Genomic DNA, 57,671 nt, shown 5'->3' on the forward strand with positions numbered 1-57,671 from the left:
AGCAACCAAGCTGGGATTTCCTGCCAAATCGCTGGCGACTCCGGCGGCGACGTCCATCACAACGGCTCCATCCATCAGCGTCGCGATCATCACGTCAAATCGTCCGCCTCCGACATCGACCACTTGCGTGACCGTGGCTCCTGAACCGTTAAGACTCACATCACTCATAACAAAACCCGTCACGGTCTCACCAAAGTCGATGGACGCGACGAAACTCGGAGTCGTGATCTGGCCAAACGGTCCCGAAAGCGATGGTCGGGGACCTCGCAAGTCGACGACCACCTCAGTAGCCAACGCTGCATTGCTGAGATTGCCGGCAAAATCTCGGGCTGCACCAGAGGCAACTCGTAATGTCACCACTCCCTCGTCTACCGCCGTGACACTCGCTGTATAGGTCCCATCGTTGTTGTCCACCAATGCTCCGACAGCACCACCGACAACACTGATGTCATCCGCCGTGAACTGCCTGACCGCTTCGCCAAAATCGATCACGACGTCAAAGGTTGAAACATTCAAGGGATTCTGAGGCCCCGAGATCACCGGCGTCGGAGCCGTGAAATCAACGATGACTTGCAATGGTGTTGCAGCCAAGTTGTCGTTGCCCGCGGCATCCTGGGTTTGCCCCGCAGGCACGTCCACCGTCACGATGCCTTCCTCGCCATCAACCGTCAGTCCAAATCGTCCATTGCCCAAATGGTTCACGCTCGAAACAGTGCCCCCCGTCACCACGACATCTCCGGCATCGATGTCGTTGACAAACTCACCAAAATCAATCGTGACTCCGAACTGATTGAAGTTGATCGGAGTGACAGGTCCGCTCAACCTCGGGACGGGAGCGACCTGATCGACCACGACCGAAACGGTGTTGGAAATACGACTGGTGTTACCCGCCAAGTCCGTGGCCGCCCCTGTGGGGATGAATGCAGAAACCAGTCCATCTCCTGCGACATCAATCAATACGTCGTAAACATTGCCTCCCTGATGGACGACCTGATTGACCACGCCACCGCTGACGGTGAAATCATCCGTGTCTAGCCCAGACACAGATTCACTGAATGCGGCTGAAATGGTCACCTGCGTCGCGTTGGTGGGAACACTGCTTGCCGAGAGAACGACCGAAGGCGCAATCGTGTCCACGACGACACCCAATGGATCCGCCGTCAGATTCAAATTGCCCGCCAAGTCACTGGCTGATCCCGCTGCAACGGCGACGGAAACGGTGCCATCAAATGCTGCATTCACCGTCGCGGTGAAGCTGCCGTCTCCGTTGTCTCGCAACAATACCAAGGAGCCACCGCTGATGATCAGGTCGCTAGAACCAAATCCACTGACGGGCTCCGCAAAGTCGATGCCTACATCAAACAAGAATGTGTTGACGTGAGAACGAGTCGCAGAAAGAACCGGCTTGGGCGAACTCAAGTCCACCTTCACAACCAAATCATCGGATGCAACGTTCAGGCTGCCCGCCCCGTCGGCGACCACGCCCGACGGAACCGACACGGTCACAAATCCCTCGCCGTCGGCCAACATCGTGGCGGTGTACAAACCCTGCCCGTTGTCGATCAAGTTCGTCAAAACCCCACCCTGGACCATCACATCGGACGCATCAAATCCGCTGACCACTTCACCGAACCGGATCAGAACATCAAAGGCATTTTGACGTATCGCTGTGGAAACCGTTTGCAACACCGGCTGAGGAACGACCGTGTCAACGACGATGACCAAAGGCCCTGAGGCAGTGTTGGCGTTGCCCGCGTCATCGGTGACCGCGTTCTGCGGAACGCTGACAAAAACACTCCCCTCGCCATTGGCTGTGATCGTGGCGACGTAGTCGCCACCACCGTTGTCGATCAATCCCGTCAACAGACCACCGGATACCGATACGTCGCGGACGGTAAAACCATTCACCGGCTGGCCAAAGGAGATCGCCACATCAAAGGTGCTCAGCGGGGTTGGACTTACCGGTCCACTGAGCATCACCATCGGCCCAACGGTATCCACCTCCACCGACACACTTGACGCAGCAACATTGCCGTTGCCCGCCAAATCGGTCACCTCATCCGCGTTGAGTCCCACCGTGACCGTGCCGTCGGCATCAGCATCGATCGTTGCGATGTATTGCCCATTGCCCAAACTCGTCAGCCCGGTCACCAAACCGCCACTGACCAGCAGATCATTGGCCACAAATCCCAAGACCTCTTCGCCAAAGCTGACCACGACGGAAAACGGGTCATGGTTCGTGGGACTGGACGGCCCAGACAAGGTCGGTGAGGGTCCCGTGGTGTCGACCACCACACTCAAGGTTTGAGAACCCCGACTGACGTTCCCCGCCAAATCATTTGCAGCTCCCAATGGCAACGCGATCGAAACACCGCCATCACTGGTCGCACTGACACTCGCCGCATATCGACCACCGCCCAAATCCGTCAACGAAACAACGCTGCCGCCAGCCACCAAAAAATCTCCCGCCAGCAGTCCGACGACCTCCTCGCCAAAGTCAACTTCAACTGCAAACGGATTCTGGTTGGTCTCGCTTTGAGTCGTCGTCAACAGCGGCAGCGGAGTGGCGGTATCGACGAAAACGGAATACGTGTTTCCGGATGAATTTGGGTTGCTCGCGACATCCAGTACAACTCCAGCTGGAATATCAACGCTGACCACGCCATCGGCAATCGACTCGATGGTCACCGCGTATTGCCCACCGCCCAGATTGTCGACCGCACGCACAACTCCATTTACCATCATCAAATCGTTCGCTGTGAACCCTCCGACGATTTCACCAAAGTCGACCGAAAGCACGAAGACACTCTGAGTGAGCAATCCGGTCGGGCCACTCAACACCGGGGTGGGGAACCCCGTATCCACGACCGTTGTGTATCCAACCGCCGGCAAACTGCTGTTGCCAGCCCCATCAATGGCCACTCCGCCAGCCAAGTCCAACGAGAGGATTCCGTCAGTGGCAACGTCGACGGTCACCAAGTACTCTCCATCGAGCAAGTCAACAATCCCAGTGACCACACCACCTCCGACGGCCAAGCTCGACATCCCAAACCCGGTGACTGGCTCGCCGAAGTCCACCGATACCGTCAGCGGGTCACTGCTGGTCGGACTTGCCGGTCCCGTGATCACGGGCGTTGGCGCGATCCGGTCGATGATCATGCTGTACTGCGTCGCAGGCAGATTCAAATTCCCTGCCAAGTCCAATGCGATGGCGCCGGGGATGTTGACGGTGATCACACCATCGCGTGCCGCATCAATCGTCGCGTGATACAAGCCGGGCGACAGGTTGATAAAGTCTCTCGCGATACCACCATCGATGACCAAATCGGCAATCTCGAACCCATTGACGGCTTCGCCAAAGTTGATCGTGATGTCAAACGAATCCACGGCGGCTGGCCCCGCAGGCCCTGTAATGAATGGCACCAGTCCTGCCGTGTCAATGAGCACCGAAAACTGCGCAGCCGACAGGTTCGGGTTGCCCGCAATGTCACTGGCAACGCCCGCGTTGATATCCACCGTCACCAATCCCTGGTTCGCAGCCGTCAACGTTGCGGTAAAGGTCCCGTCCGCATTGTCAACCAACGCCGAAACGACAGCATTCGTCACCGACAAATCAGACGAATCGAACCCCGTGACCAATTCACCAAAATCGATCTGAATATCGAAGGGATCATTGTTGGTAAAACTGGCTGGCCCGGAGATCACTGGCGTGGGTGACAGTGTATCAACCACCACCTGCAACGCGTTGCTCGGCTTGGTTGTATTGCCCGCCAAGTCAGCCGCAATGTTTGCATTGAGCAAGACAATCACGCGACGATCCACGTCCGCGTCGATGGTCGCCGTGTAAACACCACCACCGTTATCGACCAAGTTCGCGACCTGACCGCCAAAGACGATGATGTCTTCGGGGATGAAGAAATTCACCGGTTCTCCAAAATCGATCGTCACGCCAAACGGATCCTGATTGGACGGACTCGCCGGACCAGTCAACACGGGCGTCGGTCCCTTTTTGTCAATTTCGATGGAGTACTGGATCGCCGCTAGGCTTAATCGTGAAAACAAATCTGTCGCGGCACCGTCATCAACATCCACCGTCAAAATGCCATCGCCACCCGTCGAGATCCGAGCCAGGAATTTGGTTTGACTCAGCGCGACGAACTGAGCGATCACGCCATTGCCCACACCGATGTCGCTTGCGTCAAAACCAGTCACGGGTTCGCTGAAGGTGATCGTCACATCAATCAAGTCGGCATTGGTCGGACCCGCCGGACCGGTGATCACCGGAACCGGATTCAAGGTATCCACCACCACATCCAACTGACTCGCTGCGTCATTCCCATTGAGTGCCGCATCGACAACCTGATCGGCGGGCAATTCAATTCTGACCGGTCCATCCGTCGGTGCGGTGATTTCGACGGTGTAGGTTCTCGCGTCGATCATGGTCATCGCGCCCGTCGTCCCACCGGTCACGACCAAATCACTGGCGTCAAATCCAGTCACGTCTTCGCCAAAATCAACCGTCACCAAGAACGGATTCGATTGCGGATCCAGCGGCGCCGTCAACACCGGCGTCGGACGCACGGTGTCCACCGTCACTGCGATGACGTTGGACGAGAAATTGATATTCCCGGCCATATCAAAAACGATCCCACTGTCAATCTGCACCGTCAACGGTCCGTCCGCGGCTGCCACCACTCGAACCACATACTCGCCAGGCGTCGGCAACGCTGTGATGCTGGTCGCCGATCCACCGGCAACCAATACATCCGTCAAACCAAAACCGGTGACCTCTTCACCAAAAACAACGGTCAAATCCAATTGACGAGAGGCAACGAATGCCGTCCCAGGATTCATAATGACAGGATTTGGACGAGTGGTGTCGACCGTCACGACGGAGACACCTGAGTCCAAACTCGCCAACAATGCATCGTCGATCGCGGCGCCGGCAGGAACTTGCAAACTGACATCGCCATCTGCCATGGCATCCACGGAAACGGTGTATCGACCATTTCCCTGATCCGTCAAATTGCTGGCGGCGCCGCCAGTGACCAACAAATCGGTCAGATCAAATCCATTGACAGACTCTCCAAAGTCGATCGTCGCGGTGAAGGGATCTTGATTGTTAGGATTCGTCGCCGAAATGATCGGCATCGGAGCCAGAGTGTCGACACGGATATCAAACACGTTGGACGGCAGATTGAGATTCCCAACAACGTCGCTGGTCAACCCACCGCCCACCGAAATCGATAGCATTACATCGGCCACCGCCGAAATCGTCGCTGTATAAATGCCTCCACCATTGTCGACCAAGCTCGCCACCGATCCTCCGACGACCGTGATATCGGTGTCGACAAACCCAAAGACTATGTCATCAAACGTGATCGTCACATCAAAGTTGCTCGACGCGATCGGACTTACAGGCCCCGTGATCGTCGGTGTCGGCGGAGTGGCGTCCACATCAATGCTGTACAGGTTGGACGCGAGGTTCGGATTGCCCGCCAAATCACTCGCCACACCTGCGGGCAACTGCACCGTCACCGTTCCATCACCGGACGCGTCGATCACCGCTTGAAAAACACCGCCCCCCAAATTGGTCAGGCTATCAATGACTCCTCCAGTGACGATCAAGTCGGAGTCTTGCAAAATCGCTGCTTCGCCAAAATGAATCGAGACGGTAAAGAAGTCGGGCACAGGGCTAACGATGGGCCCCGTGATGAACGGTGCCGGTGGAACGGTATCGATCGTGATGAAATACGAGTTTGAGAACTGGTTCCATTTACCCGACCGATCGGTAGCCCTATTGGACGGTACAGACATTGAAATCAAGCCGTCAGCCAGGGCATCAATCGTCGCCGTGAATACACCGCCACCGTCGTCAGTCAGGCCCACTACCGTGGCTCCACTGATCACAATATCGGTACCATCAAACCCATTGACCTCTTCACCAAAGTCAATCGTGACATCAAACGGATCTAAATTGCTAGGACTCGATGGCCCCGTGATCACCGGACGAGGCGGCTGAGTATCGCCAACCAAGGTCACCGCGTAGTCCTCAACCTCTCCGTCCACGGCAAGTCCAAAAGGATTCGCAACGCCAGCAGTGCTCAAGCGAAACCGCGCATACGTGCCACCATTCACCGCATCCGGCGGAACCGTAAAATTCAGCACGTTGTCGCCGACAAACACCGGCAGCGCCGTCGCGATACGATCCGTCGGATCGAACACGCCATTGCGGTCGTAATCAACCCATGCGTCCAACAGTGCATCGCTGCCTTGAACATTCACGGTCACCGTTCCCATCTGGTCTGCAGTCAAGGTTCCGATCGTCACGCCGTCTTCGTCTGCACCATCGCCGGAACCGTCCAACGGAGCCTGCGCGTCTGAATCACCATCGCGCGCCGGCCCCAAGGTCGGTCCAACCGCGTAGTGCCGGGCACCTGAGTTGGAGAGCAAGGTTCGATAGGAATCTGGCGCATCGCCAAAATCGAGGCGGACGTTGCCAAATTGCAGCGTCGATCCCGAGTCAATTTCGTCGCCCAACACGCGAACGTCCGAGTACCGCAATACGTGGCGACTGCCGGTGACAATCAGCCCGTCATCCGGCTGAACAAATAAATGACTGGCAACTGAAACGGTATACTGCGCTACGCCTCTTTCCAGCAACGCGCCAGACGGATCCAAGGTCGTGATTCCACTGTCACTGCCACGTCCAACGCCGAGCACCACATTGCCACTACTAAGTAGTCCCAGTGTCGGCCCATAAATGAACTCGGGAAAAATCGAATCCGAAAGATAGATGCCTGAATTCGCAAATGAGGTATCCAACGCACCATTGGGCATCAACCTCATCACAACCGCATTGTTGAACACAGTACCATCAATAGGATTGGTCGTTCCATTGCTCGCTGAAACCAGAATGCGTGCGTCTGGCTGAATGACCACGCCATGCCCTGTGGCCAAGTTACCGGATAAGAATACTGAATTGACACCACCAAATCCAAAGCCTGTATCCACGGCTCCCGCTGCCGTGAAGCGAACCACCTTGACTTGATTGGAATTCGTGAAATCTGGTACCGCGACAATCTTTCCATCTGACTGCAGGGCGATAGCAGAGCTGGAGGTAACAGACGACTGGCCGGCATCAATGGAGGCATAGCCCCCGATTCCAAAACTATTATCAAAGGTTCCGTCGGAATTGAGCCGGACGACAACAATGTCTCCGCGGTTCTCAACGTTGAAGACAATTTTCCCGTCGGGTTGAACAAGCAGATGCTCCACAACGTGATTGTCTGCCGGATCACTGAGCAATAAAGTGCCGCCCGTTGCGAAACTCGTATCAACGCTTCCGTCCGCATTAAGCCGAGTCACAAATCCAAAATCCCCGGTCCCCTGTCGCCCGCCGACCAGAATCTTACCATCATCTTGGATGGCAACGGTCAAGGCACGGTCGTCTGGATCGACCACCTGCATCTCGACATCGCCGCCTACGCCAAAAGTCGTATCCAGCGTTCCATCGGAATTGAGCCGAGTCACTCGAAATCCGGCCGCAGTCGCTCCAAAATCGGCGCGCCCTACGCTCACGATCTTGCCATCAGATTGCAATGCACTGGCGTACAACGCGGTTCTGTCCGATAGATGGATAAACGCTCCATCGACGCCAAACGCCGAATCAAGTTCAGGCAACGGCAACACAACCAAGTTGGCTTGACCAGCCTGAGCGACCAAGTTCTCGTCGCTTTGCAAATCGACGATCACGGTGGGCGGTGTCGTCGCGACCTGCCCCTGAGGCACAGTCTCGCTCACCACATATCCGGTTCCTGGGGATTCGCCACGAACACTAGGCAATAATCCGGTGAGAGAGAATTCACCGTTGGCATCACTGACCACGATTTGGTTAACAGGGCTTCCTTTCCCATCAATCCCGCTAATCCTGAATGTCACGCCACTCATCGGAGCATCAATCAACGGTTCATACACTCCATTTCGATTGAGATCCTCAAACTTGAACCCATGAATTGAGCCCGGAATCGCGCTACCAAAATTGCGGGTAACATTGTTGCCGGTTAATTCCACGATACGGGGAAATGTCGAAGTTGTTGCTACATGACGACTGGGAAGACTGGCTCTCAGAAAATAAGTGCCAGCGGCGACCCGCGGGGTCGAATAGGTTCCATCTACGCCACTCAAGAAGGTGGCGATCAGAATATCGTCGTCACCGCCAATCCCCGTCCCCGCCCCCAATCCATTTCCATCATTGCCAAATGAATTGTCGCCACCGTCTCGAAAAAACTGCAGCTCCACACCACTCAACCCCAGATCCTCAGGTATATCCCTGTCGCCCGCTGCATCCATGTCTTCAAACACTACCCCCGATACCGTGAACGGATAATGTTCCAACAACAGTCGCGCGTTGCCTTGCTCATACACCTCAAACCAATCGGTGTTGATCAGCGTATCTCCCCTCAAATTCCATCCACCGCCGATATCGACGGTGTCGTTCAGATTTCGACGAACGATCAGCTCATTGGATTCATCACTGATGTTCAAGACATCCATCACATCTAATTGCAAAGTCTGTTGGTAAATATCCGTCAGATCGATCGCCTCCACCCCTAGAATGCGATTGTCAGGCAGCCCACGTAAATTAAGCGTCCCGGTACCGACGACCTCCAAGGTATCAACACCTGTCCCGCCAACCACTCGTTCGAAGCCACCCGGCGTAATCTGAATCGTATCGTCGCCCTGTCCGCCACGAATGCTGTCAGTACCACTGCGACTGATAACACGATCATCGCCCCCGCCAGCAACGATGATTTCGTCCATGAAAGAACCGGTGATCGTATCCCCTGCAGGCGTTCCCTGACGCGTAACGCCCCCGATGAAATCGCGACCGTAGATCAGATACGTCTCGCCAGCAAACGCACGACCGTTTCCAACACTCCTTGCAGCGGGAGCCCCTAACAAAACGTCATCGTATCCGTCCCCATTGACATCGCCACCCATCGCAATGGCTTCCCCGAGACCGTCCATGGCGTCTGCACCTAGAAACGTTAGCGTCAGATCGCCAAATCCATCGAGGTCGTCCAACCTGATTTGACTGGGAAAGTCTCTGCGACCAAAAAGCACATGTGCTTCACCGGCGTTGTTTCGAGTTCCACCCAACGGATCACCGCCCGGCGACGAGATCAGAATGTCATCCAGACCGTCCCCGTTGATATCCCCACCGCCTTGCACCTTCCCTGAAAAATCATTTGCGTTTGCACCGTAGATGACGAAACCATTTGCCAGGGGAGTTGCTAAATCAATCGATGCGGGCCACGCCATCTGCCCATAAATCAGAAAGGCCTCCCCAGTCGCGTTGTCCGTATTTGTTTCTCCGCTGGCGTTCGTGGCGGCAACGAGAATGTCGTCGAGACCGTCGCCATTGACATCGCCCGCGCCGCTGAGCACATCCCCCAGACGATCCCCACTATCGACGCCGTGAATGACGACGCCCGCGGTGCCCAAGCTATCCAGCGAGAGAGAAGGAGGTAGCGTGGGGCCGCCAAAGACCAAATAGCCTGCCCCCGCATCAAGCTTGGCATCGCCTGGGCCATCCGCTCCTGGTACGCCGATCAAAACATCCGCGTAACCATCCCCATCAACGTCTCCCGCGTTGGTAACACTCACCCCTGCTTGATCAAAGGTCCGTCCCCCGTACAACGCAACGCCCGCCGTGCCAAGTGTCCCAACATCGATCTGCGGCGGTGCAGTCGTAGAACCGTAAATAATGTATGCGTCGCCCGCAGCATTCTCTGAATTGGTCGCCCCATAAGCGGCAAAAGCACCAACCAAAAGATCCGCCAAACCATCTCCGTTGACATCGCCTCCCCCGGCAATCGAAGCCCCGAAACGATCATTGAGATCCGCACCGTAAATCGTCAAGTCCGGCACACTTCCCGCTGCCAGATTGATTGCCCCGGGCAGCGACAGTCCACCGTAGAACACATATACTTCGCCCGAATCGCTACGGGAATTGTTGCCCCCGTCGCCGCCGACGGCTGCGATTGCGATGTCATCAAAACCATCCCCGTTGAAGTCACCGATTCCAGAGACACTGCTGCCACTCTCGTCTGAGTTGTCGGCACCGTAGATGATCACGTCCGCAACCCCTGGATTCACAAGGTCGTGCAGCGGATTTAACGATGCAGAACCGAAAACGATGTACGATTCTCCCGCGGAGTTGGCTCCGTTGCCCAAGCCGTCACCGCCAAGGGCACCAATAAGGACGTCGTCATATCCATCGCCATTAAGATCACCAAGAATATCTACGGAGCGAGCGCTGACGTCATTGGACTCCGCTCCATAAAAGATCGCGCCTTCCCCGAGTCCGAGACCACCTGCCAAATCAATCGTAGGCGCCGGCGGCAAATACACAACGTCTAGCTTGACTTCGTCCGTATTCCTCGGATCCTCAATCGCCCTCACCGTGGTCCCGCCGGAGTCCAAAACACTGCGCGCGCGAATCGTAACGCTCCCCGAATTGATCGCCGCCGAAATCAACGCGGGATCAATCAACATCCGGTGCGTTCCCACGCCCGTCATAGAGGCATTAAATGTCCCCAGCAATGGAGCCACGACTGAGGCATCAGACAATTGCACCGTTCCATCTCCCGCAAAACCGTCAATGTTAATTGTCGAATTTACGTCTTGGTCGAAAACGGTGTACTCCAACGCCGCCGAAATGATCGTCGAACCGGTCGGAATGCTTGAGGTCGAAAACTCAAACACGCCGACGCGTTGATCACCTGCCGCAACACGATTATCAATCGCAATTGTGTTACCGGAGAAATTGATGACGTCAAAGCTGCCATCCCGATTGGTGTCAATCACTTCCGCATCCGATGAGACGGAGATTGCAGTTTGCTCCGTTCCTGGAGGCTCAGCCAAGGTCAATCGCAAGTTAGGGTAAAAAGACGTCGACCTAGCTCCCTCGCGGCTATGAATCCTTAAATCACCAGCGGGTGTGTTCGCATGAATCCTTAGCGTTAAAGCCCCGGAAGCAATTGCTCCTGACAACACAACAGGATCCAATGACACTGCATTTCCGCCCGTCAACCCACCGATGAATGTGCCTGCTGTCACTCCAACTGCTGTTGCATCCGAGAGTAGAATGTTTCCATCGCCCAGAAACGCCTCCACCGTGTAACTGGTTCCCGCAGGCACTGACTGGACAAAGAATTCAAGCGCAGCAGCCTCGATCTGTGTTCCCGCAGGAATCGAAGTCGTGTCAAATTCCAAAACCACCACCTTCGTTTCGGCCGGCGCCGCAGCGGAGTCTCGCGCATCCATTCCCAAAGCCGCTTCAGAGATCACATCGAACGTACCATCGCGGTTGGTGTCGATGATCTCCGCATCACGAATAACCTGCAGTGACACATCCAATGCTAACAACATGCGGTTTTCCAACCGCTCTGTCAGCAATCGACGACGACGCCTACCCTGTGTCCTCTTCGACCTGGGTTGGATGCGATGATTGCCGTGATCTTCAACCAGTTGACTCTTTAATGACATGCTCATGATGGGATTGCAGGGCATTTGTTGGCCGACGCAGCAACGCCAGTACCAGTGCCGATGTCCAGTGCAGAATGAGATAGGATGGCGGGTCAAAGAGCTAACCATTCGCTTTTTTCAGACCACTATGGCCTGAGAACGAATCGTTCGCTCAATAGGAAAAAAGCTCCTAGCAGCCGCCCAAACCAAATTCCGGTCCGAACATGCTCCAGAGAGAACGGACTAAAGTAAGCCAGCCGACAGCGGGGTGCAAGTTTACAGGTCGTAGCGGTCAGGAGCCCCGGAGGTTGCCCCGGAGGTTGCCCCGGAGGTTGCCCCGGAACGATCTCGTCAAAACACCCGCTTTTCCAACGCCCAGCATCGGTTTCAACGCATCAAACGGCACTCAAACACCTGTCAGCTGCTAAGCACCGCCCCCCCCAAAGCTACAGGCTGGTGCTATGCGTCCCAAGCCGCCGACCATCAGACCACGAGCCTGGACTGCGACAAGTAAGAGGTTGAAACGCTCTTTTGCCGCCACCGTTTTATTCCCCGTGTCACCTCCACCAAGGAACTTGGGGGAGGTCGAGCAGAGCTGTTTAGGCGAATGCGAGGGAGGGGGTACGTGTGAAGGAAATAGGTTGACCAACGCGGTTTGTAGCGCGTAGCCCCCTCCCTGATCTTGCTTCGCTTGATCCGACATCCCCCAGCTGCGCCGGTGGAGGTGACAGCAGAGCCCGCGCAAACCCATAATGCCACAACCCCAAAACTTTGAGCAGGCCACCACGAGCCACCAAACAAAGACACAAATTCATTCGCCGCCGACCCAATGACAAAACCTACGCGGCTTCGCCCTCGGTGATCTCGCCGTCGTCGCTGACGTCTTCGAATTTGATCGAGACCTGCTTGCTGACGCCCGATTCCTGCATCGTGACGCCGTACAACGTCGTTGCGGCGGTCATCGTTTTCTTGCTGTGCGTCACCACCACAAACTTGCTGTGGTCCAAGAACTCATTGAGCACGGTGACGAATCGACCAATGTTCGCTTCGTCAAACGGCGCGTCGACTTCGTCCAACACACAAAACGGACTGGGACGATACTGGAAAATCGACATCAACAACGCCACCGCCGTCAACGCTTTCTCACCACCGGAGAGCAACGAGTTGCTGAAACTCGGTTTGCCCGGCGGTGTCGCCACGATCTCCACACCGGCTTCCAACGGATCGTCGCTGTCTTCCAAAACCAAGTCCGCATGCCCGCCGCCGAATGACTTGCGATACAACTTTTGAAAGTTCTGCCGGATGGCTTCGAGTGTGTCGAGAAACAATCGCCGTGAATCCGCGTTGATGCGTCCAATGATCCGCTGCAACGAATCTTTCGCCGCCGACAAGTCTTCGTACTGTGAGTGCAGATGGTCGTAGCGTTCCTGCAGCCCCTCCAGTTCCTCGAGCGCCTCCATATTGACGCTGCTGGTTCGCTGCAACTGTTCACGCAAACGCGCGATCTCTGATTCGACTTCTTGTCGGTTCTCAGGCTCTTGCAAATCCTCCGGCGGCTCATCGCCGCGAAGATCAATTTGGTAGTCTTCCTGCAAACGCTCGGCGAGCGAATCCATCCGCATGACCAAGTTGTCGCGACGCGCGTTGAGCGAGTGAACGGCTTCACTGGCAGTCGCAGCCGCCTTCATCGCTTTTTCACTCGCGGCGATCACGTCCCGGTTGGACTGGCGAACTCGCGCGGCGTCTTCGGCCAACAACCGCAGCTTTCGCTCGTTCTGCTCTGCGTCCCAGTGCAGCGTGGCGAGTTGATCGGTCGCATCCAACATCCGAGCGGTCAGCATGTCCAAACGCTGTCGCGCCGCATCGGCCGCACCACGCGCCTCATCGACCGCAGCTTGTCGCTCGCCCTGATCCCGGCGCTGCTGCTCGATTGCTGCCGACAGCGCTTCGTATTTCTGCTCTGCACGGGCAACGTCCACGGAGACTTCCATCACCGCGTTGGTGGCTGCCTGCAACGCCGACTGGGTCTCGCTGATCATCTCATCGATCTCGGCCGAACGCATCTCCAAGGCTTCGATGGTTTCTCGCCCCTGCTTGATGCGGGCTTCCAGACCGACGTCTTCTTTCTTGGCCGCCGCTTGCTCGTCACTGGATGTCTGAATCTCGGACTGCAGTTCTTCGAGTGCTCCCTGACGCGACGCCACACGTTCGCTGGCGTGACGCCGCTCGGCTTCGGCAGCCGCATGCTGAGTCAACAACGCACGATGAGCTTGCTCGGCCCGCCCAAGCTCCGAATCTTGCGTCTCGACCAATTCCAGCAAGCGTGCCATTTCCTCGTCGTTGTCGTGAATCTGAAACGTGTAGTGCTCGATCTCTTCCGCTGCGGCGATCAACTCGCTGCGACGACTGATCAAACCGGTCGCCGTGCCGATCTTGCCGACCACAATCGCGCCATCACTCTCCAGCACTTCGCCCGACTGGGTGACGAACCGCATCTCCTTGCCACCGAGCTTACGCAAGCCCATGGCGGTCTCCAGCGAATCGACCACCCATGTGCTGGAGAGCAAGTGCTGGACGATGGGCAGATGCTCGGGTTCGCATTGCACCAAACGGTCGGCACGCCCCACGACTCCTTGCAAGCCATCCAGCTTGATGCGGTCCGCATCGTGAGTCGCGGGCAACGCGTCGGCACGCAGCAAACCCACGCGGCCATCGATGACCAACTCGGAACGCACGACAGCATCTTGAATCTCGGTGCCCGTCACAACAACGTACTGACTGCGGTGACCCAACGCCGTGTCGATCATCGGTGCCACCGACGTTTCGGCCTTGATCAAATCGGCGACCATCCCGCGAATCGACGACGCGAAACGCTTGGCCCCTCCGTTGTCATCGCTGAGCAACGTGCGCACGCCGCCCGAGACTCCTTCTTGACGTCTTTGCAAATCCTCCAAAACGATGTGCCGCTGACGCACACCTTCCAGCCGCGTCTTCAACGCCGAGTGTTCTTCTTGACGTCGCGACAAAGTTCGACGGTTTTCCTGCGATTTGGCTTCGGCGATCTGAACGTCGGCGGACGCCTTTTGAATCCGTTGTTCCAGTTCGCTACAACGTAGCCGTGTCTTTTCCGCTTCTTGATTCGCCGCCTCCAGAGCCGACTGAGCCGCTTGCAACCGTGTCGCCAAAGTCACCAGCAAGCGACCGGCTTCCGCGATCCGTGCTTGGATGCTCTGACGCGCCGATTCACGATCGGCGACGTCGCGAACGGTGGCCAAGTGCTCGCGTTGAGTCTCATCGCGGCTCTTCAGCACGCCGTCCATTTCCTGTTGGATCTTGTCGCGATGTTGCTCGACTTGCCCGGCACGTTCACGCACAGATGCGAGTTCGTCTTGGTAAGCTTGCAACCGATCCGTGGCGCCGCGTAACTCCGCGGCGGCCGAACCGGCTTGACTACGCAACAGCCTGACACGCCGCAACGCTTTGGCGATCGTCGTACGCAACTCGGCGACGGACGATTTGTCGGCCTCTCGGCGTCCAGCCAATTCCGCGATCGTTTGCGATAAAGTCGACCGGACGGACTCGAGCTGTTGTGCTTCGTCGGCGATCTGTTGCAACTGCGCGTCGGCAGCTTGACGCTGCTGAGTCATCTCCTCACGCTGCTGCTCCAGTTGACTCAGTCGCTCGTTGGCTTGCTGAAACTCCGTTTTGATCTCGTCAGACTCGGACTGCATCTGCGCCCAGTCCGTCCACGCGACCACGGTTCGCAGTTCTTTGAGCCGCTCGGTGGCTTGCCGGTAACGCTCGGCCTTACTGGCCTGGCTGCGAACGCTTTTCAGCCGCGCGCCGACTTCGTCGACGATGTCACCCAATCGGGTCAAGTTGGTTTGCACGCGGGCCAAGCGACGCTCGGCCTCGACCTTCTTGGCTTTGAAGCGCGAGATCCCCGCCGCCTCCTCAAAAATCGCGCGACGATCCTTGGCATTGGCTTGCAACATCCGATCGACTTTTCCCTGTTCGATCAGACTGTATGCGTCGATTCCGATCCCCGTGCCACGGATCAAATCACGGACATCCTTCAGTCGAACGGCCTGATTGTTGATCAGGTACTCGCTCTCGCCACTCCGGTACACCCGCCGCGTGACGTGGACTTCCGGGGCATCGACCGGCAGATTGCCGTCGGCGTTTTCAAAGATGATCGTGGCTTCGGCCGCATTGGCCGCCGCACGCGTCTGCGATCCCTTGAAGATCACGTCGGACATGTCCTTGCCACGCAGACTCTTGGCGCTTTGAGACCCCAGCACCCATTTGATGGCATCGACGATATTGGATTTCCCCGAACCGTTTGGCCCGACGACCACGGTGATCCCGTCCGGAAAATCGAAACGCGTCCGATCCGCAAAGCTCTTGAAACCGGCCAGTTCGAGTGCTTTGAGCATGCGGGGAAACGGAATCGCGGTAAAAGGGGAGGGCAGTCGGCTCGTCAGTGGGGTGGCTGAACTTCACGAAACAGCACCCCTCAAGAGTAGATGAAACACGCTGCCTGGCCTAGCTCTTTTCAAAACAAAACGCCGACCCAAACCCCCTAAAACACTGCAATGCACGCATTTCCAGGCATCGCAGACCTCCTAACCGGCATAACCGGGCGTGTATTCCCGTAGCCGCGTCTCTCGGGAGGTGCGATTAATAAGCTACCGCTTGCGGATTGTCGTTCGACTCTCCGAGTCGACAACGTACAGCGGAGATCGCTATCGACGTGGAACGTCGAGCGACAATCGTCCAATCACCGTAAGATGGGCAATCCTGATCTTGCGATCACGCTCGCTCCGTTTCCCCACCCCACAGCACCTCGCCCACGACGCCATGACGGTTGCCTTTCTGTTCGTCGCCGTCCTGCTGCTGATGGGTGTGGTGCTGAGACAATCCCTCGGCGTGCTTCGCTGGCTCTTTATCCCCGCATCGGTTGTGGCCGGACTGATCGGACTGGTGGTCATTCAGGCGGCAAATGCCGTGGAGCTGCCCATGGCCAACCTCATCGCCAGGAACTTGGCTGAGACCCTCGCCAAGTGGCCGGGATTCCTGATCGCCATCGTGTTCGCTGGCATGCTGCTTGAAAGCACACCGGGCGACTCGCGGGGCTCGGCCCTGACGAATCGCTTCACCCGCGTGGGCAAACAAGGTCTAATGGTGTGGATCATCGTCTTGGGCGAAACCGCCGTCGGCCTGCTCGCAACGTGGCTGTTGGTGCAATCGTATTTCGACGTCCCAAACTCCTTCGGAATGCTGATCGAAACCGGGTTCGCCGGCGGCCACGGCACCGCGGCTGCGATGGGCCAAGTTTACCGGCATCCCTCAATCGACCTGCCCAGCGGCCAAGACCTCGGCGTGCTGATGGCAACCTTTGGACTGGTCTACGGTGTGGTCTCAGGAATCGGATGGATCAACCTCGGCGCACGACTGGGTTGGATTCAACGCACCGACTCGCAACGCAACGCGACAGGAACCCTGGATCGAGAAAGAATCCCGATTGGCATTCAACGTATCGATCGTGACACGATCGACCCGCTGCTATTGCAAGTCATCTGGCTCGCGTTGGCCTTTGGAATCGGACTTGCGTTGCAGTCATTGGTTAGCGCCGATGCGTCCTGGATCGATTCACAGTGGATTCAAGACACAGCGACAACCGACGACGCGGACAAACAACTCAACAACCGACTGACGTTCTCACACGTATTGAACTTTCCGTTGTTCATCTACACGCTGTTCGGCGGTCTGGCGGTTCGCAAGCTGCTGACGGTGACGGGACACGCCGACAAAATCGACAACGCCACGATCAATCGGTTGACGTCCACGGCGATGGAGATCCTCGTCGTCGCCGCAATCGCTTCACTGAACCTCGAGCTGATCTCAACCCTGCTGGGACCCTTCATGATCTTGTTCGTTACTGGTGCGATCTGGACAGCCGTCTGCCTGCTATTGATCTCGCGTTGGATCTTGCCCGCGGACTGCTGGTTCCAACTCGGCTTGATCAACTACGGCATGTCCACCGGCACCACCGCCACGGGCTTTGTATTGCTACGCGTGGTCGATCCGCAACTGAAGACGCAAGCGGCAACGGACTACGCGCTCGCCGCCCCGCTGTCCGCCCCCTTCATCGGCGGCGGCATGATCACCGTCGCACTTCCCTTGTTGGTTTTGGAACGCGTCCCAATCGCATGGCCCGCAACTATCATCACAGGGATCGTCGTAGCATTGATCCTCACCGGCCGCCTCTGGAATCGAAACAAGTTGGAGTCCAGGCTTTAGCCGCTCAGCACTGAACCAGCACTGACATCAGCCCTCAATCGCCTAAAGGCTACACTCCAACGTTGGAGTCCAGGCTTTAGCCGCTCAGCACTGAACCAACACTAAACCAACACTGACACCAGCCCCCAATCGCCTAAAGGCTATACTCCAACGGTCGCATCCCATTCACTCCTCTTTCACCATCAACGCTTCACAACACCCAACCCGACCAACCACTGTTCACACAGTCCCGGCCACTGATCCAAACCCTTCATCCCAACGGCCAATCCCACACCGTGCCGGCCTTTGGGAAACACGTGCATCTCCGCGGGCACACCCGCGCGACGGCATGCCATGAAATACTCAACCGCATTGTCAACCGCCACAACAGGATCGTCCGCCGTGTGAAACAAAAACGTCGGAGGCGTCTCTTTGCTCACCTGCGACTCGTTGGACAACGAGGCCACCAACTCGGCCGGCGCATCCTCACCCAACAGATTTCGCTGGCTGCCACCGTGCGTGTAGGGTTTGTCGAACGCGATCACCGGATAGCACAGAATGCTGAAGTTCGGACGCGATGAAACACGGGCGACCGGATCCGTGGCTTCCTTGTCGCCCTCAAGGAACTTTGTCGAAACGGTTGAGCAGAGGTGACCGCCGGCGGAAAAACCCATCACGCCGATTCGATCCGGGTCGATGTTCCACTCACTCGCTTTGGCGCGAACCGTTTGGATCGCGTGCTGCGCGTCCATCATCGGATAGGGATGCCCGTAGCCCTTGCCCGCGTTTCCTTTGCCACGCACGCGGTAAGTACAAATGGCCGACGAAACGCCCATCGACTGAAACCACTCGGCGATCTGATGCCCTTCGTGCGACATCGCCAGACCGTGATAACCACCACCAGGCAAAATCACCACCGCCGCCGTGGGCGATTCCGACTCCACCAACGTCACCAACAATTGCGGCGTGTCCCCATCACCCGGCTGTTCGACGGTCACACCGGGAGTCCCCTCCAGCCACAACGGCAACGTCATCTTCGCCGGCGACTCCGCACGGACGTTCGTGGCGAACCAAACAAAGACCAATGAGACAGATGCGACAAAGATTCGTGATTTCATGATGCTGGGGTTTCAAAGGGGGACTGAGGTTCAAACGAATGCTCATCATAGCGAAAACCTCGTGCTCATTCGCACAGAGTTCGCCCCCTCTCCCCCAAGACTTTCGCGAATCAATCTAGGATGGTGGCAGCATTTTTCGCGCGAAAGCCTTGGGGGCGAGGGGAGCCAGGATTGGTTTGTGCACTGCAAAACAACACCATGGCTCCCCTCTCCCCCGATTCCTGGCGAGCCTCAAGCGAGCCAGGAATCGGGGGAGAGGGGCAGGGGGTGAGGGGGAAATTCATACGGCCTGTCGACTGATGAATCACTCGATTATCCACTTAAGTCTCCTATCCCTGGTCAGCCTAGAATAGCTTGATCAAACCCTCCGGTATCCGTTGCAAATTCCCCTCGCGATCGATCATCCCCATCGTCACGTCCGCCGTCACCAACGTTTCTTCGCCGCGGGTCACGCGGTAGTGATGCACAACCTTGGCCGAAACGCGAGCGGATCTCAAAACCCGACATGGCTCCCCTCTCCCCCGATTCCTGGCGAGCCTCAAGCGAGCCAGGAATCGGGGGAGAGGGGCAGGGGGTGAGGGGGAGATTCATACGGCCTGTCGACTGATGAATCACTCGATTATCCACTTAAGAATCCTATCCCTGGTCAGCCTAGAATAGCTTGATCAAACCCTCCGGTATCCGTTGCAAATTCCCCTCGCGATCGATCATCCCCATCGTCACGTCCGCCGTCACCAACGTTTCTTCGCCGCGGGTCACGCGGTAGTGATGCACAAATCTTGGCCGAAACGCGAGCGGATCTCAAAACCCGACATGGCTCCCCTCTCCCCCGATTCCTGGCGAGCCTCAAGCGAGCCAGGAATCGGGGGAGAGGGGCAGGGGGTGAGGGGGAAATTCATACGGCCTGTCGACTGATGAATCACTCGATTATCCACTTAAGTCTCCTATCCCTGGTCAGCCTAGAATAGCTTGATCAAACCCTCCGGTATCCGTTGCAAATTCCCCTCGCGATCGATCATCCCCATCGTCACGTCCGCCGTCACCAACGTTTCTTCGCCGCGGGTCACTCGATAGTGATGAACAATCTTGGCTTCCGAAATTGTTTTGATCTCCGTGTGAATTTGAACCAGATCGTCGTATTTCGCTGGCATCCGATAGCGACAGTCCACTCGGACAACGACGACCAATTGCCCCGCCTCCTCCATCTCACGGTAACGCCCACCGACAGCTCGCAACAACTCGGTCCTGCCCATCTCAAAGTACTGCAGGTAAATCGAATGATGCACGAAACCCATCGGGTCGCACTCGTCGTAACGTACGCGGTGCTCAATCGTGTGTTGTCGCATGAACGATCCCTCGTTTGAATGGTTTGAATGACGGTATCCGCTACGACAAAATCTCTTTGATCACCCGCCCGTGTACATCGGTCAATCGAAAATCGCGACCAGAGTAGCGATACGTCAGTCGTTTGTGATCCAACCCCATCTGATGCAAAATCGTGGCGTGCAAGTCATGAATGGGCACCTTGTTCTCCACCACCTGCATCGCCAATTCGTCCGTGGCCCCGTAGGTCATCCCGCCGCGGAATCCGCCGCCGGCCAGCCAGATCGTGTAGCCATCGATGTGGTGATCTCGACCGTACTTGCTCGGATCCTTCACTTGCTGGATCGTCGGTGTACGTCCCATCTCTCCACCCCAAATCACCAACGTGTCGTTGAACATCCCACGCTGCTTTAGATCCTGCAACAACGCCGCGATCGGCTGATCCGACTCGCCCGCCAATCGTGTGATGTTTTTTACCAACGAACCATGATTGTCCCAAGGCTGTCCGGCCCCGTGATAACACTGAACGTAACGCACGCCACGCTCGGCCAATCGTCGTGCGGTCAATAGGTTACGTCCCACGATCGTGTTGCCGTACATCTGCCGCGTTTCAGCCGACTCCTGTGACAAATCGAACGCGTCGGTCCCCGCAGTCTGCATGCGAAACGCAAGCTCCATCGACTGGATCCGGCTCTCCAATCGCTCGTCACCCGGATTCATCAACTGATGACGACGGTTCAAAAACTGCGTCAACGCGACCTGTGCCCGCTGACTGCCCGGGCGAATGTCCGACCGCGTCAGATTCGGAACGATCTGCTTGCCGCTGCTCTCGGTATCAATCGGTGTGCCCTGATACACTCCCGGCAAAAACGCACTGGTCCAGTTCAACGTCTGCGCCGTCGGCAATCCCTTGGGACACAAAGTGATGAATCCGGGCAACTCATCACTCTCGCTGCCCAATCCGTACAACAACCAAGACCCCATGCTCGGCCGGGGCAACGTCGAGTGACCACAGTTGGTCAACAACAATCCGGGCGTGTGATTGGCGATCTCACCCTGCATCGATCGAATCACGCACAAGTCATCGGCGTGCTCGGCGACTTTGGAAAACAACTCACTGATTTCCAAACCGCTCTCGCCGTATCGCTTGAACTGAAACGGTGACCCGAAAATCGAACCGGCACGTTTGCGCTGCGTGTCTTGCAACTGCGACAACACCGAATCGGGCAACGGCTTTCCGTCCAGTCGGTTCAGCTCAGGCTTGGGATCAAACGTGTCCATCTGGGACGGACCGCCGTTGGCAAAGAGATGAATGATCCGCTTGACGCGAGCGGGGAAGTGGGGCGGTTTCTCGGCCAACGGAGACGTGTCTATCGCGCCCGCTGCACCGCCCGCTGTACCGCCGGACTCCGCAGCATCCGCACCCCGCGAATCGGCCAGCAGACCGTACATTGCCAGCGTCCCCAAACTGGTCGACTGCAACAACTGACGCCGCGACAAGGCAGCGAAGGGATCATGTGACTCGTTCATCCGCTCAGCTTTTTCAATCAAAGTATTGGAACTCATTCGACATCATCAACGCTTGTACGACCATCGGCCAAGGAGACTCGTCGAATCGAGACGGCTTGTCCGTGAACCTCGCTTGAAACTCCAGCAAACGCTCCACCTTGGTGATCTCATTCTCCGCCGGCTGTCGTTGCAACACCACATCAAACAAACACGAGATCCTTTCCGCGTCCGTTGCGCAATCTAGAAAACGTTTCGTCTGCGTCACCGCCTTGGCTTGATCCACCACGAAACCTGCATTCATTGTGAACAAGGCTTGCGGAGCCACCACGCTTTCGCCACGCCGCGACTGCGACTGCATCGGACTGGGAAAATCAAACGCACCAAGTGTCGGATCCAAATTGAACCGATTGATGAACCCGTAAATCGAACGCCGCCGAGTGTAGTCACCCTCCCAAAGCGGCCCCGGTCGACCTCCCACCGTTGAGTCCAACTGCTGTGCAACCTGCAGCAAGCTGTCACGAAGTTCTTCGATCGACAACCGTTTGCGATTGGCCCGCCACAGCAAATGATTCTCCCGGTCCTCCGCCGCCGCATCGTCCCGATGCCGACTACGCTGCAAATAAGTCTGGCTGCTGACGATCTGCCGAACCAGATACTTGATCGACCATCCGTGCTCGACAAAATCAATCGCTAAATGATCCAGCAGCTCAGGATGGGTCGGCGCTGTACCTTGCAATCCGAAGTCCGATGGAGTGGCAACAAGGTACGCCCCCATCAGCGATCCCCAAACGCGATTGACGATCACACGCGCCGTCAACGGATTGTCAGGATCGGCGATACGCTGAGCCAACTGCATCCGCAAACTGGCTTCTTCGCCAAACACCTCTTGTTCGGAATCCAAAATCTTCAAGAACCGACTCGGCGCAGGCTCACCTCGCGAGGCTCCATCGCCACGCACAAATACAAATGATCGCGGCCGACTCTGCTTGTCACGGACCACCATCGCGTGCGCAGGCGCTCCGGGATGAAAGGCCCACAACTGAGCCAAATCGGTCTCGCGAATCTTCTCCGCGATCGATCGATTGTTCCCCTTCGCTTTCTTGCCACCCGCCGCATCGATCTGCTTCATGATCTTGGCAAGCTGCTTCTTGTAGTCGGCGGTTTCTTCCTCGCTAGCACGATAACCATCCACCGCTGGCTGTTTTTCTTCGTCCAAAGGATGAATGCGATCCAGCGAAGCGAAAACTCCCCGCAACGAGTAGTAGTCAACTGTCGGCACCGGCTCGTACTTGTGATCGTGACACCGCGCACATGCCACCGTCAGCCCCATCAGCCCTCGCGTCGTCAGATCAATCCAATCATCCAGCGACTCTGCCTGCGAACGATTCGCATACGGACCGACGCCAAAGAAACCCAGGGCAGCGATCTCTCGATCTCCATCACCGTACCCTAACTCATCCGCCGCAAACTGCTCCACCAAGAATCGATCATACGGTTTGTCGGCGTTGAACGAATCGACCACGTAGTCACGATACGTGAACGCAAAGGGAAAGTAGTGCGGGGTCTTGGTGTCGGGACGATACGTGCTGTCGGTATCCGCATAGCGAACCACATCCAGCCACATCCGCGACATGTGCTGACCGTAACATGGATCTTGCATCAATCGAGTGATCGTGTCGGCAATCGCTGAATCCGCATTCTGCTCAAAGGCTGCTTGGAACTCGGTGATCTGCGCCGACGACGGCGGCAACCCAATCAAATCGAAGTGCAAACGTCGGCACAAAGTCCTGGTATCGGCAATCGGCGAAGGCGTGATGCCGTGATCTTTCAATTTTGCAAAGACAAACCGATCAATCGTTGACTCATTCCATTTCTTGTTACTGGCAACCGGCGGCACCGTGTCACGAGGCGGTCGAAACGCCCAATGCTCCTTGGCCCGATCGAACAAGACCTCTTGATCACCCAACTGAGAAAACTCGGTGTCGCCCATGTCCTCCGCAGGTCCGATCGCTCCACCGGAGATCCATTGCTCCAGTACTTTGATCTCTTCGTCACTCAACTTGCCGTCGGGCGGCATCTGCAAGTCGCTGTCGTCATAGCGAACCGCACGAACCAACAACGACGCATCCGCTTCACCCGGAATCACCGCTTTGCCCGTGTCGCCGCCGCCCAGCCAACCCGATGCACGATCCAACAACAACCCACCTTGTTGCTCCTGATGTTCTTCGCTGTGGCACTCATAGCAGTGCCGAACCAACAGCGGCCGAACCTTACTTTCAAAGAACTCAACACCACCCATCTCGCCCGCCCAAGACTGCGTGGAGTCAAACCAACAAAGAAAGATCACAAGGCAGGCAAGCCGCGTCGGAAGGAACCCAAGAAAAGATCGCAACACGGCTGAACAATCCGAAAGGCGGGGCAGGGGAGGGCAGAGCAGAGCACTAAGCATCAAACGGTCTCTAGCATTGTAGACCACCTCGACACCTCCGTCAGCCAGAACAAAATGCAAGCACTACCCATAGTCCTCTCACGCCACCAGGCAACGAAATAACAAAACCTCTCTTCGGTAATCCTCCGAAACGGCATACCCTCTCAACCGTACTGCCCAAGTCATAGGAGAGTCGCCGTGAATCCAAGCCTTGTCAGCCAACCATCACGCTCGTCCGAATCGCTCCCCCATCCCATCCACCGCTACCGCAACGGCCAGCCTTACCGAACCGCTCGCGGCAGACAGGCCCCTCGAAAACCTGTCGAAGACCTGTACTCCGCTCTCGCCGTCATCGATCTCCGACACGAAACACCCACCCCGGCTCGATTTCATCGCCTGATCCAGCGTGAACTCAAGATCCGTGGCTACACCGCTGGCACCGTCTCCGATTACCTTGCCGCCATGCGGTCCCTGTTGCGATGGTTCGGAGGCCAGCCCCACGAACTGGATCGAGAATACGTCAAAGACTACCTCGAATACCTCGTCGACGCCGGCCACTCTACCTCCGATATCGCTGTCCAACTCAGCGCCATCCGCGCGATTTTCGACAAACTCTGTTTCCTTGACATCACCCTGGGCCTCGCCACACCCCGACAACCACGTCGACGTGTTGTCGTTCTCAGCCGCGAAGAAGTCCGACGACTGCTCCAAGCCACGCCGTCGACCCGAGACACGCTGCTGTTGGGCTTGATGTACGCTACCGGAATGCGGGTCAGTGAAGTCTGCCGGGTGCAGAAACGGGACTTTGATTTTGACCGCAATCAAATCTTCATCCGCCAGGGCAAAGGACGCGCGGACAGGCACATTCAACTCCCACAATGCTACCGAGCCCTCCTGCAATCCGTTTGCAGCCCACTGGCTGCCGACGGCTATCTGTTCCCCTCCGAATCCGCCAGCGATCATCGACAGAACCGCCACCTCAGCCCGAGAACCGTCCAGCGAACCATGCAACGAGCATGCCGCGTCGCCGGGATCCAAAAACACGCCACGCCACATTCTCTGCGACACGCGTTCGCCACGCATTCCTTCGAGGACGGATGCGATATCCGACGGATTCAAGCCGTCTTGGGCCACGTCAATCTGGAAACCACGACCATCTATGTCAAAGTCGCCAAGGGACGCACGGACATGCCCAGTCCGCTGGACCGACTGGTCGGCCAGCCGCCTGCGACACCAGCTCCGACAGAATCAGTTGTCGACAAACCAGTCGGTAGGCTGACACTGCATAGCCGTCCCGATCCAGATCCCAGCAGCAATGACATTCAGTTCACACTGGAAATCATCCGACCCGGCCAACCGGTTTCCGCGCCCCGCCATTTTCTTACCGGCATCCGCGCCCAGCAATCTCGCCCCGGTTACGTCACAATCCAACTGCCACCGATCGAGCAGTGGAAACCGGAACTCGCAAAACTACCCAAAGCCCAGGCCGATCGCATCCACGAAGCGGGTTTCTATGAGATGCTTTCCGCTCGCATCACCGCGCACGTCTTGAGCCGTTATCCACGCGAGTAGCCCAGCCGCCGCCGAGATCGCCTGACTCTCGTAGCAAGCAATCAAACTTCTTTCCCCCGCAGCCCCCACCGGCCATCCCCACAGCGGCCGACTTCTCACGCTGCGCGTTGCCATCAAAACAAGGCCTCTCAATCTCCATACAGGCCCACCAACCAGCTTCCACCTGACAACCAATCTTTCCCCAAGCCCCAAAACCCGCTAATCTAAAAGCAATCAAATCCTCCCCGACACCCCACTTTTGATAGGGGGTGTCGCCCAAAAACCCGTTGTGCGGCAACTCATTCGCGATTCTCGTACACTCTCCCCATGCACGAGCACATCAACAAAACGACCGCACTTCAATTGATACTCGATCGGTGGTTGCCAGTTGCCGAATCGAGTTATGGCGTACCGTATACCGCTGAACCTGTATCGGTTGGCCGCGTAGAAATCGGCTGGCTCTTTGAATTTGCACCTACCCAACAGTTCAATGATGCGGGGCGCAAACTGTATAATTTACAGCTTATCGTTGATGACCTCGAACGACGTGTTCACACGGTCGGTACGCCCGGCGTTCAGCGTGCAATAGACCGAATCAAACGTCAGCGCGAATAGCGCTGGCAGCGCCCGTTGCCGCACAACATGGTTTTTACGCTAGGCCTTCGGCACACCGCTGTCGTTTGTTCAAGCCGCCCTCTGCTGGTAGAATCTTTCGTAGTTCAGACATCGTGCGCTTCGTTTAGGGCGGTGTCGTAAAAACCTTCCGTTAGGCGACCTAGCGATATCCCAGGTTCGGGTTGCCTGCGGGGTTCATTAGTGTGCGATTAGTGCGGATTAGTGTTCCCAAAAACTTGGCTGCGCTGAACACTAATATTCGCTAATCGAACACTAATCTCAATCACGATGGTGGCTTCGGTGCTGACCGGTCGCCTAACATGGTTTTGCCGCTAAGCCGCGGCTTCGCCGTTTGAGCGTCGTTCGGTTGGCAAACTTCAATCGCCTCGATAACGTCGCTCGGATGGTCACGCCGCGGACGCCTCTTTTGGTTGTTCAAACCTCACGCTGTAGCTACAAACTATTGTCTTGCCACGTTTTCTCGCTTCGGTCACGAACGGCGTCGGCAAAACCTTCCGTTGTGCGCACCTAGCGTTTCCCGATGGCAGACAACCGCAAACCTCTGATGATTCCGCCCGCCGCTGAGGCAGACGACAACGCTATCGAGATGGCACGCGCATGGATCGCTGAGGGTGGCCTACATTGCGTACTCAACGTCGGCCACTGGCACAAGAATTCTGAGACCAGCGAACCTCATGCGTGGGGCATTATGCTGGCGGACATCGCGCAACACATCTCAAACGCGCTCGAAGACGTCGCGGGACTTGATCGCCGCGAGACGCTCAACTCGGTTGTCGAAGCCTTCAACACTGAAATCAAACACAAAACCTCGCAACATTCCGGACAATGGCCAACAATGGATGATCCTGCGACCGAATTCTGGGATGACACCGACTCGTAGGTTCCGGTGCGTACAACATGGTTTTTACGCTAGGCCTTCGGCACACCTTCCATGTTTGGCAACGCGGGCTGGCCTTGGTACAATTCTCGTAGTTCGGGCATCGCTCGCTTCGTTTAGGGCGGTGTCGTAAAAACCTTCCGTTGTACGCCGCAGCGTATGAGCCATTCAACAATTCAAACCGACATCTTCTTCGCTGAGTTTGATGGCCGCCCGTACGCCTACGGATTATCCAGCGATGAAACACGTGCCACCGCGGAATCGTCGTTTCGATTTGGTGACCCATCCGACGACTATGCCCTTGGAAACTCATGGGCTGTTTCGCCCGACGACTCCGGATGGCGTATTGTGCGCCGCACTTTTCCGGTCACGCATCTTGCGGTTGAATTCGTTGGTGAAATCGGCGTCACTAATCACGTTTCTTGGCAGTGCCCCGAATGCGGAGCGTGGTCATCCGAGGATGTCGAGCACGATGCAGTCGGGCCGTTGCTCGTACATTGTGGTTCTCGCCACCATGCCGACGACGGAATCTGGGTCATACTCAACTGGTGATTCGGCGGCGTACAACATGGTTTTTACGCTAGGCCTTCGGCACACCGCTGTCGTTTGTTCAAGCCTCCATCTACTGGTAGAATATCTGGTTGTTCAAACTTGAATGGCATTGCATCGGCGGTGTCGTAAAAACCTTCCGTTGTGGGACGCTAGCTATTCGTGAGTGACATTTTCCCGCTACTTGAAGCCGTACACGACCGTGAATCATTTGTTGCTTTCGTCATGGCGCTTGCCGCCGAGCGTGAAGCTGCCGCCAAGATCGAAGCCGAGAATCCCACGCGATACATGGTGGACGGCGCGCACGGCTGGGCAAACGCCGACATCCCACAATTCCTCGAGGCTGCGTGCGACGTCTTCGCATCCATGCCGGGAGACGATGAGCCGGAACCAGAGCCAAGCTGGAAGCTTTTCGCCGAGTTCCTCTGGTGTGGCAAAATCATCGAATGATGCGCGGTCGACTTGCAGGTCTTCTCCGATGGAGAGCTTTCTGGTGCTTCCCGCGTCCCACAACATGGTTTTTACGCTAGGCCTTCGGCACACCTTCTGCGTTTGGCCACGCGGGCTGGCCTTGGTACAATTTCTCGTAGTTCAGGCATCGCTTGCTTCGTTTAGGGCGGTGTCGTAAAAACCTTCCGTTGTGCGGCAACTCATTCGCGATTCTCGTACACTCTCCCCATGCACGAGCACATCAACAAAACGACCGCACTTCAATTGATACTCGATCGGTGGTTGCCAGTTGCCGAATCGAGTTATGGCGTACCGTATACCGCTGAACCTGTATCGGTTGGCCGCGTAGAAATCGGCTGGCTCTTTGAATTTGCACCTACCCAACAGTTCAATGATGCGGGGCGCAAACTGTATAATTTACAGCTTATCGTTGATGACCTCGAACGACGTGTTCACACGGTCGGTACGCCCGGCGTTCAGCGTGCAATAGACCGAATCAAACGTCAGCGCGAATAGCGCTGGCAGCGCCCGTTGCCGCACAACATGGTTTTTACGCTAGGCCTTCGGCACACCGCTGTCGTTTGTTCAAGCCGCCCTCTGCTGGTAGAATCTTTCGTAGTTCAGACATCGTGCGCTTCGTTTAGGGCGGTGTCGTAAAAACCTTCCGTTGTGCGGCAAAGACTAACGATGAATTCCAACCGCATAACCACTGACACTTGGTCGAACGCAGCCTCCGAGCAGCTCTACACCAATCGCTGGCCGAATGAACCTGCCGTTGCCGCTCAGGCTGACAATGGGGTCCAGTGCGGCGGCTGTTCGTTCTTTGCTCCATTCAACGCGGATTGGGGACTCTGTTGTCACGCCGATTCTCGCCACCACCTTGAAACGGTCTTCGAGCACTTCTCGTGCCCAGCAATGGTCAACGAACACTGGGGGCCACACAGCTTCACGACTGATACTGAATTCCAATGCCGGTGCGGCGGTCAATCGTCTGAGTACTGGGACAACCTCGTAAAAATCCTTGCGGAAACCGAAAAGCGTGGCAACACCGATTCGTAGCACATTTGCCGCACAACATGGTTTTTACGCTAGGCCTGCGGCACACCTTCCAACTTTGTCAACGCGGGCTGGCCTTGGTACAATCTTCCTTAGTTCAGGCGTCGCTCGCTTCGTTCAGGGCGGTGTCGTAAAAACCTTCCGTTGTGGGACGCTAGGTTTTCGGCTCCTCCGGCAAACGCGTTCTGTTGTTTCGGCTGTTAGTACCTTCGAGCGTTGGTTGGTGATTCGCCATGCAATGGCGCGCGATCTTCGGCGGCGACCGTGGCGGACTGTTTCGTCGCTCAATCTTTTGTTGGCATCAACTCGTGTGCGTTTACCGTATCTCCGATGCCGCGATCTGCATCGCCCGCCGTCGTAGCGCGGACTTCTTGTTCTGGACCTATCGCGATTCGGGAGTCTTTCGTGTATTTCGCGTCTTTCGTGGTTCCCCATGCTCGATTGCGCTGTCCTTGCAATTCCTCCGGGGTGGAGACCGTTTTGGCCCATCAACGCGTCCCACAACATGGTTTTTACGCTGAGGCCCTTCGGGCACACCTTGGCTCTTTGGCAACGGGCCATGGCCTTGGTACAATTTCACGTAATTCAGGCATCGTTCACTTCGTTCATGGCGGTGTCGTAAAAACCTTCCGTTGGGCGACTCAGAGTGAATGACACCCCATACAACCGTGTCGCCAAGTTTACGTGTGTTATCAACGCAGAATCGGGCGTCGGCGTTGAATTCCTACCCGAGCTGGAGGCAACATTTGACTGCATCGTCTGCAAACGCACTCATCGTACTGTCGTCTTCCACCCCGATGAACGGTGGCCCAAATGCACTGGCCGTCAGAACTGCAACGGTTTCTGTGGCGAACTCACGTCGTTTACGCAATCGTCCGATGGGGCGCGATCTGTCGCTGAATACGTCGTCCACTTCGCGTACTTGCCTTTCACTGACCTCAAGCGAAAACGTGATTCTACGGGCAATGTGCCGTGGGGCCGCCCGCACGTCCGTCTGACCTGTTCGTCGTGTGGTGAATCTCGTGACACATCAATCCAAACAAATATTGTGCGACCGTACACGAAGCACTGCGATTGTGGCGTGCCTCTTTTCACCGAGGTTGACGAAATGCCTTTGATCGAATCCTCCGCCACCAGCGCGTAGAGTCGCCCAACATGGTTTTTACGCTGAGGCCCTTCGGGCACACCTTCCAACTTTGTCAACGCGGTCTGGCCTTGGTACAATTTCTGGTAGTTCAGGCATCGCTCGCTTCGTTCAGGGCGGTGTCGTAAAAACCTTCCGTTAGGCGACCTAGTCTTCTCTGATGGCAGACTTTGAAACAGTCCACACGATGACCGACTACTACGATGGCCCGCGCGGTGGCGTTGCGGACTTTCGCGGAACGCCACACGTATACGAATCGGAATTCTCGGACACATTGGGCAACTATACCGATTCGTTCCGCCTCTCTCCAATTACAGACGACCTATTTCAGCTTGCCCTCGAAGATTGGGCTGTCTGGTTGCGATGGAACGCCGCATACAAACGTGGCGACACGCCACACGAAACACATCCAGCTTTGCCCGACGATCGCGCACGCCACGAAGAATTGCAACGACTTCTCAACGGCAAACTTGTAATCGACCCTGACAATTTCGTTGTCGCTACCGGCGAGTTTCGCTTCACCGAATCCCTAGATCAAGTGCGATGGTCGGTTGCTCCACCGGTCGCCTAACATGGTTTTTACGCTAAGCCGCGGCTTCGTCCTTGGAGCATTGCTTGGTTTGCCTCGTCGTTCACTTCGATGACGCGTTTTGGTTTGCCACGCCGCGGACACCGCCTCAGTGGCAACCTGGCAATCCTTTGGTAAACTGTTTGGTGTTGCGACGCTTTTTGACTTCGGAGAGAAGCGGTGTCGTAAAAACCTTCCGTTGGGCGACACAGTGCAACCACCAGCCTACGTTTCGCTGATCCACTCGGAATTCGTCCAGCTTGCAGGTGACGTCGGGTCCGATCTATTGGTGTTGGAAGAACTTGGAATGATTCGCTCTGGTTCTTGCTGGCAAATTCCATTTTCCCAATCCAACCCAAGTGCCTTTGAAGACCGAACGCTAATTGAACTTGTCTCCCAGCTTCGTTCGTTGGGCGTGAAGTTCGGTGAGGACTTCAAGCAGATGTGTGACCCTGCCACGTACATGCGTGAGCTTCGCTCGCGTAGCGCACTCGATGGCGGCTTTGACACAATCGCATTTCGTGGCCCACAAGATTGGATCATCACGACGGTGCCGTAAGTGTCGCCCAACATGGTTTTTACGCTAGGCCTTCGGCACACCTTCGTTGGTAGGCAACGGGCGCTGGCATTGGTACAATTTCTGTTGATTCAAACTCCACCGCTTCGTTTGAGGCGGTGTCGTAAAAACCTTCCGTTGTGCGGCAACAACCGATGGAGAGATTCAACTTTGCCACCGCTTGGATTTTCGCTTCGGTAACCGCCGATGGTGGCGTTGACCTTCCGTTGCTCATTGGCGCGGCCGACTCTCTCAATCACGCGATCCCAACTGTTGGCGAAATAACTCGCTCGCTCAAGGCGTTGTATCGTTGCGGACTCGTGGACATCCTTGATGGTCGCATCTTACTGACTCCTCACGGTCGTACTGTTGCCGACGATGGCTTCGCGCGTCGCGGCGGGCGTTTCTCCATCCCCGACAACATGCGCAAATCGCTCGATGCGGCGAACCATCCTTCGGTCGACTCGGAACCCGACCTCTCGTTCGTCACCGATGAAACTGTCTCGGCAGCGTTCCAAGAATACCGCAAGATGTTGGGGACCTGACTGGCACTTCAGTTGCCGCACAACATGGTTTTGCCGCTAAGCCGCGGCTTCGCCGTTTGAGCGTCGTTCGGTTGGCAAACTTCAATCGCCTCGATAACGTCGCTCGGATGGTCACGCCGCGGACGCCTCTTTTGGTTGTTCAAGCCTCACGCTGTAGCTACAATCTATTGTCTTGCCACGTTTTCTCGCTTCGGTCACGAACGGCGTCGGCAAAACCTTCCGTTGTACGACTCAGCCGTAAGATGAGTGACGCCCTTTCTGACCTTGAATCCCAATGGCGCGCGGCGGGACTGACCGTTCGGCTCAATCCCTCTGTTTACGGCGATGGATTGCTCGCCTACGAATCTGTCGATGGCCCGCAGGGACTCACAATCTTGCACGATGCCGTGTTCATCTTCACCGAATCTGGCCGCTGGGGCGCGTGGTGGCCCGCTCGCAATCACGAGCGCCCTGATCCCCAATACGCTGCGTTCTCCGACGTAATTGCTGCCGTATCATCTGAGAATCAATGGTCAATCGCACTTCCTTGAGTCGGACAACATGGTTTTTACGCTAGGCCTTCGGCACACCGCTGTCGTTTGTTCAAGCCGCCATACGTTGGTACAATTTCTGGTAGTTCAGACATCGTCCGCTTCGTTTAGGGCGGTGTCGTAAAAACCTTCCGTTGTCCGGACCAGAGCTTTAGATGCGTGGCGATCTCCAGTGGCACAAGACCGAACTCGCCGCGCGTGAGGCTAATGGTCGTGGTGACCGCGAACTTGCGATTCAACTGATGGCACAGGCTGTCACTGAAGCCCGCGATCCATCACTTCCGTGGCATGAATTACAATCCGCGCTCGCTGGCAGCGCACTTTTTCACGAACATGTAACGTTTGATTTTGCGCTTGCCATGGCGCACTACCGCGAATCGCACGAGATTCTGTCATCAAATATCGGCGCTGACGCTCGTGAATCCGTGTCTTTCGCTGAGTGTATGGCGGAATGTGCCGCAAAACTCTTGGACGACTCTGATTGAGACCGTTTCCTCGCTTCACTGGCCGGACAACATGGTTTTTACGCTAGGCCTTCGGCACACCTTCCATCTTTGTCAACGCGGGCTGGCATTGGTACCATTTCCCGTAGTTCAAACATCGCTCGCTTCGTTCAGGGCGGTGTCGTAAAAACCTTCCGTTGTCCGCCCTAGGTCTTTCTGATGACCAGCATACTTCATGTCTTCGCTGGCACATTTCTATCCCGCAACGAAGCGTGCCTCTACACCGAGCCACAGTGGGAACCTGAGCCTAGCGACACCGTGAGCGACGACGAGTACGCCGCTTGGGAGAACCGCAACCCATCTTGGGGCTTTTGCGACGACCTCGGCGATGTTTACCTTGATTCGGACTTCATCGAAACTATCGACGGCGACGAACGCTACTCCTACCTTGCTTCTTACTTGGTCAATGGCTCCGACTTGGGGCGCGTTCGTGCCGCGAATCCTGATGCCAACACATTGCTTTTGGTCTTTCCAGACGCGTTTGGCGGTTTTGACTCTTCCCTCCGGTCAACGCCCAAGCTGACGTATTGTGGCGGGTTTGATTTTCGCTGGCCGTAACGGTGATTCACGGGCGGACAACATGGTTTTTACGCTAGGCCTTCGGCACACCTTCGTTGGTAGGCAACGGGCGTTGGTATTGGTACAATTTCTCGTGATTCAAACTCCACCGCTTCGGTAACGGCGGTGTCGTAAAAACCTTCCGTTGTGCGGCAACAACCGATGGAGAGATTCAACTTTGCCACCGCTTGGATTTTCGCTTCGGTAACCGCCGATGGTGGCGTTGACCTTCCGTTGCTCATTGGCGCGGCCGACTCTCTCAATCACGCGATCCCAACTGTTGGCGAAATAACTCGCTCGCTCAAGGCGTTGTATCGTTGCGGACTCGTGGACATCCGTGATGGTCGCATCCTGCTCACTCCTCACGGTCGCGCTGTTGCCGACGATGGATTCACGCGTCGCGGCGGGCGTTTCTCTATCCCCGACAACATGCGCAAATCGCTCGATGCGGCGAACCATCCATCGGTCGACTCGGAACTTGACCTTTCGTTCGTCACCGATGAAACCGTGTCGGCAGCATTCGAAGAATACCACAAGATGTTGGGAACCTGATTGGCACTTCAGCTGCCGCACAACATGGTTTTTACGCTAGGCCTTCGGCACACCTTCCCTGTTTGGCGACGCGGGCTGGCCTTGGTACAGTTTCTCGTAGTTCAGGCATCGTTCGCTTCGTTCAGGGCGGTGTCGCAAAAACCTTCCGTTGTACGCCTCAGCAAAATGAACAATCCACGATACGATGGAAAACCGCTCCTTCGCTTGGTTGAACTTTGGATACTCTGGGTGATTGGCGAACTCGACTCTGCCGATGCGGACCGCCTCACCGAAATGGAACCCAATCTCCGCCAAACTTGGTCTCTGGGCGGTTCTTGGCATGAAATGATTGAATCACTGCTTGAGATTCCCTCGGCCATGCCTGATGAACTCCGCAGCATGTGGCAACGCAACGCTGAGAAAGCACGAGAGAATAACCTCGAACCTCCTGCTGAGATGTTCGCCCAGTCAATTGCGGATCAATTGACGTCGTAAAGCGTATTGGTCGTTCAACGGCCTACAACATGGTTTTTACGCTAGGCCTTCGGCACACCTTGGCTCTTTGGCAACGGGCCATGGTCTTGGTACAATTCCTCGTAGTTCAGGCATCGTTCGCTTCGTTTAGGGCGGTGTCGTAAAAACCTTCCGTTATGTGCCGCTACCTCAATCGAGTGCAACGTTGATCCAGCTTATCCAGCGCGTCCTCGACTCTTCGCTTTTGACACGGGATCTCGTGTTTGTCCCGGATCGCGGCGCAACGGACACCGAAATTGCCGCGGCATTCGATGGACGATGCAGCGGGTCGCTGGCTAAACTCTTACGCAGATGGAACGGCCTCGATCTCGACGTAATTCGCATCCACGCTGTTGGCGATTCCGTCGACTCGCTCCCAACCGTCGCTGATTCTTGTCACGGGACTGTGATCGCATCCGACCCGTCAGGTTTCCGCTACGTCCAACTACCGGACGGTTCCATTTCATCTCTCGACCACGATGGCGGGACTCTCGTTTCAGTCGCGATCGACTTTGACGACTTCATCGGCAATTACATTTTCGGCAACCGGGCTGCTGAATTCTGCGGCGATGAATGGGCTGCTGATGTCGCGTCCTCGCTGGCATAATCGCGGCGGCTAACATGGTTTTTACGCTAGGCCTTCGGCACACCGCTGTCGTTTGTTCAAGGCTCTCTCTGGTGGTAGAATCCCTCGTAATTCAAACATCGTTCGCTTCGTTTAGGGCGGTGTCGTAAAAACCTTCCGTTGTGCGGACAATCATTTATGCGTTTCCGCTACCCAACGAAATCGGAATGGCTTGTGATCGCCGTCGTTGTCGCGTTGCTGGCCTTGATTGTGCCACCGACGCCCCATTAACGCGAGACATCCAGCCAGTCATGCCACATCTGCGGGAATCGGCGCGTCTTGATTCGCGTATATCGCTGGTGGTCCCTCCACGGCAACACGATCGAACCTGTTGTTGGTGCTGAATACCCCATTCCCGAGAACCACACACACGAATGGTGGCAATACAGTTCAACATACAGCTCATGGTCCAAGAAGTGGGCAGCCGACAACTCCTCGCAATACAAGGATGGCCGATTCGTGTGGAAACCGTGATGCCGCACAACATGGTTTTTACGCTCGGGACTTCGGCACACCTTGGCTCTTTGGCAACGAGCCATGGCTTTGGTACAATTACTCGTAGTTCAAGCATCGCTCGCTTCGTTTAGGGCGGTGTCGTAAAAACCTTCCGTTGTGTGACCTACCGGAAACGCCTCGCGACGGAACGCTCAATGAAATTCACACTGCAATCGTTCGCCGTGACTGGGTTGGCGTGCATCGTGCTGGCCGGATGTTCGTCGCCTGAATCAGCCCGTGACCCGCTCGGGATCGACCGCGCGGTCAATGACTATTACTTTCCCAACGGTGTCCCTGCCGCAAACGGTCATTCTGACTCCGTGGGCAGCGACGCGGACGCTGGCGGGGCCGTTGATTCATCCGCAGTGGACGATCTGCCGTAGGTTTCCGGTCACATAACATGGTTTTTACGCTAGGCCTTCGGCACACCGCTGTCGTTTGTTCAAGCCGCCCTCCGTTGGTACAATTTCTCGGAGTTCATGCATCGTTCGCTTCGTTCAGGGCGGTGTCGTAAAAACCTTCCGTTGTGCGATCCTAGGTGTTCCAAATGCCAAAGTTTGGTTGCCGTTGTGGACACACGATTTCGCTAGTCGCCGTTCCTTCGCCCCACGAGGCGAGCTTGATTTCCGATGCTGACTTCGACGAATTCTGCGTCCGCCGTACCGCTGCCGTCGACGCTTTCCTCGTCGCTGTTCGTGATGGCCGACGCGACGAATGGATCACCGAATTCTATGGGCGTCCACCGTTCGGCATCTCGGACGGCTCTATCATCGACGACATCATTACTCGCGCAGACGAATTCTCCGTTGGCATCACAATTTGTCCCGAATGTGGTCGGCTCTATCGCCAGCGCGAGCAGGAAACGAACGAATGGGACTGCTATGTCCCTGAACCTGAATAGCGGGGCCGGGCGGACAACATGGTTTTTACGCTAGGCCTGCGGCACACCTTCCTCCTTTGGCAACGCTCGCTGACCTTGGTACAATCTTTCGCAGTTCAGGCATCACTCGCTTCGTTCACGGCGGTGTCCTAAAAACCTTCCGTTGTGCGACCTAGCGAATGTTAGATGCAGAGCGACAATCCGCTTTCGAGTCCGGTGCGAGATGCGCGGATATTGGCGGCGACATTGAATCGAATCCGCATCGCGATGGTGAACCGTTAGTGTTCATGGCGTGGATCAAAGGGTTTCGATCGCAACAGACCTTCAATCCTGCTTGCGGCATCTGCAACGGCACTGGCAGACGTAAACTCCGCCAGACTTATCCTGATCCAAAAACTGCTCCATCTCCATACGATGGCGCCGAGATTTCATGTGATTGCAACGTTAAATCTCCAGCGTAACGGTCGCACAACATGGTTTTTACGCTAGGCCTCCGGCACACCTTCCATCTTTGTCAACGCGGGCTAGTCTTGGTACAATTTCTCGTAGTTCAGGCATCGCTAGCTTCGTTTAGGGCGGTGTCGTAAAAACCTCCCGTTGTCGGTCATAAATCAAAGGACTCACTGTGACAACCAAAGAAAAGGCTATTTCGCTAATTCAGACCCTTGATGACAATGTCTCACTCGACGAAGTGATCGACCGTCTCTACCTCCTTCGCAAGATCGAACTGGGCATCGCTCAAGCCGATGCCGGCGACGTGATGGAACATGACGAGTTCATGGACGAACTTGAGGCCGAAGGTGCCCAGTAAGATTTACTGGACGCGACAGTCTCGCGAAGACTTGCGAGCGGTTCGCGCTCATATTGCCCGGGATGCGCCGGCCACGGCGTCTGCCTATGTCCGTAAGCTCCGATTATCGATTGGGCGATTGCGACAATTCCCATGCTCCGGCGAGGTCGTTCCGGAGATCGGCCGCGAGGACTTGCGCGAGGTTCTGCAAGGCAACTACCGCATCATCTATCGTGTAGCCGAACGCAGGGTTGATATCCTCGCTGTGTTTCATAGTGCTCGAATCTTTGACGAACGCGATCTCGGCAGCGGTGAATGACCGACAACATGGTTTTTACGCTAGGCCTTCGGCACACCTTGGCTCTTTGGCAACGGGCCATGGCCTTGGTACAATTTCCGTAGTTCAGACATCGTTCGCTTCGTTCAGGGCGGTGTCGTAAAAACCTTCCGTTGCACGCCCTAATCGGTTATACTACTGGCATGAACATATCAGATCTAAGCGGCCTTTCTGTCAACGAAAAACTCCGAATCGTAACGCAACTGTGGGACGAGATCGCGTCTTCGCCTGAGCACGTCATTGTGCCGCCTGACGTGATCCGCGAGGCATCCCGTCGATCTGCCGAACTTGACGCCGACCCCTCGATCGCAATTGACGAGGACGAACTTTGGCGTCGCGTCGATGGCTAAGAAACGACGCTTTCACCCAATGGTCGCTGATGACTTGTCATCCGCGACCAACTACTACGACGAGATCTCTGTCGATCTAGGTAATCGCTTACGTGACCTGTCGCAACGCCCAGAATCATTTGGCTGCGTTCATGGAATCATGCGTGTGGCAACGGTTAATCGTTTTCCCTATGTGTTGCTGTTCGAGAACCGCGACGAGTTTGTCGCAATCCTTGGCGTCTTCCATGCTGCCTCTGATCAGAGTGGGTGGTTCGAGCGTTCAATCTGACGCAACGGTCGTGCAACATGGTTTTTACGCTAGGCCTTCGGCACACCTTCGTTGGTCGGCAACGGGCGCTGGCATTGGTACAATTTCTGTTGATTCAAACTCCACCGCTTCGTTTGAGGCGGTGTCGTAAAAACCTTCCGTTAGGCGACCTCCCCGCAAGGAAACCCATATGCCCACCGTTAAACAGGCGATGGCTGATCTCATCGCACAACAACCCGACGACAGTAGCTATGACGAGATCCTACGCGAACTCGCTTATGCTCGCATGGTTGACCGCGGTCTGGCTGACTCCGACGCTGGTAACGTCATCTCCGATGACGAAGTCAAGCAGAGGATCGAATCGTGGCAGAAATAGTCTGGACCCACGAATCGGCGACTTGGCTTGAAAAGATTCACGATCATATCGCTGCGGACAACCCGACCGCAGCGTTGGACGTTGCGCGTGGAATATACGCGAAGATTCAGTTGTTGCGGACGTCCCCTCGACTGGGTGGACAGTATCTGCCGATTGCTGACCGTGAAGTTCGCGAGATTCTTTACGGTCACTACCGAATCCCCTATCTCGTTATCAGCGAAGACCGTGTTGAGATACTCGGAATATTTCACAGTGCAATGAGGATCGAAGACTATCTCGGCTGACCGGTCGCCTAACATGGTTTTTACGCTGAGGCCTTCGGCACACCTTCCGACTTTGGCAACGCGGGCTGGCCTTGGTACAATCTCTGGTAATTCATGCATCATTCGCTTCGTTTAGGGCGGTGTCGTAAAAACCTTCCGTTGTCAGACCCTAGGTATTTTCAATGTCGATATCTCTCAACCTTGACGACGATCAATCGGAACGCCTCAAAGAACGCGCTCGTGAACTCGGCGTCGACCCGCGTGATCTCGCGAAGGCCGCCGTCAACGATTTACTTGCGCGTCCGGCCGACGATTTCGATCGTGCTGCGAAATCAGTTCTCGATAAGAATCGCGAACTCTACAGGCGGCTCGGTTAATGCGCTACCTCACTCTCTCTGAAGTGCTTGAATTGCATCGACGAGTCATCGAGCAGTCAGGTGGTGCTGACGGAGTTCGTGATCTTGCGGGCGTCGAGTCTGCGGTTGTGCAGCCACAGATGACGTTCGGCGGCGACGAGCTCTATCCTACTTTGATCGACAAGGCCGCAGCATTATGCTTCTCGCTAGTGATGAATCATCCGTTTGTCGACGGAAACAAGAGGATCGGTCATGCCGCGATGGAGACCTTTCTGGTTCTCAACGGGCGCGAGTTGAATGCGGCTGTTGATGACGCCGAATCTCTGTTCTTGAAACTTGCGGCTGGTGATGTCGAACGCGGCGAACTCGTAGATTGGATCACCGCAAATGTTTCCGCGAAGGACGCCTGACACTCGGATGGCCCGTGTCTGCCAACATGGTTTTTACGCTAGGCCTTCGGCACACCGCTGTCGTTTGTTCAAGCCGCCCTCTGCTGGTACAATTTCCGTAGTTCAGGCATTGTTCGCTTCGTTCAGGGCGGTGTCGTAAAAACCTTCCGTTACCCGCCCTCAACCCCTTGAGTGAACGCCGTCTCACACGACTCACAACAGTTTCGAATCTCGCAAATGTTGCTTGCGACAATTCTTTTTGCGTTAACATTTGCGGCCGCCACCACCATCAAGCTCGGTGGGAACGAATGGGGCTTGTGGGGGCTCGTCGCATCGGCGGGGCTCGCCACGCGGTATGTTGGTTGGTTCTGTGGCGTGTCGTTGGGTCGCGTGACTCGCCATGCTTTGGCGTGGTTTGTCGGCGTGGCAGGGTGTGCTTTGGCGATCGTCGCAATCGAGTTTCGTGACCGTCCATCTATTGGCCGACTGATGCAAGATTTACCTGATGGACTTGGCGCAGCGGCTTTGATCTATGGCTTGGTTGTTGCGACGCTATTGGAATGCGTGTTCGTTCTGTCTACCGTCACTCGTAAATCAACGGGCGGCTAACATGGATTTTACGCTAGGCCTTCGGCACACCTTTGTCCTTTGGCAACGATCGCTGGTATTGGTACAATCGCTAGTAGTTCAAGCGTCGGCCGCTTCGTTCATGGCGGTGTCGTAAAAACCTTCCGTTGCGAGACTCAATCATACGAGATGGACGCTTCAAACCAACCAACTGCCAAACAAGGGCAATACCTCGCGTTCATCTACTACTACACGAAACTGAATCGGCAACCACCCGCTGAATCGGACATGCAGCGGTACTTTCGCACTTCACCGCCCACGGTTCACAACATGGTCGTCAAACTCTGTGAGCGTGGCTTCATTTCCCGTGAACCAGGGCGTAGCCGGACGATCCGTTTGTTGGTCGATCGCGATTCCATTCCGGACCTGGACTAGCCTGTCGCTCAACACAGGTTCCACAGGTGTCCGACCCGGGGCGTTCGGATCAGGCTCGCTCTTTGGCAACAGACACCGGCGTTGGTACAATCTCGTCACTCAACATCAACCACGTCGTTCACGACGGTGACGCAAGGAGCGACGATTCATTTACTGATGCGATTGGTAATGGGATTCGCCAGAATTCCTTTCGGGCAGGATTTCTGACAAACTCCACGACGCCACCAATTGATGAGGCGTCCCTCAACTCCTGCCATTGTCGATCGCAGTCCACTGAATTGTCACGTCTTACCTCCCTCGACGAGTTTCATCGGACCCGATACGAACATGACCAATCAACCCACTTTCCAGTCGGCTTTTCCCTACCAGAGTGATGTCTTGTCACTGCCCGTGACGGATCTTGATGTCGCGTCGAAGTGGTACTGTCGACATTTCGGCATGACGGAAGTGGAACGCAAAGAGTCTCCTTGCCCGAGCGTCATCCTGGAACGCGACGGGGTACGAATCGGCTTTGCGATCAATGGTGGAGATGCGTCACAGGATGGGGCAGCGATTTTGGTCAATGACATTCACTCGCTCAAAGACGAGTTTGAAGCCAACGGCGTCGATGTCGCCGAACTGAGCGTGGACCGACGCGACGGACAAGAGTTCTATGTCTTCTTTGTCGTCGCGCCAGACGGACTTTGCTATTACGTTCACGAACCGAAGACTGGTGAGGACTTCTGATGGCATGGATCAATGCTGTGGCTGGGTAAGCAGCCCGACCAAGTGTCGTGATCGAACCAATCGGGCCAATCGTCCCAGCCTTTCCAGACGTTCCTTGTGACCTTATTTGCTAACTGTCCGCTAGCAGAATCCGTCATACGACCCTACGGATCAGTCCGGCGAGGAAATCTGGTGAAGATTGTGGGGGTTGCGAACGGCAAAAGCACTCTTTTTCAGACGTTTTCTGCCCAAAACGCTCAAGTCTTGCGTAATCTTGATTGGAGCCATAGGCGATCCGCTTCGTGCGGCTGCGCGTCTGAGTTCTTCGTGAGGCTTCGCTGTACTAACGCCAGCTCCCAAACGATGTCACCAAGTTGAGTTCATAGAGAAGGCCGTCTACCGTGTTGATTCGATTCCGACACATCACTCCCGTACTTTTCACCGCCGCGATCCCGTTGGGGCTGATCTCGCTCGCAGGTTCCACGGCTGCCACCGCCCAAGACGCGTGTTTTCAGCCTGCGTATCGGCTTGAGTGCGAACCCGTAATGGAACCGCAGCAGGTCCAACGCTATCGCATCGGCTATGAAACTCAGTACGTCGACGAGACAGTCACCCGATATCGACCGGTGACCAAAACGCGTACCGAAATGAAAGAGTACCGCGTCGCCCGACCCGTTACTGAAACCAGCTATCGGGAAGAAACCTACACGGTGTGGAAACCCGTGACGGAAACCAGCACGCGTGACGAAACCTACACGCAAACCCGGTACGTGACGGAGACCTCCGAGCGTGAAGAGCAGTACACGACCTATCGCCCTGTGGTGGAGACGCAGTATTACCAAAAACAATATGCGGTTCAGCGACCGGTCACCGAAACCCACATGGTCCAGCAACAATACGCGGTCCAACGTCCTGTCACTGAGACGATGACGCAGACACAGCAGGTAACGTCCTACCGCCCCGTCACGACGATGCAAACGCAAACGATCGACGCGGGCGGCTACGTGCCTCAAACACAAGTGACTCCCGGCAGCGTGCAAATGGGACTCGCGTATCAACGTAATTTGTATGCGGTGCCCGGTCCCCTGGGAATCTTTTCCCGTAACTACGGCGGCTACGTCCCGGTTCAACAGGTCACGCCACCGACCGTGCAGACCCAGTACATGTACCGGCCCAATTACATTCAACAACAGGTCGCCCAAACGTCGTACATGCCGGTGACTGAGCAAGTTCAGGTGCCCTTCCAAGTCCAACGTATGCAAACCGAAATGGTCACCCAAAATGTGCCCGTTCAGTCGACACGCATGGAGACTCAAATGGTGACGCAGAACGTGCCGGTTCAAACCACACGAATGGTCCCCACGACCGAAGTCCGCAAAGTACCCTTCGTGGTCCAACGTCCCGTGACGGAAACGTTGACTCGCAAGGTTCCCGTCACTCAACAACGCTGGGTGACAGAGGAACAGGTTCGCAAGGTACCCATCCAGTCGACTCGCACCGTTTACGAAACACGCCGCGAACCAGTCGAGGTCTCCTACGTCGAGCAAGAAGCGTATACCCAAGTAGTCCGACGCCCCGTGACCCGAAAGACGTACGTGCCCTACACCGAAACCGTGATGGTGCCGCGACAAGTCGTTCAGCGAGTCCCGCTGGGTTACTACGACGCGTTCAGCCCGGCCATCGTGAGTGGCTATTCAGCGTTTTCCAGTCCCTCCGTCAGTTCCACCATCGTGGATTCCAATCCAGTTGTGACACAGCCGAGAGAATCCTCGTCGATGGTTGATCCCAAACCTCAGACGAGTATGAAGATGCGGATCGAGACTCCCGATGCATCGCCGTCCGACGCAAGCGAATCCCTGGAACTGGAACCCCCAACGCCGAACTCCTCCGACGGTGAGCTTCCGGCACCCAAGACCGACGCGATCGATGCCGGCTGGAAGATCCGGTACCAGACTCGCAGTGCCCGAGAAGTTTGACCGCCTTTGTTTAGCCTGAGTCGACTGCATTTAGGAAGTCACGTCGGCTTAGGCAAGATTTAACGGCACGGCAATCGGGCTGCAAAATGCCCAGACGTTAGGTCGATGGTGCAGAAGAGTTAGACGCGGGATCGAAGTCGCAACTTCGACATCGGATGGAACCTGAAACGCTATCAAGGATGATTTAGCTGTGAGTCGATTCACCCATAATGGGATGCCCGATCAACTCGGCATTTGGCGAGTCGGACGCACTTTGCAAAAAAGTGACCGATTTGTCGTCTCGCTTTGCCAGCCGGTCGACGCAGGCCACGATCGACGATGGGACTATGCCATCAAATACCCGGCGTCGCATACGACCGAAGCAGTGATCGAAATCAATCAAGCGATCGCAGCGTCGTCGGTTGTCTCTCATCCGAATCTGGTCCCAGTACTGGATGGTTGCGTCACCGATCGTCAAGCTTTCTTAGTGATGCCATTTCTGCCGGGACGATCGATGCAGTGGCATTTGGACCATGGTCCCGCCAAACCACTGCCCGTTGCGTTGTGGTTGGTCCGCCAGACCGCCCAGGCTTTGGCGGTGATGCACGAAGCCGGCTGGAGCCACGGCGACGTGAAACCGGAGAACATCGTGGTCGCCGACAACGGCCATGCCACCTTGATCGACCTGGGATTCGCAGCGGACTGCTCTCAACCGAATGGGTCCGTCTTCCGTGGCACTCCGGAATACGCAGCCCCCGAATTGCTCTCAAACGCAGCACCACAGTCCTTTGCCTCGGACGTTTTCGCGCTGGGACGCGTGCTTTGGCAATGGCTGATCGCTAGCGATGTCGATGACGAGTCAATCCTCGGTCCGATCGTTGAAATGGTTGAATGGATGGTGGCTGAATCCCCCAGCAAACGTCCCGATGCCAGTGATGTAGCCCGCAAGTTACTGCGAATGGAGATCGATACCCTGGGTCACCACATCGGCCCGCAGCGCAGAGCTGCCTAGGAAAACTGACCTATTGGATTTCGCCAGAAATCCTACCGAGGGACGTGCGATTAGCATTCCGCTCAGTCGCGGATGCGACGACAGCATACAGCCTGGGGCGCGAGCCCTCTTTATCCTACACATCTCCGATGAGCCTTTTGTAGGCGAGGAAAGCTTCGTGGTACGACTCGATTTTCCGCATTCCTCGCCAGATCGTTGTGGAGCCGGGCGGGCCTTGGCCTTTCTTGTCCAGATAGCCGCCAAGCTTGGCGACCACCAGCATCCATTCGCCGATCGTGGGAGGTGTTTCGGGAACCTCACGTCCGGCAAAGACCACGAGGTACGTCGCCTTCCAAAAACTGGCATCGTAGAAACGCTCGCAACTGACTTGCGGACAAACTCGATTGGCGGTCTTGAGTTGCTCGACTCGAAACCCAGTGATCATCAAAAGCGTCACCGCACGCACGTATGTATCGATCTGCTCGTACTTCAGCTTCTCAATCTTCATGCCGCTCTTGAGCGTCTTGAAATACAGTTCGATGTCCCAGCGGCGACAATAAGAACCAATGACTCGTTCGATTTCCGAGATCGTCGAAATGGGGAGCGATGTAAAAAGTAACCAGCGGATCGGCTCTTCGCCTTCGGGTGCGTCCGTTTCGACGGCCTCGACAACATTGATCGTCACGTCGGGAGCACGACCACCAGGGCGTGCCGGGCCGCGTAAAGTGACCTGCCGGGCACGAATCGAAATCGATGCTACCCGGGCACTGCGACTCATCCGACGAGCACGCGTTTCTCCGATAATTAATGACTTTCGCTCGCTTAAATCGATTTCACGCTGAAACTGAAACTCCGTCTCCTGCATCACTTCGGAGATCGTCCTGGTTTCACCTTGATCGAGCACTGTGCGATCTTGGCAACCACGAATGACGTAGTCATAGTTGGCCGCCAGATCATCGGTTTGCGCTAGCAATTCATAAATATCAGACTCGCTGTCCGAGACGCCAATGTAGTGCGTCTGGGGATGAGCCAGTGCGATTTGCTCGCCACTTTGAAACATCTCCAGCCAACGGTAGCTTTCTTTTTCTTCAAAGGCTTGCTGGCGTCGCAGGTTGACTTTTTCTGTTTTGTTCAGATCCGTCTTGATGTCATCACGCGTCCAAATGCACTGATCGACCGTGCCCAGAACAAGTCCATCCTCGGTGATCGCATAGAGTGGGTGCAGAAAAAAACCGAATTTGTCCCGACTCTCCAACGGCCCGGCCCCGCGGACTTGCCGCTGTGGTTTGGTGAGATCACAGACGGTGGTATCCTGGGATAGGATGACGACCGGTTGCTCGGCGGTGCGAGCGATTGAAGCATCATTGTGGGCTTTGAGAATGCCGTCCACAGGGATATTTCGATTGTTTACCAAACGGTAGGTTGCCTCAAGTTTCGCGTTGTCCTTACACGCACTGGGCGTAGATTCGGCAATCTCGGACTGTTGCTCAAGAATCAGGGCGACACGTCGCTCCCGCCGCTTATCACCTAAATCCAAAGTCCGAAGCTCATCTTTTATCCAGCTTGCCATTGTCCCGATCCCTGGGGAAGTGTTTTGTCGACTCCAACCGACCAAAGGGTAGAAAAAAAGATGTGTAGGATAAAGAGGGCGCGAGCCCCAGGTGAACACCGCCCGACGCCGCCAACAAGCCGCGGAGCGGCGACAGATTGCATCCGGCCCACCGCGTGCTGTGGGCTACACCAAACGTTTTATGCTGTCGCTGCTCCGCAGCTTCTGGGCGGACTCGCTTGCAGAAACATGGGGTTGGCACCCCATGCTGTATGCTGTCGCTGCTCCGCAGCTAAACCGGGGTGCGCTGGCTTCGCCGCGACCCCAGGCTATGTTGTTGACCACTTCGTGGTCGACTTGGAAAGTCGAGCGACAATTGTTTACCGCACGTCCCGAAAGGAATTCTGGCGAATCCCATTACAAAGTGCGTCATGGAGTGCAGTCGCCCCTCGGCACCGGACACAAAGTTTAGCTAATCCGCAAAGTCAGCCCAGCCGATACCAAACGTGACGGTTTTCTGTGGGTCGTTTTGCGCGCTCGTTCGGTTTCACGTTGAAACGCAGAATGTTTCACGCTGTTTCGGCCCATCCATCCAGAGATGGCTTGGTTTAGCGGTGTCCTCCTCCCAGTCCCCGATCTCGAAATCACAACCACGCGCTGGTCGTCCACCGACCATCGGTGAGTCGATGACGGCGTGGATCACGCAGTGGGGATCTGCCATCGTCGACGGGATCTTGACCGTCGGCGACATGGCGTTGTTTGGTTGGCAGATGCTGCGTTGGATGGTGACGCGGTTGCCCCAGCGTGGCACGATGTTGATCAACTTCTATCAGATTGGTGTCCTGAGCCTGCCCGTTGTTTCGCTGACTGGAACATTCATCGGGATGGTATTGGCAGTTCAAAGCTACTACCAGTTCCATGCCATCGGACTGGACAGTCACCTCGGCGTCGTGATCAACACGTCGCTGGTACGAGAACTCGGCCCGGTGTTGGCGGCGACCATGCTGGCCGGACGCGTGGGCAGTGCGATGGCCGCTGTGCTGGGGACGATGCGAGTGACGGAGCAGATTGATGCACTGACAACGATGGGTGCCGATCCGATTCACTATCTCGTGGTGCCTCGATTCTTGTCATGCATCATGCTGATTCCCGCGCTGACCATCATGGCTGACTTCATGGGAATCGTCGGCGGGTACTTCTACAGTGTGATCATCTTGGAAATTGATCATGCCGCCTACTTGACCCACTCACGCAACGGCGTGGTCGGCTTTGACTTGTTCATGGGCATCTTCAAGAGTTTCTTCTTTGGCGGCATCATCGCGTTGGTCAGTTGTTATCACGGATTCAACTGCCAGGCAGGTGCGGAGGGAGTCGGCAAGGCCGCGACCTCCGCGTTCGTCTACTCGTTCGTGCTGATTCTGGCGATGGACTTGTTTCTCAACATCGTCTTGGATCGCATCTACTACTGGCTCTATCCCTCAGGATCCCACTTCCTATGAGCATGGACGCGGAGCCAAACCGAACATCGCCGGGTATCACATCAACACCCACTCGCTCAAATTCTCACTTGATCGCAGTGGAAGGTCTGACCATACGTTTCGGTCGACAAACGATTTTGCAGGACATCAACGTTTCGATCGAGCGAGGTCAAACCGTTGCCGTGATCGGCGAGAGTGGTTGCGGCAAAACCGTGTTCATGAAAACGCTGGTGGGTCTGATCACACCGACCAGCGGCAAGGTGAAGTTCAATGGCACCGATCTCAACTCCATGAGTTTGGCAGAGCTGACAAAAACGCGTCGCCGATTTGGTTTTGTTTTTCAAAATGCTGCCTTGTTCGACAGCATGAACATTTACGACAACGTCGCGTTTCCATTGATGCAGGACGGAGGTTACTCCGATGACGAGATCCCACAGCTGGTCCGCAAACACTTGAACGAAGTCGGATTGCCGGATTCAGTCTGCGAAAAGTTTCCCAGTGAACTCTCAGGCGGAATGAGAAAACGGGTCGGGTTGGCTCGCGCGTTGATGTTGACTCCAGAATTGGTGGTTTATGACGAGCCAACGACTGGACTGGACCCCATCATGAGCGACGTGATCAATGAGCTGATGCTAGACGTTCGACGCCGGTACCCGGTGACCAGCATCATCGTGACCCACGACATGCACACTGCGAGAAAGGTTGCCGATCGTGTCCTGATGTTCTTTCCACGAACGAGACTGCGTGCGGATGAACCACAAATCATCTTTGATGGTTCCCCGAGCGATTTAGAGAATGCACCGGATCGCCGCGTCCGGCAATTTGTGCGTGGCGAAGCCGGCGAGCGATTGACCGAACTGACACAGTCAGCCAATTCATCAGATTGAGGCAATACCATGGACGACAACAAGCTCAAATTCGGCGTCGGCGTCTTGGTGATCGCTGCGATCGGCATCGGCATCATCCTGACGTTTCTTTTCGGCGCCTTTCCCCGAGTATTGACGGGCGAATACACCCTCGACGTCACCTTTGATTCCGCAGAAGGCATTGCGCCCAACACCCCTGTGATGCTCAGAGGCGTAGAGATCGGCCGCGTCATCGAAATCGAACTTCGCAAAGAAGACGTGCTTTTGAAGCTGGGGATCGATGACAAGTACCCGATGACACACGAGTTCATCCCTCGAATCGGAACTGGCAATGTCATCTCGGGAGATTCCAAACTCGAGTTTGTGAAAGCCAGCGAAGAAGAACTCCAGAAAATCCACAAGGAAAACCTGCCAAGAATTCGCAACGCGCTGTACGTCAACGAGGAGTTCCTGGGATACGGCAAGAAATCCTCCGACCCGTTCACTTTGCTGTTTGACTTGGAGGAACACCTTGTCAACACAATGCAGTCCATCCAACAAGCAGGTACGGCGGTGGGCGACGCCGGCGACAATGTGAATCGTCTGATCGATGATGCTAGAAATGTGGTCGACGGTGCGGACACGCAGATGGATGCGGTCGCAATCGAGGCGCAAAAAGCCTTGGAAGAATTCCAGGGCGCGATGCGTGACATACGAGCGATCCTCGGCGATCCTGAGCTGCAGGCGAGTCTGCAGGATTCATTCGCCAAGCTGCCCGAGGTCTTGACCGAAGCCCGCAAGACACTGTCAACGTTCGATCGTGTGGGCGCCCAGTTCGAAAAAGTCGGAATGACAGCGGAACGCACGGTGGACAACGTCGACGGTGCCGTGGACGAAATTCGCGTTGCCGTTCAAGGTGCCAAACGAACACTCGACAGTGCAGAGGGTGCGATCAAGAACATCGAACGCATCAGCGAGCCGGTCGCAGAAAACGCGGATCAACTGGTTGCCCAACTGATGCAGAATCTCGCCAACCTGGATACCACTCTCGTCGAAGCCAGGCGATTCGGTGCGACGCTGAACAATAGCGAAGGCACGGTCAGCCGATTGTTGAATGACGACGAAATCTACTGGCAGTTGCGCCGCATCGTCAGCAATGTCGAGGACGCCAGCGCAAAGATTCGACCGATTTTGGATGACGCCCGCATCTTCAGCGACAAGATCGCCCGTGACCCACGCGCCTTGGGCGTACGCGGTGCCTTGGACAAACGCCCCAGCGGAATGGGGCTGAAATAAAAGTACGTCAGGCTCTCCAGCCTGACACTCAGCACAACCGTACGTCAGGCTTTCCAGCCTGACACTTAGCACAACCGTACGTCAGGCTTTCTAGCCTGACACTCAGCATTCGATGTCAGCCTAGAAAGGCTGACGTACAAAAGGCTGACGTACAAAAGGCTGACGTACAAAAGGCTGACAAACCAACTACTTGGCCGACCGCAACTGCCCGCGGGCGCGAGCGACAGCAGTTTCTTTGAGCTGCATTTTTTCTGGCGTGTTGGCTGGCATTTCTTGAGCCTTGGCCAATGCCGTTTCTGCTTCCCCGACATCCAACAAGTCCACCGCGATGGACCGCCCGGTCAACAGGCTCACCGTGTTGTTTTCCACCTGAGCAAACCCACCGTCCACGTAGTAACGTTGTGGGCCGGCGGAAGTCTCTAGACGTAGCGTTCCATAGCCGAGACGGCCGATCATCGGTGCGCGTCCAGGCAATACGCCCAAGGCACCATCGACCATCGGCAGAATCAACGATTCGGCCACGCAGTCGAGTTCAGTTCTCTCGGGGGTGACAACAATACAGCGAATGGACATGGGTTACTTCTTCTCCATTTTCTTCGCTTGCTCTTCGGCTTGCTCGATCGTGCCGACGTACATGAACGCTTGCTCGGGCAGGTGGTCCCACTTGCCGTCGCAGATTTCTTCGAAGGAGCGAATCGTATCCGCGATCGGTGTGACTTCCCCGGGGCGACCGATGAACTTTTCGGCGACCAAGAAAGGCTGCGAAAGGAATCGCTCGATGCGGCGTGCTCGGTGCACGATCGTCTTGTCTTCTTCGCTCAACTCATCGACACCGAGAATCGCGATGATGTCTTGCAGTTCGCGGTAACGCTGCAAAATCGTTTGCACGCGACGTGCGATATCGTAGTGACGGTCGCCGACGTATTGAGGATCCAAGATCCGCGAGTTCGATGCCAGCGGGTCGATCGCGGGATAAATCCCTTTCTCCGAAATCGATCGTTCCAGGTAAATGAACGCATCCAACTGACCGAAGGCGGTCGCCGGAGCGGGGTCGGTCGGGTCGTCAGCAGGCACATAAACGGCTTGCACCGACGTGATCGCCCCTTTCTTGGTCGACGTGATGCGTTCTTGCAACGCACCCATTTCCGTCGCCAATGTGGGCTGATAACCCACAGCGGACGGCATCCGACCGAGCAAAGCGGACACCTCACTACCCGCTTGGGAGAAACGGAAGATGTTGTCGACGAACAGCAGGGTGTCAGCCCCGGTCGTATCACGGAAGTACTCTGCCATCGTCAGAGCGGACAACGCGACACGCAGACGAGATCCTGGCGGCTCGTTCATCTGTCCAAACACCATGCAGGTTTGCTCGATGACCTTGCGGCCGGTCGATCCGATGTCCGTTTCTTGCATTTCCAACCAAAGGTCGGTGCCTTCGCGAGTACGCTCACCGACGCCGGCGAAAACCGAATAGCCACCGTGGGTACTGGCGATCCGGGCAATCAACTCGGTCAAAATAACGGTCTTACCCAATCCTGCACCGCCGAACAAACCGGCTTTACCACCGCGAACGAACGGGGTCAGCAAGTCAACCACCTTGATCCCGGTCTCAAACAACTCGGTGTTGGTGGACAATTCGTTGAGCGGGGGAGCTTGGCGGTGGATGGGCCAGTAGTCATCTGCTTCCACAGGTCCACGTTTGTCGATCGGCTCACCGAGAACGTTGAAGACGCGTCCGAGTGATTTTGGACCGACGGGAACTGAAACGGGTTTGCCCGTGTCGACCACGCTCATCCCACGCATCATGCCGTCGGTACTGCCCAACGCGATGGCTCGCACGCGGTTGCCACCCAGGTGCTGCTGGACTTCGCCGACCAAGTCGATCGAAACTCCTTTGTGCTCGCTCTTGATTTCCAGAGCGTTGTAGATCTGGGGCAGTTGACCTTCAGGAAACTCGGCATCGAATGTCGAACCAATGACTTGCGTCACGCTTCCGGTCACGCGTTGCTCAGTTGCGGTGGACATATGAAAAGCTCTTAGCGGTTAGCAGTGGGTTCTCGGCGGTATGCCGTGAACGAAGTGGGTTTGTTGAAAATGAATGGGGTAGGGGGAGCAAGCCAGTTGGGTCGACCGGGGATCAACCTTCCAAAGCTTCGACGCCCCCGATGATTTCCATGATCTCGCCGGTGATCTGGCTTTGGCGAGCTCGGTTGTACGTCATCGAAAGTTTCTTGATCATGTCACCAGCGTTCTCGGTCGCACCCTTCATGGCGATCATCCGTGCGACTTGCTCACTGACGGCTGCGTCCAAGAAACACTTGAACAAGCGAATCTTGAAACTGGTTGGAACGACTTCTTCCAAAATGCTGTCGGCCGATGGCAAGAACTCGTAATCCATGTTCTTGCCCGACTCGTCGGCACCATCATCGTCCTGTGAATCGATTGATCCCAGCGGCAGCAGGGTTTCGATCGTCGCGATCTGCTTGCTGGTGCTGATGAATTTGGTGTAAACCACATCGAGGCGATCGATTTCACCAGTGATATAACGAGCCAGGTAATCGCTGGCGATCTTCTCGACTTCGCTGTATGCCGGTTGGTCTTCGAACTGCAGGAATCGTTGATCGGCCTTGATGCCGCGAAACGCGAGACCGTTGACGCCACGTTTACCACTGGCATCAACGACCAATTGATCCGTCTCTGACTTCAGTTCCTGAATCCGTTTGTTCGCCGTCCTCAGGATCGCACCGTTGTACCCGCCGCACAGACCGCGGTTGCTGGCCAATACCAGAACACGGGCAGAAGAAACCTTTTCACGGGGTTCCAACAGCGGATGCTTGACATCCAAACCGGCGGCAGCCAAACGGCTGACAATCTTGGTGATCTGCTGCGTGTACGCCGTGGCGGCAGACGCCCGGTCCATCGCCTTTTTGTAGCGAGCCGTCGCGATCAACTCCATCGTCCGCGTGATCTTGCGGATGTTCTTGATCGACTTGCGTCGTTTATCGAGAGCTCTTGCGTTGGCCATGAATACTTAGGGACTGTGGACTCACTAACTGATCGACGTGGTTGCGGCTACAGGTATTGAAATGTTAGGCGGGCTTGTAACCGGCCTTAAATTCTTTGATCAACGACTCGATTTGAGATCGGACGTCATCGGTCAATTCACCTTTGTTCATCAACTCGTCGAGCAATGACTGTTTCTTGTCACGGGCATACTGCAAGAACGCTTTTTCCCAAGCCTGAACACCCTTGATGTCGACATCGTCCAAGTGGCCTTCGGTACCTGCAAAGATACTGAGAACTTGCTCGGCAACACTGAGTGGCTGGTACTGAGGCTGCTTGAGCAATTCCACCAAGCGATACCCACGATCCAATTGTGCTTGGGTCGCTGCGTCGAGGTCAGTGCCCAGCTGAGCGAACGCTTCCAACGCACGGAACTGGGCCAAGTCGAGTCGCAGACCACCGGCAACCTTTTTCATCGCTTTGATCTGGGCGTCACCACCCACGCGTGAAACGGAAATACCGGGGTTCATCGCAGGACGAACACCCGAGAAGAACAAGTCGGGTTGAACGTAGATTTGACCGTCGGTGATCGAAATCACGTTCGTCGGAATGTACGCGGAAACTTCGCCTTCCAGAGTCTCGATGATCGGCAAACTGGTGATCGAACCACCACCCAAGTCGGCGGAAAGTTTGGATGATCTCTCCAACAAGCGGCTGTGGCAGTAGAACACGTCGCCGGGGAACGCTTCGCGGCCTGGAGGACGACGCATCAGCAAGCTCATCTGACGATACGCGGTGGCTTGCTTGCTCAAGTCATCGTAAACGACCAATGCGTGCCCGCCGTTGAACATGAAGTGCTCGGCCATTGCAGTTCCAGCGTAGGGAGCGATGTACTGCAGCGGAGCAGGCGAACTGGCACCGGCCGCGATGACCGTGGTGTATTCCATCGCACCGTATTTTTCCAACACATCGATGATGCTGGCCACGGCGGAGTCTTTCTGACCGATCGCGACGTAAAAACATTTCACGCCCTTGCCCTTTTGATTCAAAATGGCATCGATCGCGATCGCTGTTTTGCCTGTCTTGCGGTCACCAATGATCAGTTCGCGTTGACCACGACCGATCGGCGTCATGGCATCGATGGCTTTGATGCCTGTCTGCAAAGGCTCCTTCACGGGCTGACGCTCGGCAACGCCTGTGGCGATGATTTCCACCGGACGCGTCACGTCCGTTTGAACGGGACCTTTTCCGTCGAGTGGATTCCCCAACGGGTCCAACACGCGTCCCATGACTGCGTCGCCGGCGGGCACACTGAGCAGTGTCCCCAGAGCCTTGACCTCGTCGCCTTCCTCGATCGTCAAATAGTCGCCAAGGATGATGATCCCGACGCTGTTTTCTTCCAGGTTGAACGCAAGACCGATGGAGCCGTTGGGGAATTGGACCATTTCACCGGCCATGACGCCGGAGAGGCCATAGACCCGAGCGATCCCGTCACCGACTTCTAGCACGGTGCCGACTTCGCGGACGTCAATCTTGCTGTCGAAATTCTCGATCTCTTGTTGCAAGACCGATGCGATTTCGTCGCTGCTAAATTTCATAACAAAACTAAAGGGTCAGAGTGTTAAAAATGTTCTTGTGTACCGGGCTCAGCCGCCCGTGGCTTCGTCGTTCAGGATGTCAACCATCGAGGTCAGACATCACTGATCACCTTGCGTTCACGAATCCCCAACCAGCTCACCGAATCGGCTCAGCAACGCATTTGCAAAGCCTTGGCGAGTCCGCTGTTCCAATTTTTCCAAACGATTGGCGACGCTGTTATCAAACACCGTGTCACCGACGCGGATCACCATGCCACCGATCAAATCAGTGTCGATGACCTCTTTGAGCCGAACGTTCTTTCCGAGGGTCCCACTCAACTGCGACGTGATTTGACCTCGCAAGTCATCCGTCAGCGGCACTGCGGTGCTGACCGTCGCCAAGACACGACCGGACATCTCGTCGTAGATCGTTTCAGCTCCATTTCGCACAGCGGCCAAGTAACCCAGTCGCTCTCGTGACGCCATGACCTTCATGAATGTCACCAACAGCGGGTGAAAATCACCACCAAACAGACGATCGATCACCCGCACCTTTTCATCCATCCCGATTCGGGGTGACGCAAGCGCCGCCGCCAATCTGGGACTCTGCCCCAGGTAGCCGTCCACAACCTGAGCCAACTGCTCGACGACTTGATCCGCCACTCCGGCTTTGAGCGCCGCACCGATCAACGCCTGGGCATAAGTCTTGCCCATTTGTTCGGCGCCGGTGTCCAACACCGTTTCGTGCTTTACGGAATCAGGTTCAATCATGAGTCGATCACCGTGACGTGGTGACAATCAATGGGGAAAAGGTTTCAAAAATCAACGAGCGCTGAGTGAACTCGTTACTGGACCAACTGTTTCGGGGTCATTTTTTACGGGGTCAATTCTTACTGGGCAGCGAATCCAACGCTTGACGAATCAAGTCGGCATGATCGTCCGCTTTCAACTCTCGACCCACAACTTGCTTTGCCACACCCATCGCCATACTGGACGTTTGACCGGCCAGCTCTGCCAATGCGACCTTCTTGGCCGTTTCGATGTCAGCGATAGCTCTCTCCGACTGACGCTTCGCCTCACCCTTGGCTTCGTCGACGATCCGCTGACCGTTGGCTTCCGCATCACGGCGAGCCTCAGCCAACATCGACTGAACTTGAGTGGACGCTTCGTTCAGCCTGCCTTGATACTCCGCCAACATCGCCTGAGCTTTGTTACTGGCGTCTTGAGCTTCTCGAAGGTCACTGGCGATCTTGTCCTCACGAGCTTGCAAGCCGCCAAGGATCACCGGCCATACAAAGATGGACAGGATCGCCATGACGCCGAGAAAGATCGCAATGTTAAAGACAGCCGAACCGACATCCAACGACAAGATCGGTGGAATCTTTTCGTCATGTCCGCCTTCCTTGTGCGCCGCTTCACCCTTGGGATGCGCATCGCCTGAATCACCAACGGTGGTGTGAACCGCTGCATCATCACTCTTTGGAGCATCCTCACCTCTGAGCGACGCAGGGGCGAACATCGCGAGCAGTGCCATCAGCACGCCCAATCGACAAACCTGAAACATCAAAATCACCTAAGGACTGATCAAAACAAACCGTACCGACACTTGCCACACCGCGTGACCCGGCAAAAACCGAAACCCGCCAGCGAACAAACGACATCGTGGCCAAACCGAAATCAGCCGCCAAGCAGATACATCACGATCAAAGCGATAACGGTAACACCTTCGATAAGTGCAGCCGAAATCAACATCTGAGTACTGATCGTTCCGCCGGCTTCCGGCTGACGCGAAATCGCGTCCACCGCACTGCCACCGATACGACCGATGCCAAGACCGGCACCCATGATGACCAAACCGATACCGATACCGACACCCAAAACGCCGTAACCGTGATTCGGCGCCTCAGCCAAGGCGATCTCTTCTGCGGTCTGAGCCAACATCATTGCGAATTCAAACATCTCTCGTTTCGCTCCTAGGAAAACTCTTGTGTGATCGCATCGTCAGCTTGACGCGGCGAACTCATCGAAGGGGAAAGGGTCAAAATAGTCAACAAAAACACGTTCCGTCAGCCAGGCCTCAGTGAGCCAAGCCACCGAGCCGTGACGGATCAATCAGTTTATCCAAATCCATCTGAGCTTCGTCGCTCAGAGGATCCACATGATCCTCCTCATGATCGCCGTGGTGCGTGGCCACGGTCGAGATAAAGAGAATCGTCAAGAAAGTAAAAATGAACGCCTGCAGCATGCAGATAAACAACTCCAAGAGCGTCAACACCACACACCCCAGCACGACTGCGATTCCAACGCTGTACCCGAGCAAGTGCGAAACCGATGCGGCGGTGAAGACCAAGCCCACGATCGCGGCAACGACCAAGTGCCCCGCCATCATGGTGCCAAACAAACGCATGGCCAACACCACGCACTTGATCACCAAGCCCATCCACTCCAGCAAATAAAGCGGCAACCCGATTCCAAACGACAACGCCTTGGGGCCATCCCATCCGATCGGATTGAAGTGAGCAAAGAATGCCTTCGCGCCAGTCTCACGAATACCAATGAAGATCACCGCAACAAAACTGCAGAAGGCGAGCATCACGTTGAGCGACAAATTGCCTGTCGCCGTTCCGCCCCAATGGCTGAAATGCGTGTCACCCGTAACCAACTGCAGCATATAGCCAAACGGAACAAGCCCGAGAACATTACTGAACAGGATCAGAAAGAAGACCGTCCAGATGTAGTAAATGTACTTGTCGGTCAGGTGACCCAAGTTCGGCCGGGCCACTTCGTCGCGGATGAACCAGCACATGGTCTCGAAAAGCTGAGCAACCTTGCCCTTGGTCTGATAAGCCTGCAAGCCTTCGCCCTTGACCCGCATCCGAAACGCGACGTAACTGAACACCAACAACACCAACACCGCAGCAACCGCTGTCATCATGAGGTGGTTGGTGATGAAAAACTGATAGACGCCGTTCTCGATGAACAGCTCCGGAATGTCGCCGCCACCCGTATCCACTGAGAACAACGGCTCTTCGTGCAAGCGGTGTGGAACCACGTGCGTCAGCGGGTTGTCAGAGGCGGCCAGTAGGAAATTCATTCGAGGCGTTATTTATAGCGACAGGAAATATTTAGTTGAGCGTTAATGCCGACGAGTCACTCATCGATTGGGTGCGGGAATCCACCGAACGATCAGAAATGACCGCCACCGGAACCGCGCAAGAATGCCGAGACGGGACCAGCCGAACCAACAACACGACCTCAGTGACCGTCAACCAGCAATACCACCCCAACGTCATCGCCGCGATCTGTTCGGGCGATGCGGCCATGTGATAACGGCACAAGGCAAACAGTGCAACGGTGCCGAACAATCGAATCACCATTCCAGCCAAGAAACTATGAACTGTCG

At 55.9% G+C, this 57,671-nt stretch carries 53 protein-coding genes (2 of these 53 cut by a window edge); 34 read left to right on the forward strand and 19 right to left on the reverse strand.

Annotated features, from left to right (window positions below; genetic code table 11):
- Together Pla52nx_RS26805 and smc are read right to left on the reverse strand one after the other, a co-directional pair.
- Positions 1-11,436 carry the 5' portion of an Ig-like domain-containing protein gene (locus Pla52nx_RS26805; protein ID WP_197454368.1) on the reverse strand. It extends 1,617 nt beyond the left edge of the window, so the window shows 11,436 of its 13,053 coding nt (coding positions 1-11,436); the start codon lies at positions 11,434-11,436; its stop codon lies off the left edge, out of view.
- A gap of 935 nt (positions 11,437-12,371) precedes the next feature.
- The gene (smc, locus tag Pla52nx_RS26810; protein ID WP_146518969.1) at positions 12,372-15,968 is read right to left on the reverse strand and encodes a chromosome segregation protein SMC; all 3,597 of its coding nucleotides are present in this window, start codon (positions 15,966-15,968) and stop codon (positions 12,372-12,374) included.
- A gap of 424 nt (positions 15,969-16,392) precedes the next feature.
- On the opposite strand from smc, the gene Pla52nx_RS26815 reads away from it, so the two are divergent.
- Positions 16,393-17,835 carry a sodium/glutamate symporter gene (locus Pla52nx_RS26815; RefSeq protein ID WP_146518970.1) on the forward strand — a complete coding sequence of 481 codons (1,443 nt, stop codon included), beginning with the start codon at positions 16,393-16,395 and terminating at the stop codon, positions 17,833-17,835.
- A 182-nt stretch (positions 17,836-18,017) separates the two neighbouring features.
- Here Pla52nx_RS26815 and Pla52nx_RS26820 read toward each other — a convergent pair whose 3' ends face one another.
- From Pla52nx_RS26820 to Pla52nx_RS26845, 6 genes are all read right to left on the reverse strand, one after another.
- Entirely contained in the window at positions 18,018-18,932 is a 915-nt protein-coding gene (locus Pla52nx_RS26820) for an alpha/beta hydrolase (RefSeq protein ID WP_231741817.1), read from the reverse strand.
- Between the two features lie 344 nt (positions 18,933-19,276).
- The gene (locus Pla52nx_RS26825) at positions 19,277-19,429 is read right to left on the reverse strand and encodes a hypothetical protein (protein WP_342190265.1); all 153 of its coding nucleotides are present in this window, start codon (positions 19,427-19,429) and stop codon (positions 19,277-19,279) included.
- Positions 19,430-19,583: 154 nt separating this feature from the next.
- Positions 19,584-19,706: a hypothetical protein gene (locus Pla52nx_RS26830; RefSeq protein WP_342190266.1), complete on the reverse strand. Its 123-nt coding sequence runs from the start codon at positions 19,704-19,706 to the stop codon at positions 19,584-19,586.
- A gap of 185 nt (positions 19,707-19,891) precedes the next feature.
- Positions 19,892-20,278, reverse strand: coding sequence for an acyl-CoA thioesterase (locus Pla52nx_RS26835; protein WP_146518971.1), 387 nt, complete (start codon positions 20,276-20,278; stop codon positions 19,892-19,894).
- Positions 20,279-20,318: 40 nt separating this feature from the next.
- On the reverse strand, positions 20,319-21,785 hold the full coding sequence (locus tag Pla52nx_RS26840; protein WP_146519628.1) for a DUF1501 domain-containing protein: 1,467 nt from the start codon (positions 21,783-21,785) through the stop codon (positions 20,319-20,321).
- A 13-nt stretch (positions 21,786-21,798) separates the two neighbouring features.
- Positions 21,799-24,159 (reverse strand): PSD1 and planctomycete cytochrome C domain-containing protein, encoded by a 2,361-nt coding sequence (locus tag Pla52nx_RS26845; RefSeq protein WP_197454369.1) that lies wholly within the window; start codon positions 24,157-24,159, stop codon positions 21,799-21,801.
- 231 nt (positions 24,160-24,390) lie between these two features.
- Here Pla52nx_RS26845 and Pla52nx_RS26850 point away from each other — a divergent pair, with 231 nt between their 5' ends.
- The 4 genes from Pla52nx_RS26850 to Pla52nx_RS26865 all read left to right on the forward strand — a co-directional run bounded on the left by Pla52nx_RS26850 (position 24,391) and on the right by Pla52nx_RS26865 (position 27,808).
- Positions 24,391-25,764, forward strand: coding sequence for a tyrosine-type recombinase/integrase (locus Pla52nx_RS26850; RefSeq protein WP_146518973.1), 1,374 nt, complete (start codon positions 24,391-24,393; stop codon positions 25,762-25,764).
- Between the two features lie 306 nt (positions 25,765-26,070).
- A complete protein-coding gene (locus Pla52nx_RS26855) occupies positions 26,071-26,358 on the forward strand; it encodes a hypothetical protein (protein WP_146518974.1) in 288 nt (95 codons plus the stop codon).
- A gap of 541 nt (positions 26,359-26,899) precedes the next feature.
- Complete coding sequence (locus Pla52nx_RS26860) at positions 26,900-27,259, forward strand: DUF5076 domain-containing protein (RefSeq protein ID WP_146518975.1); 360 nt, start codon at positions 26,900-26,902, stop codon at positions 27,257-27,259.
- A gap of 156 nt (positions 27,260-27,415) precedes the next feature.
- Entirely contained in the window at positions 27,416-27,808 is a 393-nt protein-coding gene (locus Pla52nx_RS26865) for a hypothetical protein (protein ID WP_197454370.1), read from the forward strand.
- A 204-nt stretch (positions 27,809-28,012) separates the two neighbouring features.
- On the opposite strand, the gene Pla52nx_RS26870 is transcribed toward Pla52nx_RS26865, so the two are convergent.
- Complete coding sequence (locus tag Pla52nx_RS26870; RefSeq protein ID WP_197454371.1) at positions 28,013-28,321, reverse strand: hypothetical protein; 309 nt, start codon at positions 28,319-28,321, stop codon at positions 28,013-28,015.
- Positions 28,322-28,483: 162 nt separating this feature from the next.
- Between Pla52nx_RS26870 and Pla52nx_RS26875 the strand changes: the two genes are divergently transcribed.
- The 26 genes from Pla52nx_RS26875 (at position 28,484) to Pla52nx_RS27000 (ending at position 44,541) form a co-directional block, all read left to right on the forward strand.
- A complete protein-coding gene (locus tag Pla52nx_RS26875) occupies positions 28,484-28,771 on the forward strand; it encodes a hypothetical protein (protein WP_146518974.1) in 288 nt (95 codons plus the stop codon).
- A 171-nt stretch (positions 28,772-28,942) separates the two neighbouring features.
- Positions 28,943-29,314, forward strand: coding sequence for a hypothetical protein (locus Pla52nx_RS26880; RefSeq protein ID WP_146518978.1), 372 nt, complete (start codon positions 28,943-28,945; stop codon positions 29,312-29,314).
- Positions 29,315-30,615: 1,301 nt separating this feature from the next.
- Positions 30,616-31,026 (forward strand): hypothetical protein, encoded by a 411-nt coding sequence (locus Pla52nx_RS26885; RefSeq protein WP_197454372.1) that lies wholly within the window; start codon positions 30,616-30,618, stop codon positions 31,024-31,026.
- Positions 31,027-31,135: 109 nt separating this feature from the next.
- Positions 31,136-31,582, forward strand: a complete 447-nt coding sequence (locus Pla52nx_RS26890) for a hypothetical protein (protein ID WP_342190267.1) — start codon at positions 31,136-31,138, stop codon at positions 31,580-31,582.
- 152 nt (positions 31,583-31,734) lie between these two features.
- On the forward strand, positions 31,735-32,124 hold the full coding sequence (locus Pla52nx_RS26895) for a hypothetical protein (RefSeq protein ID WP_197454373.1): 390 nt from the start codon (positions 31,735-31,737) through the stop codon (positions 32,122-32,124).
- Between the two features lie 242 nt (positions 32,125-32,366).
- Positions 32,367-32,654: a hypothetical protein gene (locus Pla52nx_RS26900; protein ID WP_146518984.1), complete on the forward strand. Its 288-nt coding sequence runs from the start codon at positions 32,367-32,369 to the stop codon at positions 32,652-32,654.
- Between the two features lie 155 nt (positions 32,655-32,809).
- Positions 32,810-33,139 (forward strand): hypothetical protein, encoded by a 330-nt coding sequence (locus Pla52nx_RS26905; RefSeq protein ID WP_146518985.1) that lies wholly within the window; start codon positions 32,810-32,812, stop codon positions 33,137-33,139.
- A 177-nt stretch (positions 33,140-33,316) separates the two neighbouring features.
- Positions 33,317-33,715 carry a hypothetical protein gene (locus tag Pla52nx_RS26910; RefSeq protein WP_197454374.1) on the forward strand — a complete coding sequence of 133 codons (399 nt, stop codon included), beginning with the start codon at positions 33,317-33,319 and terminating at the stop codon, positions 33,713-33,715.
- Positions 33,716-33,877: 162 nt separating this feature from the next.
- Positions 33,878-34,267: a hypothetical protein gene (locus Pla52nx_RS26915; RefSeq protein ID WP_197454375.1), complete on the forward strand. Its 390-nt coding sequence runs from the start codon at positions 33,878-33,880 to the stop codon at positions 34,265-34,267.
- Between the two features lie 165 nt (positions 34,268-34,432).
- Positions 34,433-34,741 (forward strand): hypothetical protein, encoded by a 309-nt coding sequence (locus Pla52nx_RS26920; protein ID WP_197454376.1) that lies wholly within the window; start codon positions 34,433-34,435, stop codon positions 34,739-34,741.
- Positions 34,742-34,979: 238 nt separating this feature from the next.
- Positions 34,980-35,366, forward strand: a complete 387-nt coding sequence (locus Pla52nx_RS26925; protein WP_146518990.1) for a hypothetical protein — start codon at positions 34,980-34,982, stop codon at positions 35,364-35,366.
- A 668-nt stretch (positions 35,367-36,034) separates the two neighbouring features.
- The gene (locus Pla52nx_RS26930; RefSeq protein WP_146518991.1) at positions 36,035-36,262 is read left to right on the forward strand and encodes a hypothetical protein; all 228 of its coding nucleotides are present in this window, start codon (positions 36,035-36,037) and stop codon (positions 36,260-36,262) included.
- A 164-nt stretch (positions 36,263-36,426) separates the two neighbouring features.
- Positions 36,427-36,780 (forward strand): hypothetical protein, encoded by a 354-nt coding sequence (locus Pla52nx_RS26935; RefSeq protein WP_231741819.1) that lies wholly within the window; start codon positions 36,427-36,429, stop codon positions 36,778-36,780.
- A gap of 604 nt (positions 36,781-37,384) precedes the next feature.
- On the forward strand, positions 37,385-37,570 hold the full coding sequence (locus Pla52nx_RS26940) for a hypothetical protein (protein WP_146518993.1): 186 nt from the start codon (positions 37,385-37,387) through the stop codon (positions 37,568-37,570).
- On the forward strand, positions 37,560-37,868 hold the full coding sequence (locus tag Pla52nx_RS26945) for a type II toxin-antitoxin system RelE/ParE family toxin (RefSeq protein ID WP_231741820.1): 309 nt from the start codon (positions 37,560-37,562) through the stop codon (positions 37,866-37,868). Before Pla52nx_RS26940 ends, Pla52nx_RS26945 begins: the two co-directional genes overlap by 11 nt.
- Positions 37,869-38,029: 161 nt before the next feature.
- Positions 38,030-38,236 (forward strand): addiction module protein, encoded by a 207-nt coding sequence (locus Pla52nx_RS26950; protein ID WP_146518995.1) that lies wholly within the window; start codon positions 38,030-38,032, stop codon positions 38,234-38,236.
- On the forward strand, positions 38,229-38,504 hold the full coding sequence (locus Pla52nx_RS26955) for a hypothetical protein (protein WP_146518996.1): 276 nt from the start codon (positions 38,229-38,231) through the stop codon (positions 38,502-38,504). Before Pla52nx_RS26950 ends, Pla52nx_RS26955 begins: the two co-directional genes overlap by 8 nt.
- 169 nt (positions 38,505-38,673) lie before the next feature.
- Positions 38,674-38,859: a hypothetical protein gene (locus Pla52nx_RS26960; RefSeq protein WP_146518998.1), complete on the forward strand. Its 186-nt coding sequence runs from the start codon at positions 38,674-38,676 to the stop codon at positions 38,857-38,859.
- Positions 38,847-39,143: a type II toxin-antitoxin system RelE/ParE family toxin gene (locus tag Pla52nx_RS26965; protein WP_146518999.1), complete on the forward strand. Its 297-nt coding sequence runs from the start codon at positions 38,847-38,849 to the stop codon at positions 39,141-39,143. The genes Pla52nx_RS26960 and Pla52nx_RS26965 overlap by 13 nt, the downstream gene beginning before the upstream one ends.
- A 161-nt stretch (positions 39,144-39,304) precedes the next feature.
- On the forward strand, positions 39,305-39,499 hold the full coding sequence (locus tag Pla52nx_RS26970; RefSeq protein ID WP_146519000.1) for a DNA-binding protein: 195 nt from the start codon (positions 39,305-39,307) through the stop codon (positions 39,497-39,499).
- Positions 39,499-39,888 (forward strand): type II toxin-antitoxin system death-on-curing family toxin, encoded by a 390-nt coding sequence (locus Pla52nx_RS26975; RefSeq protein WP_146519001.1) that lies wholly within the window; start codon positions 39,499-39,501, stop codon positions 39,886-39,888. The genes Pla52nx_RS26970 and Pla52nx_RS26975 overlap by 1 nt, the downstream gene beginning before the upstream one ends.
- Before the next feature lie 216 nt (positions 39,889-40,104).
- Positions 40,105-40,476: a hypothetical protein gene (locus Pla52nx_RS26980; RefSeq protein ID WP_146519002.1), complete on the forward strand. Its 372-nt coding sequence runs from the start codon at positions 40,105-40,107 to the stop codon at positions 40,474-40,476.
- Between the two features lie 147 nt (positions 40,477-40,623).
- Positions 40,624-40,869: a LexA family protein gene (locus Pla52nx_RS26985; RefSeq protein WP_146519003.1), complete on the forward strand. Its 246-nt coding sequence runs from the start codon at positions 40,624-40,626 to the stop codon at positions 40,867-40,869.
- A 327-nt stretch (positions 40,870-41,196) separates the two neighbouring features.
- A complete protein-coding gene (locus Pla52nx_RS26990; RefSeq protein WP_146519004.1) occupies positions 41,197-41,595 on the forward strand; it encodes a VOC family protein in 399 nt (132 codons plus the stop codon).
- A 380-nt stretch (positions 41,596-41,975) separates the two neighbouring features.
- A complete protein-coding gene (locus Pla52nx_RS26995; protein ID WP_231741822.1) occupies positions 41,976-43,550 on the forward strand; it encodes a hypothetical protein in 1,575 nt (524 codons plus the stop codon).
- A 190-nt stretch (positions 43,551-43,740) separates the two neighbouring features.
- The gene (locus tag Pla52nx_RS27000; RefSeq protein WP_146519005.1) at positions 43,741-44,541 is read left to right on the forward strand and encodes a protein kinase family protein; all 801 of its coding nucleotides are present in this window, start codon (positions 43,741-43,743) and stop codon (positions 44,539-44,541) included.
- Between the two features lie 115 nt (positions 44,542-44,656).
- On the opposite strand, the gene Pla52nx_RS27005 is transcribed toward Pla52nx_RS27000, so the two are convergent.
- A complete protein-coding gene (locus Pla52nx_RS27005) occupies positions 44,657-46,090 on the reverse strand; it encodes an IS4 family transposase (protein WP_146523889.1) in 1,434 nt (477 codons plus the stop codon).
- A gap of 665 nt (positions 46,091-46,755) precedes the next feature.
- Here Pla52nx_RS27005 and Pla52nx_RS27010 point away from each other — a divergent pair.
- The 3 genes from Pla52nx_RS27010 to Pla52nx_RS27020 are packed head-to-tail and all read left to right on the forward strand — an operon-like array spanning position 46,756 to position 49,688.
- On the forward strand, positions 46,756-47,568 hold the full coding sequence (locus tag Pla52nx_RS27010; protein WP_146520440.1) for an MlaE family ABC transporter permease: 813 nt from the start codon (positions 46,756-46,758) through the stop codon (positions 47,566-47,568).
- Between the two features lie 2 nt (positions 47,569-47,570).
- Positions 47,571-48,434 carry an ATP-binding cassette domain-containing protein gene (locus Pla52nx_RS27015; RefSeq protein WP_197454642.1) on the forward strand — a complete coding sequence of 288 codons (864 nt, stop codon included), beginning with the start codon at positions 47,571-47,573 and terminating at the stop codon, positions 48,432-48,434.
- 9 nt (positions 48,435-48,443) lie between these two features.
- Positions 48,444-49,688, forward strand: coding sequence for an MlaD family protein (locus tag Pla52nx_RS27020; RefSeq protein WP_146519794.1), 1,245 nt, complete (start codon positions 48,444-48,446; stop codon positions 49,686-49,688).
- A 186-nt stretch (positions 49,689-49,874) separates the two neighbouring features.
- Here the strand turns inward: Pla52nx_RS27020 and atpC are convergent, their stop codons facing one another.
- The 9 genes from atpC to Pla52nx_RS27065 form a co-directional block, all read right to left on the reverse strand.
- A complete protein-coding gene (atpC, locus tag Pla52nx_RS27025; protein WP_146519795.1) occupies positions 49,875-50,261 on the reverse strand; it encodes an ATP synthase F1 subunit epsilon in 387 nt (128 codons plus the stop codon).
- A gap of 3 nt (positions 50,262-50,264) precedes the next feature.
- Positions 50,265-51,713, reverse strand: coding sequence for a F0F1 ATP synthase subunit beta (gene atpD / locus Pla52nx_RS27030; RefSeq protein WP_146519796.1), 1,449 nt, complete (start codon positions 51,711-51,713; stop codon positions 50,265-50,267).
- Between the two features lie 112 nt (positions 51,714-51,825).
- Positions 51,826-52,713 (reverse strand): ATP synthase F1 subunit gamma, encoded by an 888-nt coding sequence (gene atpG, locus Pla52nx_RS27035; RefSeq protein ID WP_146519797.1) that lies wholly within the window; start codon positions 52,711-52,713, stop codon positions 51,826-51,828.
- A gap of 64 nt (positions 52,714-52,777) precedes the next feature.
- Positions 52,778-54,289, reverse strand: a complete 1,512-nt coding sequence (atpA, locus tag Pla52nx_RS27040) for a F0F1 ATP synthase subunit alpha (RefSeq protein WP_146519798.1) — start codon at positions 54,287-54,289, stop codon at positions 52,778-52,780.
- Positions 54,290-54,406: 117 nt separating this feature from the next.
- On the reverse strand, positions 54,407-55,039 hold the full coding sequence (gene atpH, locus Pla52nx_RS27045) for an ATP synthase F1 subunit delta (RefSeq protein WP_146519799.1): 633 nt from the start codon (positions 55,037-55,039) through the stop codon (positions 54,407-54,409).
- Between the two features lie 112 nt (positions 55,040-55,151).
- A complete protein-coding gene (gene atpF, locus Pla52nx_RS27050) occupies positions 55,152-55,832 on the reverse strand; it encodes a F0F1 ATP synthase subunit B (protein ID WP_146519800.1) in 681 nt (226 codons plus the stop codon).
- 113 nt (positions 55,833-55,945) lie between these two features.
- Complete coding sequence (locus tag Pla52nx_RS27055) at positions 55,946-56,227, reverse strand: ATP synthase F0 subunit C (RefSeq protein ID WP_146519801.1); 282 nt, start codon at positions 56,225-56,227, stop codon at positions 55,946-55,948.
- A 118-nt stretch (positions 56,228-56,345) separates the two neighbouring features.
- Positions 56,346-57,362: a F0F1 ATP synthase subunit A gene (gene atpB / locus Pla52nx_RS27060; protein ID WP_146519802.1), complete on the reverse strand. Its 1,017-nt coding sequence runs from the start codon at positions 57,360-57,362 to the stop codon at positions 56,346-56,348.
- Between the two features lie 31 nt (positions 57,363-57,393).
- Positions 57,394-57,671: the 3' portion of a hypothetical protein gene (locus tag Pla52nx_RS27065; RefSeq protein ID WP_146519803.1), read on the reverse strand. 241 nt of this gene lie beyond the right edge of the window; 278 of the gene's 519 nt are visible here — the last part of the coding sequence; its start codon lies off the right edge, out of view; the stop codon is at positions 57,394-57,396.

The sequence above is a fragment of the Stieleria varia genome, from assembly GCF_038443385.1.
GTDB lineage: Bacteria > Planctomycetota > Planctomycetia > Pirellulales > Pirellulaceae > Stieleria > Stieleria varia.

What these genes read in the sequence shown, in the direction of transcription:
- Pla52nx_RS26885 (WP_197454372.1), top strand. Translation starts at nt 30,616, where the DNA reads ATGGCAGACTTTGAAACAGTCCACACGATGACCGACTACTACGATGGC.
- Pla52nx_RS27015 (WP_197454642.1), top strand. Translation starts at nt 47,571, where the DNA reads ATGGACGCGGAGCCAAACCGAACATCGCCGGGTATCACATCAACACCC.
- Pla52nx_RS26840 (WP_146519628.1), bottom strand. Translation starts at nt 21,785, where the DNA reads ATGAACGAGTCACATGATCCCTTCGCTGCCTTGTCGCGGCGTCAGTTG.
- atpA (WP_146519798.1), bottom strand. Translation starts at nt 54,289, where the DNA reads ATGAAATTTAGCAGCGACGAAATCGCATCGGTCTTGCAACAAGAGATC.
- Pla52nx_RS26910 (WP_197454374.1), top strand. Translation starts at nt 33,317, where the DNA reads ATGACCAGCATACTTCATGTCTTCGCTGGCACATTTCTATCCCGCAAC.
- Pla52nx_RS26920 (WP_197454376.1), top strand. Translation starts at nt 34,433, where the DNA reads ATGAACAATCCACGATACGATGGAAAACCGCTCCTTCGCTTGGTTGAA.
- Pla52nx_RS26880 (WP_146518978.1), top strand. Translation starts at nt 28,943, where the DNA reads ATGAATTCCAACCGCATAACCACTGACACTTGGTCGAACGCAGCCTCC.
- Pla52nx_RS26820 (WP_231741817.1), bottom strand. Translation starts at nt 18,932, where the DNA reads ATGAAATCACGAATCTTTGTCGCATCTGTCTCATTGGTCTTTGTTTGG.
- atpD (WP_146519796.1), bottom strand. Translation starts at nt 51,713, where the DNA reads ATGTCCACCGCAACTGAGCAACGCGTGACCGGAAGCGTGACGCAAGTC.
- Pla52nx_RS26975 (WP_146519001.1), top strand. Translation starts at nt 39,499, where the DNA reads ATGCGCTACCTCACTCTCTCTGAAGTGCTTGAATTGCATCGACGAGTC.
- atpB (WP_146519802.1), bottom strand. Translation starts at nt 57,362, where the DNA reads ATGAATTTCCTACTGGCCGCCTCTGACAACCCGCTGACGCACGTGGTT.
- Pla52nx_RS26935 (WP_231741819.1), top strand. Translation starts at nt 36,427, where the DNA reads ATGCCAAAGTTTGGTTGCCGTTGTGGACACACGATTTCGCTAGTCGCC.
- Pla52nx_RS26955 (WP_146518996.1), top strand. Translation starts at nt 38,229, where the DNA reads ATGGCTAAGAAACGACGCTTTCACCCAATGGTCGCTGATGACTTGTCA.
- Pla52nx_RS26980 (WP_146519002.1), top strand. Translation starts at nt 40,105, where the DNA reads ATGTTGCTTGCGACAATTCTTTTTGCGTTAACATTTGCGGCCGCCACC.
- Pla52nx_RS26815 (WP_146518970.1), top strand. Translation starts at nt 16,393, where the DNA reads ATGACGGTTGCCTTTCTGTTCGTCGCCGTCCTGCTGCTGATGGGTGTG.
- Pla52nx_RS26915 (WP_197454375.1), top strand. Translation starts at nt 33,878, where the DNA reads ATGGAGAGATTCAACTTTGCCACCGCTTGGATTTTCGCTTCGGTAACC.
- atpF (WP_146519800.1), bottom strand. Translation starts at nt 55,832, where the DNA reads ATGTTTCAGGTTTGTCGATTGGGCGTGCTGATGGCACTGCTCGCGATG.
- Pla52nx_RS26990 (WP_146519004.1), top strand. Translation starts at nt 41,197, where the DNA reads ATGACCAATCAACCCACTTTCCAGTCGGCTTTTCCCTACCAGAGTGAT.
- Pla52nx_RS26895 (WP_197454373.1), top strand. Translation starts at nt 31,735, where the DNA reads ATGGAGAGATTCAACTTTGCCACCGCTTGGATTTTCGCTTCGGTAACC.
- atpH (WP_146519799.1), bottom strand. Translation starts at nt 55,039, where the DNA reads ATGATTGAACCTGATTCCGTAAAGCACGAAACGGTGTTGGACACCGGC.
- Pla52nx_RS27055 (WP_146519801.1), bottom strand. Translation starts at nt 56,227, where the DNA reads ATGTTTGAATTCGCAATGATGTTGGCTCAGACCGCAGAAGAGATCGCC.
- Pla52nx_RS26970 (WP_146519000.1), top strand. Translation starts at nt 39,305, where the DNA reads ATGTCGATATCTCTCAACCTTGACGACGATCAATCGGAACGCCTCAAA.
- smc (WP_146518969.1), bottom strand. Translation starts at nt 15,968, where the DNA reads ATGCTCAAAGCACTCGAACTGGCCGGTTTCAAGAGCTTTGCGGATCGG.
- Pla52nx_RS26835 (WP_146518971.1), bottom strand. Translation starts at nt 20,278, where the DNA reads ATGCGACAACACACGATTGAGCACCGCGTACGTTACGACGAGTGCGAC.
- Pla52nx_RS27020 (WP_146519794.1), top strand. Translation starts at nt 48,444, where the DNA reads ATGGACGACAACAAGCTCAAATTCGGCGTCGGCGTCTTGGTGATCGCT.
- Pla52nx_RS27005 (WP_146523889.1), bottom strand. Translation starts at nt 46,090, where the DNA reads ATGGCAAGCTGGATAAAAGATGAGCTTCGGACTTTGGATTTAGGTGAT.
- Pla52nx_RS26865 (WP_197454370.1), top strand. Translation starts at nt 27,416, where the DNA reads ATGAGCCATTCAACAATTCAAACCGACATCTTCTTCGCTGAGTTTGAT.
- Pla52nx_RS26870 (WP_197454371.1), bottom strand. Translation starts at nt 28,321, where the DNA reads ATGTTGTGGGACGCGGGAAGCACCAGAAAGCTCTCCATCGGAGAAGAC.
- Pla52nx_RS26950 (WP_146518995.1), top strand. Translation starts at nt 38,030, where the DNA reads ATGAACATATCAGATCTAAGCGGCCTTTCTGTCAACGAAAAACTCCGA.
- Pla52nx_RS26855 (WP_146518974.1), top strand. Translation starts at nt 26,071, where the DNA reads ATGCACGAGCACATCAACAAAACGACCGCACTTCAATTGATACTCGAT.
- Pla52nx_RS26905 (WP_146518985.1), top strand. Translation starts at nt 32,810, where the DNA reads ATGCGTGGCGATCTCCAGTGGCACAAGACCGAACTCGCCGCGCGTGAG.
- atpG (WP_146519797.1), bottom strand. Translation starts at nt 52,713, where the DNA reads ATGGCCAACGCAAGAGCTCTCGATAAACGACGCAAGTCGATCAAGAAC.
- Pla52nx_RS26860 (WP_146518975.1), top strand. Translation starts at nt 26,900, where the DNA reads ATGGCAGACAACCGCAAACCTCTGATGATTCCGCCCGCCGCTGAGGCA.
- Pla52nx_RS27010 (WP_146520440.1), top strand. Translation starts at nt 46,756, where the DNA reads ATGACGGCGTGGATCACGCAGTGGGGATCTGCCATCGTCGACGGGATC.
- Pla52nx_RS26960 (WP_146518998.1), top strand. Translation starts at nt 38,674, where the DNA reads ATGCCCACCGTTAAACAGGCGATGGCTGATCTCATCGCACAACAACCC.
- Pla52nx_RS26985 (WP_146519003.1), top strand. Translation starts at nt 40,624, where the DNA reads ATGGACGCTTCAAACCAACCAACTGCCAAACAAGGGCAATACCTCGCG.
- Pla52nx_RS26875 (WP_146518974.1), top strand. Translation starts at nt 28,484, where the DNA reads ATGCACGAGCACATCAACAAAACGACCGCACTTCAATTGATACTCGAT.
- Pla52nx_RS26900 (WP_146518984.1), top strand. Translation starts at nt 32,367, where the DNA reads ATGAGTGACGCCCTTTCTGACCTTGAATCCCAATGGCGCGCGGCGGGA.
- atpC (WP_146519795.1), bottom strand. Translation starts at nt 50,261, where the DNA reads ATGTCCATTCGCTGTATTGTTGTCACCCCCGAGAGAACTGAACTCGAC.
- Pla52nx_RS26930 (WP_146518991.1), top strand. Translation starts at nt 36,035, where the DNA reads ATGAAATTCACACTGCAATCGTTCGCCGTGACTGGGTTGGCGTGCATC.